Genomic DNA, 57,671 nt, shown 5'->3' on the forward strand with positions numbered 1-57,671 from the left:
GCTGTTAAGTTTTCAGATGCTGCACCAAGATTGTTGATTGTATGTTCAAGACGGTTTTGTACCGCTCCTAGGCTAGCACGTTGTTTCGAAACAGTGTTGATCGCTTCATCAATACCTTTTAGTTGGTTATCAAATGTATTAGTCGTAAAATCTGCTGCGTTAAGGTCACTAACTTTTACAGTTGTACCTAATGATCCTGCCGCCATGCTATCAATATTAACTGTTAACTGTTGACCAGCATTCGCACCAATTTGGAATGTAAATCCTCCTGCTGTTGCTACAGTGCCATCCAACAGTTTTTTACCGTTGAATTCAGTCCGGGTTGAAATGCCATTCACTTCGTCGATCAACGCAGTTATTTCAGATTGGATTGCAGTACGATCTTCAGTTTGTTGCGTTCCTGTATTTCCCGCTTGGACCATAAGTTCACGCATACGTTGAAGAATCGCATGTGTTTCAGTTAATGCACCTTCAGCTGTTTGAATTAAAGAGATACCATCTTGAGAGTTTTTAGATGCCATTTCTAAACCTCTGATTTGGCCTCTCATTTTTTCTGAGATCGCTAGACCTGCTGCATCATCTCCAGCACGGTTGATACGTAAACCTGAAGACAATTTCTCCATGTTCTTTTGGCTGGCACCATTATTTGAACCTAAACGGTTCAGTGTGTTAAGCGCTGCAATATTGTGGTTAATTCTCATTTTCATTTCCTCCTTGAAAGGTAAATGTGTTCTAATTGCACTTCCATGTGCAGTTTGTAGCATTCAGTGAGCTCTTTCTGACTGTTACATATTTCTATATCGGAGCGAAGAAGGAAATGTTTAGAATAAAAATAGAAAAACTTCTCTTTTTTTGTTAAATTATTGTTCTGTGTGAAACGAGGCTTTACTAAGAACTGATAAATATTCAAAAACCTGCTCTTTAAGTACCTTTATTTGTCTGGCAACCACATAAACATTCAATACTACTCCAAATTAAAAAAGCCGGCAAATTGGTCCTTTAAAAAAGACCAAACTGCCAGCTTTATAATCGAAAAAAGAATTAAATATCAGCTCTGTATTATTCCTCACCTTTTTGTAAAGATAACTTCGTTAAGAGATCACTTGAAAAAGATGCGGCCCGGTTGTTTTCTTCTTGAATGGCCAAATAAATTTCTTTGCGATGAATATCAATTCGCTTCGGAGCATCAATACCGATTTTCACCTGATCTCCTTCAACAGCGATGATTTTGACTTCAATATCGTCACCAATTTTAATCGCTTCATTAAGCTTGCGAGATAAGACTAGCATGCTCCCCCTCCTATCGCATGTTTCGTTTGATATGGAGAGTTTGGTAAAATCACTTGTTTAGCTAGCATTTGTTTACGGTTGACAATGATTGGCGCCATTAAATTTGCAGTTGTTTTTTCAAATGGATCTTCAATTGTTAAAATCGTCATCACTTCTACATCTTCAGAAGCTTCAATGTTGAGAGACTCAACTGTCGCTTCATCAAGATCAAAGGCATAATCTTTAAAAAAGACAAACGGACTTGTCACGATAAAAGCGAGCTCTTCCATCTCAGTCGATTGGAGAACAAGAAATGGCGAATCTTCTGACAGCGGCAAAATGACAAACTTTTTTTCATCTTTAAATCCAGGCAGTCCACTTTCAAAGACAATAATTTGGTTTTCATTAATATTCGTTTCTCCATGATACTTCGTTTTAATGATCATTATTCACGATCCTTTACTATTGTTTTGGCTTTGGATATTCCACATCTATTTTTAACTCGGGATATTGAAGCATGTCAACTTTCACACTACCTGGCGTATAGTCGACTACTGGTTTATTCGGTGTAAATTTAATCACCGGTTTATGTGGTGTCGCCTTAATATCTACTTCTGATGGTGTATACTCAATTTTCACCCTTGAAAAAGTAGGTGAAGAATGAATACCAATTTGAACAGGCTCTGGTTCACTGTTTCTTCTCGCTTGTTCTGCAATCGGTTCGCCACCATTTTCAATTCTCATTAATTCGTCACCTTCTTCGGCAGTGCGCGCGATTCCGTCAATACAATCTTGCTGACCTTGTTGGGCAGCTTCTTCAATTCTTTTAAAAATATGCTTCCTATCTAAGTCTTCCCAGGCTTTTGTCTGATCAATCGTCAGTTTTGAAGGTTTAACAGATATGTCCAGTTCAGCATGAGGCTGCTCAATTTCCATATCAGCATGAGGCTGTTCCATCTCTAGTTTTGCCGGAGTAGTTGTTAAACCAATTCGTGCCGGTACGCTTTCCATTATCAGCCTTGGCAGCTGCATTTTGGTTACCTCCTTTTGTTGAAAAAAAAGCAACTCACGAAAGAGTCGCTTTTATCTTAAAAAGTCAATTAATGTTGGCTGAACAATTTTTGCATTGACAGAAAGTGATGCTCTGTGAACACTTTGCTGTGTTACAAAGTCTGAAATCACTTTTTCAAGCTCAACATCTTCATTATCTGATAACACTTTTGTCGCTGTCTCTTCCTGCACATTTAACCGAGTATTGATTAATTCAAGGCGATTATAGCGTGCACCGACATCTGAGCGCTCTGCACTCATCGTGTTCGTGAACTGATCAATATCAGATAAAATGGTGGTCATTCCGCCCAAAGACCCTGATTTCAAAGCTGTCTCTAAGGAATCAATCATTTCAAAAACATTTTGTCCATTTCCTAATTGACCGCCAAAAGCTGAAATTGGGTTTGAGTTCACTTTTAATGTTGCATTACTGGAAACATTGACATTTACATCAGATGTGCTTGTATAACTTTCAAAGTTATACGTATAAACACCACCGCTTTCTACAATTGGGGCAACATCCGAGTTTGTTCCGTTAAAAATATAACGCCCATTTACTTGCGTATTAGCAATTTGAATCAGCTGTTCCTTCAGTTGGCCGACTTCAACTCCAATCGCCTGTAATTCCGCATCACCATTTGTGCTATTTTCAGCTTTAACAGCAAGTTCTCTGATTTTCCCCATGACATCGGTGGCTTCTGTAATGTTTGTCTCTGTATTTTCAAGCCAAGTAAAAGCTTGTGAAGCATTGCTTTGATATTGCTTTACTTGGGATAATTGTGTATTGTATTTCAAACTTTTCATCGCAACAATCGGATCGTCTGATGCTTTTGTAATCTTTTTGCCCGAAGCAATCTGGGATTGAAGCTGATCCAATTTTCCATAGCTAGAACTGATATAACGCAAAGAGTTTTTTGCGATCATCCCTTGGGTTATCCGCATTAAGCCTTACCTACCTTCCCACGACACCCATGCCGTTGATAATTTTATCAAGGATTTCATCCTGTAGCGTGATCATCCGTGCCGCTGCATTATAAGCATGCTGAAATTGAATCATGTTTGCCATTTCTTCATCAAGAGAAACAGCACTCGTTGACTGGCGGTTCAATTCAGCTGAATTGAGAAGTGTTTCTGTATTTTTCGCCATACGGTTCATTTCCTGAGCTTGAACACCCATCTCTCCGACAATACCAGCGTAATAATCCATAACACTAGCCGTTTTTCCTCCAATTGTCATTTTGCTTGTGAAAACAGCCGCCAAATTGGTTGCATTTGAGTTATCACTTGTTTCACCATTGAGTGAAGCAGCGATATTTCCCCCTTTAGAACTGAGGATATCATCGGCCACTTTGATCTTAGCTGCAGCTCCTTTTGTCGGTATGCCTCCACCGGCAAATTCAAAGAAAGCACCGCCCGGAGCACCTGTAGAAGTCACTCCATTTTGATGAACAGTATTAAATGCGTCAGCAAAAGCAAGCGCTATTTCATCAAGGTTTGCAAGCATTTGTGGATATGTTCCTTTTTCATTACCACCAGACATGTATCCGAATGATTCGACTAAACCCAACAAAGACCCTTTACTTGTAAACGCATCTGCAGCAACGTTGGTCGCCCCTAGTGATATGCTTGTAACAAGACCTGTCGTGCTATCATAGTTCGCTTTGACATTTTCAGCTGTAAAAGTTGGACCGTCAAGAATTTTCCCAAGGGGCAAACCATTACTACCTAGAACTTCAACAGAAACAAGCCCTTCCGCAGTTGGAAGTGAATGACCACCTGTTTTCGTATAGCTGACTTTAATACTAACTTTTGAAGAGAGCTGATCAAGTAAAAGATCACGCTTATCATACAAATCATTTGGCAGATAACCGTTTGGCTCAACCTTTGCAATTTGTTCGTTCAAACCATTCAATTGGGACAGCAATGAATTGATCGTCATAACATCCTGTTCAAGCTGATCACCTAAATTAGTTTTCACAATGCTCAATGACTCTGACAAATGATTAAACGTCTCAGCAACTGCCTGCCCTTTTTGCGCAACAACAGAACGAGCACTTGACTCATTAGCATTGTTCGTCAATTCTTGAATAGAATTCCAAAATGAATTAAGCACACTGTTTAAACCGGTGTTATCTAGGTCATTCATAATGCCTTCCATTTGTGAGAAAGCATCGACTTTCGTGGTATAGTAACCCGCATTTGTGCCTTGCAATCGATATTGATAATCAAGAAAACTGTCTCTTACTCGTTCAACTGAACCAACTTCAACACCTGTTCCCATTTGCCCTGCAAGTTCGACAGCATTCCTTGATACCGTTGGATAAGGGGATGTCGCTTTAAAACCAACACGTTGTCTTGTATACCCTTCAGTGTTGGCATTTGAAATGTTATTTGATGTAACACTTAAAGCAGCCTGTTGGGCGGACAGTCCTCTTTTGGCAATTTCCAATCCCATAAAAGTTGGTATTGTCATAATTCTTTCCCTCCGTTCTAAGCCTTTGAATCGAAAAGAGAAAGCCGGCTGGAACCGCCCGTTTGGACTGGCTCTTGCGGTTTTCCATAATTCGTATTTCCTTCTTTCGGAAGAAGCATATCAAATGTCAGTGATATGAATTGCAGTGATTGAAAAGTCAGCTGCTTATTCAAAGCATTGACATCTTTTAAACGGATCAGTAGCTGTGAAAGTTTAGTAAACAGCTGTTCTAACACCGGTTTTTCACTGTCTTCCGCTTCACTGATGCATTTGTTAATGGTAGCATCGGAGTGGCCAAGACATGCAGCTGTTGCTTCAATACGCAACCTTTCTGTCTCTTCAATCGCCTGAACATACTTTTGTTCTTTTGTCACAATCTCTGAAAGCTGCTTAATTTCATTGTTCTTCAGTGCTTCCGTTTTTTGTTCAGACAATGTTAACAGATGCTCATGTAATTTACAAAGACGTTCCAGCTCTCTAATCACCTGTTTCACTAATATGCCTCCTTCTTCCTTTATTGCTGTTTATAAAAATTAACCATTTTTTCAGCTATACTTGTACGATCTATTTTGTATGTGCCGTTTTCAATGGCTGCTTTTAACTGAGCAATTTTTTCTTGGCGTTCTCGCATTAAATCAGGACTTTTCAGCAGCTCTTTTGCTTTTGCAGAAATTTCAACTTTATCCTCCTGCTGAGCTGCTGATTGAGCTGGTGATGTTTGTTTTTCAAAAGATTTATGATAAGGATTAATTGATTGTGTTCCATATTGGTTAATCTTCACTGGGATTCCTCTCGCTTTCCATCATAGTCATCTATGATCATACTCATTTTATCGTCTGAGCTGCAAGTTAGTTTAGGGAATCATTTATTTTTAGGATTAAAGTTATAGTACGTGCCTTTAGACCTATCTCTGATCTCTTTTTCAAGTTGTTCCATATGGTCCATTTGACTCATCTGCCCTGCTATATCTTGTTCACAGGCTGCACAATACCGACCAGCCCTGATTGAAGCTCCGCATCTGTCACATGGGTACCCGAGGTTGGGAAGATGAGAAATTTGAATTCTCTTTTGCTTAATAAACTTGAGAATTAATTCTTCATCAACACCCGTTTCTTCAACAATTTGCATCATTGTAGACTGGCGGTTTTTCTGTTTTTTAATAAATTTATATACTTTTTCAAAACAAAGCTCTTCTTCTTTGAGGCATTTGTGGCAAACAGTTTGAAAACTACTTTTCATAAACAACTCATCACATCGTGGACAATTCGCCAATTGACTCATAAATTCTGACTCCTATCGTTAAAATTCTACCTATTATATCGGCTGAGAAAAGAAATGATTTAACTTCGTATCAACGTGTAAGAAAATACCAATTTAGCCTCTCCACACAATGTCAGACATTCTGCTGCATGATGAAGGGTTGATCCTGTCGTATACAGATCATCAATCAGCATAATGTTCAACCCTTTAACAGAGCCCTTTTCCGTTTGAAAAATGGCTGTTCGCTTTAACCGTTCTGCCCTGCTTTTTTTTGATTGTTTTTCAGACTCAATTCTGGTTAATGGATGTATGACAGGCTTTTTTAATAAGGCTGCAAGCCGTTCTGCCTGGTTAAATCCTCTTTCTTTTTTTCGTTCTTCACTAAGAGGAATGGGGACTAAAGTAAGTTGCATCTGACGGTGGTACCGTTGAAAAGTGTTGATGAACGAAGGTTCAAAAGCGTAAACCAATTCAGCATCACCTCTGAACTTAAAGCGGGCTAGAACTTCTTTCATGAAGGAGTTGTATTGAAAAACGGAGCGGTTTTGCTGAAGGAGAGCGCGAGTTTTAGGATTGGCTTCCCATTTTAAACAGTCATCGCAAAGTTCTTCACTGTCTTGGGGACGGCCACACTTGCGACATATTTTTCTTGTTATTTCAAGAAAGCCTCCTGCACATTCTTTACATATTCTTTTTTCCTTTTGTAAACAGAATAAAGAACGCCATGTTAAAGAATGTGAAAGAGAAGCTTTGCAATTTAAACAAATCAGGTTATTCCCTTCCTTTCAACCTATTTTCACAAAGCGGATGGTCATTGACTTTTCTAGCTGCTTCAGCCAATGTAACAAGCATGGTTGTATTTTTTTGCTTATCGACGAGCTCTGCTTTAATGTAAGCTAGCTTGGACTCATCGGTGACATATTGTGGCTTCACTGAATTTAAAGCAAGTGCCAGCACATCTTCTTTACACCTTTTGCACATGCATTTCATGTGTAACTGGTCGATATACTGATGAAACAATTCTTCCATAACAGCTTCTTTGGCATTGACTAGCATTGGGATAACGCTCCTCTTTTTCATCTAATGAGTATATTTTACCATGAAGATATGACTAGTCAATCCACTTTTTCTTCCTAGCTATTGTATTCATATGCTGAATATGGTTAAAAGCTGATGTCATAGCACTAGTTATCCCAAAGTGAAAAAAATAAACTTCTCCATTTGTAAAACACGGATGCCTGCCGGCTCTTCCCGCCATTTGCACAAGGGCACTTTCACTAAAAATAGCGGCTTCCGCACCAAGAACTCCGACCTGGGCCTTTTTTACTGTCACTCCCCTTTCTAAAATCGTTGTTGTGACGAGAACATGGAATGAACCTTCTCGAAACCGCTTCACTTTTCCTTTTCTATTTTTGTCATAAGCATGTACACCTTCAACAAGAAATTGATTTTTTTGAAGAATACTAACCACTGATTCAAGTACTAGAATAGACGGAACGAATAAAAAAACAGGTTGGTTTTGATTTTGATGTTGGAAGAGCCACTTTTTGACTACAAAAGGGATTTTCCCACGAAAGAGGTTTCTCCTCCAGTTCCCGCACCATTTAAATAAAGGTTCTGGCAGTGGCTGACGATGGTATCTGGCGGGAATCCGCACGACAGGTAGCTGACTTTTCTTAGCATGCCGCTTCATTTTAGAAGAAGGTGTAGCTGTTAGATAAATTCGGGCACATTCTTGTCTTCCTGCTTTTTTCGTAGCATATTGCAATGTTCGATCAAAAGAATATGGAAAAGCATCAACTTCATCAATGATGATGACATCAAACGCTTCTTTATAACGCATCAGCTGATGAGTTGTGGAAACCACAAGAGGTGAAAGTTTTCCTCTGTCTTGACTACCTCCATACAAAACAGTTATTTCCTCACCTTTAAAAGCTTTTTTTAATCGCGGGGCAAGTTCGAAAACGACATCAGTTCTCGGTGTAGCAATACATAGCCGCAGTCCTTGTCGCAAGGCATATTCAATTCCTCGAAAAAGAAGTTCTGTTTTACCTGAACCACAAACCGCCCAAATCAAAAGCTCTTTTCTTTTACGAATCGCTTCTACAACCGAGACAGCTGCTTTTTCCTGGCCAACCGAAAGACGGCCTTCCCAGGTCATTTCGACTGACGGGCGTTTGGAAAGATCTTTACCATGCCAAGTCAATAGAGGTATACATTCACTTACTCTGCCCATCATCACACATGAACGACAATAGACACAGTTTTTTTTACCGCAATTCTCACATGGGAATTGTGCAAACAAGTCATGATGATGTTGACCGCAACGTCGGCAAATCCAACCTGTTTGCGTTTTCACAATCGATTTTTCAGCTTTTATGTCCCCTTTTTTAATATACCAAGCAATGACATCATCGGGAAAAGGAAGTTCGTTTTGAAGAAGATGCCGGAATTCTAGAAAAGAGCGAAGTTTTTCGGAAAATGACAAGGGAATGTGACCATTATGCTGATCAGATTGTTTGATATATTTCACCTCCAATGGTTATCAGTATGGATCGTTTTTGTTTTAAAGTAAAATAAGCAAAATCAAAAAATAGTGTCAAAAAACAGACTAAAAAAAGAAAATCCCCGCTTTGCAAAACGGAGACTTTCTTTTATGCTATATACCAGGCAATACCCATTGCACCTTCACCGAGGTGCGTACCGATGACAGGACCGAAATAGCTTTTATAGAATTCTACTTGTGGATATAGCTCTGATAGCTCTATAATGATCTGATCGGCCTCTTCCTCTCGATTAGCATGAATCACAACTGCTTTCAATGGTTTTCCTTTTTTGGCATCTTCACCAAAAAGCTCATATAGACGGTTTAGTGCTTTTTTCCTTGTTCGAATTTTTTCAAACGGGACAATCAGCTTATTCTCAAAGTGTAAGATCGGCTTTACTTTTAAAAGGCTCCCAACAAAAGCTTGCGCACCAGTCAATCGACCGCCCCTTTGCAGATGAGAGAGATCATCAACCATGAAATAGGCCCTCATTGTGGTCTTCATATCATTCAAATGGCTAAGGATTTCTTCAGGCAATGCACCATTTGCCGCTAATTCTGCTGCTTTAAGCGCATAAAAACCTTGCGCCATACAACTGATTTCTGAATCAAATGGATATACTTTGATGTCTTCCAGTATACTGTTTGCTGACACGGCACTGTTGAACGTCCCGCTAATTCCGCTGGAAAGATGAATACTGATGACTGCATCATAACTGTTTGCTAGCTTCTCATATAGAGCGATCAATTCTCCGTAAGCAGGCTGTGATGTTTTCGGGAGAGTTTCATGAGCTTTGACTTCTTGATAATAGTCCTGCCAGCTCATATCAATTTCTTCTTTATAAGAATTTTCTCCAAATATCACGTTAAGCGGTATCATGTAAATATGATAGCGTTCGCGAAGTTCTGGAGGTATATATGCGGTACTGTCTGTTACTACTGCTGTTTTCATAAATAAACCTTCCTCTTATGAAAGATACTTTTATCTCTATTCTAAAAGAAAAACAGTTGTTTTTCATTAAATTTTTATAACAATCAACAAGAAGTCACCCACTTGTAGAGGTGGCTTGATCATGTTCTCTATAATCAGTCGTGAAATCACCAAAATAGACATATCCGTCAAGATATGTTGAAGATCTACGATTAATCGAACTGTAGAACTACGGGGACGCTTAGTGTAGGAGAGAAACTGCATAACAAGCCCGCTAAAAAATCTAATTCTAAGCCGGTTCATAAGAATAGACTTGCCAATTGGCAAGTCCAACTTTATCGCATTTCTACCCAGCCGTTTTTAATAGCAACTACAACAGCTTGAGTCCTATCATTCACATTCATTTTTTGGAGGATGTTGCTGACATGGTTTTTAACTGTTTTTTCACTAATGAATAAAGATTCACCAATTCCACGGTTACTCTTCCCGTCTGCAAGCATCTGTAAAACTTCACATTCACGTCTAGTAAGTATATGCAGAGGTCTGCGGATTTCTGGATAAACTTCATGTTGTGCCGCATGCACTGTCACACCGCTCGTTGCGAGACGGCGAAATTCGTTAACAAGATTATGTGTCACTTTAGGATGTAAATAAGATCCGCCTTCAGCTACTACTTTTACGGCTTCAATCAGTGTATCAGCGTCCATTTCTTTCAGCAGATATCCGCGTGCTCCAGTTTTTAATGCATGTGTCACATAGTTTTCATCATCATGGATTGACAAAATAATAACTTTTGATTCTGGGAATAGATCGACCAGTTGTTTTGTCGCTTCTACACCATTCACATTAGGCATATTAATATCCATGATTACAACATCAGGATGGTAGTGCTCGACAATGCGAGCCGCCTCATCACCATCGTCTCCTTCAGCTACGACCTCAAAAGTAGGTTCAAAATCCAAGATCCGTTTAACACCTTCACGGAATAACTGATGATCATCAATAATAACAATATTTACTTTGTTCATCACACGCAACGCCTCCCCATTATCATTGTTCTATATACCGCTTTTATGGTCAATATGTCTTTTGTCTCTATTTTACAATTTTTATTTACAAAGAAAGCGGAACTTTGATCATAATAAATGTCCCGAGACCTATTTTTGAATCTATTGTCATGGTTCCTTCAAGCAGATCGACCCGCTCCTTCATGCCGAGCAATCCGAACGATTTGTTTCGCTTACTTTTGGTTTCCTTTAAATCAAAACCAGTTCCATTATCTCTGATGATCATCATAACAAAATCTTTTGTCACTTCTACTTTAACATGAATCTCATCAGATTCGGAATGTTTTAATGCATTTGTGACAGCTTCTTGGGCAAGCCGAAAGAGCGCAACCTCAAATCGAGGTGCAATTCGTCGATCTTCCGATTCTCCGATACATTGAAAATGAATCTTGGCTTTACCATGGTAATCTTCGATCGTATTCAAGTATTTTCTTAGTGTAGGGATTAAACCTAAATCATCTAAAGCCATCGGTCTTAAATCATAAATAATTCGTCTGACTTCATAAAGAGCATTTCGAACATTTTGACGGAGGTTTTTAATTTCTTGAAATCCTTCCTCTGTTCCCTTTTCTCTGAAAATCCTCTCGATTAATTCCGACCTCATCATCACGTTTGCCAGCATTTGCGCGGGACCATCATGGATTTCACGAGAAACCCTTTTTCGTTCTTCCTCTTGCGCTTCGATAATTCTGAGTCCAAAATCCTGTTTCGCTTGTGCATCCTCTAAAAGAACACCAACTTGGCGCAAATCTTGATTTAAATAGTTTAAAACAACAGAGATTTGACTGACGAGCCCTTCTGAGCGCTCGATGATTTCCTGAAGTCCAAGAAGACGCCGTTCAAGGTCATCACGTTTCTCTCTTAGCTGCTTTTCCCGCTGTTGAATCATTGTCAGTTCTACTTGAAGTTCATGCGCTTTTTCATAAGCTTCACGAATTTCTTCTTCACTAAATTTGTGAAAATTTCTGCTGACCTCTGACAAACGGTTTCTGGCATGTCTTGCATAAACCTCTAACCTGTCTCCAAGATCGATGACTTCGTTGACCTGTTGTTTAATTTGCTTTAACTCTTCTACAAGGCCTTCATATTGCTGTCGAGACTGCTCACCGATCTGAAATACTTCGTCTTTACTTCCATCGACTGTTTTTAACATTTTCATAATAATTGAATCTAAGACTTTGGAGTCCATTTTGGTTTTAGACATGCTCACCCATTTTCCCTCCGTAATAGCATTGTCATTTACTTTTTATGATAATTTTCATTGATCTGAAATTCGTGTCGAATTATAATGAAAGAATGCGTATTGTATTTTTTATGCTTTCCCATCTATCTCTTTAATCATAACAAAATACGCAACAAAATTCTAAGCCTGTTCGTTTTTTTTGAACTGTCAGGGGGGGAAACGAGCAATGCTACAGAGCTATCTTACAGTCTCCGGAGAAGGTATATATGAAATTGTGATCGAAAAATCACGGTTCATCTGTCATTTAACCCGCGTTAACTCCGAAGAAGAAGCACAGCATTTTATTCAGAAGATTAAAAAACAACATTGGAATGCAACTCATAACTGTTCTGCCTATCTCATTGGAGAAAATGATCAAATTCAAAAAGCAAACGATGATGGTGAACCGAGTGGTACAGCTGGAATTCCAATGCTTGAAGTGTTAAAAAAACGCAAACTGAAGGATACTTGCGCTGTTGTGACACGGTACTTTGGTGGGATTAAGTTAGGGGCCGGTGGATTGATAAGGGCTTATGGTAAATCTGTATCAGAAGGGCTAAATCATGTCGGCATTACAGAACGCAACCTGATGCGCGTCATGCATACAAAGGTTAACTATACTTGGATTGGGAAACTGGAAAATGAACTACGTACATCCCCTTACAAATTAAAAAACATCCATTATGCGGATGAAGTTGAATTCGAAATTTATGTGAAGGAAACTGAAAAACAGTTCTTTACACAATGGATAACCGAACTGACAAATGGCAAAAGTGAGAATAAAGAGGGTATTCAAATCTACTTAGAAGAAGCTTTTAATAATTAAAGGAGAATAAATATATGGCTGAACGTATAAGAGTGAAAGTACGTAAAAAAAAGAATAAGAGGAGGAAGATCGTTAAGCGGTTTATTTTCCTTATGCTACTGGCCATTCTTGTAGTTATTGGAGTAGGAATATACAAGATTGTCAACACAATTTCTGCGGCTGACAGCACTTTTGAAGAATTTAAAGAAGGTGAAAAATCAGATCTTCGTGATGAAATTGTTGATATTCAAGAAAAACCTTTCTCAATTCTCATTATGGGAATTGAAGATTATGCAACAAATGGTGATCACGGCCGCGCTGATTCACTGATTGTCGTGACACTTGATCCTAAGAAAAAGACGATGAAAATGTTAAGTATACCAAGGGATACACGAGTACAATTAGCGAGTAACACAACCGGAGAAAAAAAGAAAATTAATGCCTCATATGCTATAGGTGGAAAAGATGAAACAAGAAACACAGTTGAAAACCTTTTAGGAATTCCAATTGATAAATACGCAACAGTTGATTTTAAGGGATTTAAAGAAGTTGTTGATGAAATCGGTGGAATTGATGTTGAGGTACCATTTGATTTTAACGAAAAAAGCGATGTATCTAAAAAGAAAAAAATCTATTTCACAAAGGGTCCTATGCACTTAAATGGTGAAGAAGCCCTTGCATATGCCAGGATGAGAAAACAGGATAAGCGTGGAGACTTTGGTCGTAATGACCGACAAAAACAAATTCTAAAAGCAGCGCTTGACCAAATATCAAAACCAGAAAACTTGATGAAAATTGACACGATTGCGCAAAAAGCCAGTAAAAATGTTAAAACCAACATTAAAATTACAGAAGCACTGGCTCTGCAAAAAGTATACAGCGGTTTTTCAGGTAAAGATATCGAGACTTTAAACATAAAGGGAAAAGACTTGTATATTAACCATGAATACTTTTTTGAAGCGGACAAACAAAACTTGGCAAAAGTCCATGATGAACTAAATCAACATCTCTATCCTGATTCAACTGCTTCAAATTCTCATGAAACATCTCCTGAAAGTTCGACTAATGACAATGTTCCAGACAATTCAACCGAATGATCTGAGCTACTCATTAATTCGATCATTGTAGACACCTCCTGATAACCGCCACCTAAAAGGTTGCGGTTATCAGGAGGTGTTTTGTATTTGAACAGAACGTTTTCACCACCTCTTCATCTGCATTTTTTCCATAACAACAAACCCTGACTCTAAATTGAATCAGGGTTTGTTGGTTTATTTTCTAAAAGTCTTAATTCCTTTTTACCATTCGCCTATAAAACTTAGTAAATGGTTTATATCTCTCATTCACCAGTCCAGTCACTTCAGCGATGATCTGCATAAAAAAGATCAAGCCAAAGATGATAAAGATCGACATCCAGAGTGTCGCAGTTTTCAGCACAATCGCACTCAGGCTAAAAACACAGCCAATTAAGTATATCACGATAACGGCCTTTCTATGGGATAATCCAAACGCCATTAGCCTGTGATGGATATGGGATTTATCAGGAGCTGATATCGGCTGCTTGTTCAATATTCTTCTAATGATGGCAAAGGTCGTATCAAATATCGGTACCCCTAAAATAATGATGGGTACAACAACACTGAATAATGTGACACTCTTGTATAGCCCTAACAGCGACAGAACAGAGATTACATAGCCGAGAAAAAGCGAGCCTGTATCCCCCATAAAGATTTTTGCTGGATGAAAATTATAGAAGAGAAATCCGAGTGTACTACCAATGACAACCAATGATAAAGAGAAAATTAATATTTTGTCGGCTGAAAAAGCCATCACAGCAATGGTCGACAAGCCGATAACGGAAATCCCTGCAGCCAAGCCATCCAAGCCGTCAATTAAATTGATGGCGTTTGTAATTCCAACAATCCATAAAATGGTCAAGGGGTATGCCATCCAACCTAAGTCAAAGCGAAAATCTGCAAATGGAATCGATAAAAACTCCATTTTCAATCCCGTACTGACAATCATACAAGCAACTAATATTTGAACAATAAATTTAATTTTCGGACTTAAATTATATTTGTCATCAACAATTCCTAAAATGACAATCATAAAAGCACCGAGGGTAATGGCTGTTACTCTGTTTTCATATAGACCTCCGGCTAATGAACCGGTCAATACTCCTATAAATATGGCTAAACCGCCCATTCTAGGCATGACTTTATCATGTATTTTTCGAAAGTCCGGCTGATCGACAATACCGGATTTGATGGCTAAACGTTTAATAAATGGCGTGATGATTAATACAGTTATCAGAGAGACAAAAAACGCAATAATCGTGCGTTCATAAGACATAAAAAAGTCTCCTTTTTAATGAATTCTGGGTTGTTTATAATGTTCCGATACCTATCTATTATACAATTTCATTAGTTATTATAACAAGCTTCTGCAAAAAGAAACATCATAAATTAAATAATCCGCTTTTGATCAATGTTTATTTTGTTGTAAATTTCCAGTAATAATTTCTGCCAATCTTTCTCGCGTGCCATGTCTTTGCGATCCTTCACATGGATTGGATCATGCTGGGAACGCTCTAACTCTTCACAGACAGACGTAAAATGAACTGGATCGCTTCCTGCAAGATGTCGGTAAATATGTTTTTTCTCCACCTTTTTTGTCGAAGGTAGGTTAACACCGACCACAGGTTTCCCCGAAGCTAAAAACTCAAACAGTTTTAACGGAAATACGGCATTATTGTATGGTGACGGTTTATAGGGCATGATTCCGATGTCAACTACATTCATATAGGCGGGAACGTCTGTCGGCGCCACCGGGCCTGTCCAAATGACATTATCCAGCTGAAGCAGTTCTTTAAAATCAGGATCTCCATTTGTTCCGTCAGGTCCAACAAACAAAAATATCCAGTCTTTGTTGGTCTCTGCTGTTTTTTTGACAAGTTTAAAATCAAGCTTTGGTTTAATCCCCCCGATAAAACCTAAAACAGTTCCATCTCTGCCGTTTAAGATGTCCGCTTTTTCGTGGTTAAGTGCAAAAACATCGTATTCCACCCCATTTTCTATTGTGAAAACAGGCTTTTCTTCGCCTTTAAGACGGTCGATGATGTTATCGTACAAATAATCAGAGGTGCAAAAAACCGTGTTTGCTGCCTTGATAATGCGGTTTTCTGCTTCAAAAATAACTTTTTGTCGAAATTGTAATAAAAGATTTTGTTTGCCACTAATCGGTGCTGTCCAAAGATCGCTACAATCGTAAATGACTTGATCCCAATGATAAAGTGATGCCAGACCAGGAAAACCGGGAAAAGTGTACCATAGACAAACTTTATTTTCTTGTGCATTCGTGTTTAACCATTGAAACAAAGGAATCAGCTTTTTTTGATAAAAAATATCTTGATAGCGGGCAAACCTAAAGATTTTCTTCTTTAAAAAATCTTTTACCGCAAACTGCTTAATACCATTTTCCAATTGTGTAAATGAATCTGAAGAAACTTTTTCAGATGGACAGACCCAAATCACTTGTTTAGTGGCTTTTTGCTGTGCTAAAAACTCAGCAAGACGATGTCTTCGATATCGCAATTGATCTTGTCCCCATTCACCTGTTGCCACTACAATGTGGATTACTTTGTCTGCTTTCACATTCATCACCTTGCCATTATAATCTTTTCTTAACTGCGTTTTTTGCATAATGAACAAAACACCATGTTGCTTTGACCAAGTGAAGACGTTCGATCTCTCGGTACACATACCAAGTTTTTTGAGCTGCCTTCCATTTGTTTCTCGAAATTGAATTGTTGACAATTCGGTATTCTGCTAAAGGTTTATTCAGTCCATATGCTTTAAATCCCCTTTTTAAAATAGACAGCCATGTTGCTAAATCTTGGCGAGTCCTGATGTTTGGCATTTCTATAGGCCCTGTTTGCTCAGTGTCAATCATTACTGTTAAACAGCCGATAATGGTGTTCTTTAAGACGTCATCATATGTCAAGCTTTCAGGTGCCTGAATCGTTTTTTGAAGTGGTTCTCCGTTTTGACTGATCAATTCGTAAGCTGTAAATGTAAAAGCATATTGATGATCTCTCATAAATGCAAGTTGTTTTTCTAGCTTCTCTTTTTTCCAGACATCATCACTATCCAAAAACGCTAAATAGCGACCCTTTGCTTGTTTCAGTGCCGCGTTTCGGGCTACGGCAGCTCCCCCGTTTTCTTTTAAATCAATGAGACGTATTCGGTTGTCCTTTTGTTCATACGATTGAATGATGTCTCTTGTTCGATCAGTTGAGTGATCATTGGCAATAATCATTTCCCAATCGAGGAAGGTCTGATTTAACAAAGATTCAATCGTCTTCTCAATAAAATTCTCCGCATTATAGGCAGGTGTTATCACAGATATGAGAGGTTTTTTACTTGTCATCGTTCTGCTTCACATCCTAATTCAAATTTAGGCTTCACGAAAAACTTCAGGAACAACAATGATAAAAAATGATAGTGCTAATCCGATCAAAACGCCTAACACCGCTCTTTTTTTAGGTGTCATTCCAACGCCACCACTATCTAAAGCAGTTAATGGTTCGACTTCCTCTGCGGCTTTCATTTCCAGTTTTCTTGTTTCAAGATCGTACAAAAACCGCTGTTTATCTACTTTTGAATCGTGACTGACCGATTCATTTTTAAGAGCTTTTATATTTTTATCGATCACTTGCTCTCTTTTTAAAAACCGTTTTTTGTCTTTTTTAAAAAAGGTATCTCTAATTTTTTCTAAAACAGTGAAGGTTTCCTTTTGGTCAGCTCCTAAATAGCTAAGATTGAAAACAGTGTCTGAGCGAATTTCGACCAACAGTTTGTCTTTCATGTCTGTCAATTCCTCTTCATCCATTTCTGGAAAAACCTCTTTTAAAAATGGCTCACTTTTGAATAAAACAGAAACTTCTTTCGTTTTCGTGTAAAGTGGGTCTCCATAATTACCTGTCGAGATTGTGACAGAGGCTTTGTAATTAGACGGAGAATTCCCTTTTGGAAAAATATATCCTAACAACCCAAGAACAAGTGGTAGTGCCAAAATCGGCACAATGTACTTTTTGGCCCTTCCTACAATACGTTTCATAAAATTGTTCACAGCCATTTCTCCCTGTTTTTTAATTTTTCCCCTGAACGAGTTAACATGCTAACTTCAAAACCTTCCGCTTTAAAGGTGTTCACAGTTGCAATCACAAGAGCAAGAAACACCCAGTGAAAATATAAATTCGAGACAGAACTAGGACTGATGCTTGAGACAAGAAAGCTAACTAGCGCTGTAATCAATCCTTCTAACAGAAGTTTATAGCGTCTTTCCAGTTTTCTCTGATGAAAACGGAAAAGCATTGTTATCAAATAGATATACATGGTTAAATAACTGAGCATCATGATCACCCCGAAGTTTGCCATGATCTCAATGAGCCAATTATGAACCTCAACGACTTGGTCAGTATCAAATAGTGGCTGATGTTCCAAGTAGTATGAGACATTTCCAGCACCTACGCCAAATCCATATGTATCCAACAAATAATGCCCGGCGTTTTTCAAAAGATTCGCCCTGGCAATGTTTGAAGGCAATGGTTCACTAAAATCGTGTGTAGCTTGTGGTGCTAAAAACAATGTATAAACAATATTTGAGATCTTACCAGCATAAAGAGTGGCAAAAGCGATGAATCCCGCAAAACCGATGATGATGGCCCACTTTTTTAAAAAGCGCGGCAGTAATAGGAATACATAAAGTGCAAAACCTGCCATGATCCCCAATAGACTGGCCCTTGAGCCCGTCAAAAAAATTAAATAGATTGAACATAGCGCTAGGAGAAAACCGATAACTTTCAAAAATACGTTTTTGATGTTTTTGAAATAGGCTAAATATAAGAAAAAGCTAATGGATAGAAAGGTTGCAAAATCATTTTGATTAAAAAAAACGGATGTTGGGTAATGTTGCTTATAATACGGTCCCTCATAAAGTGTGGAGCTTGGAAGATGGTTTAATGTAAAATGATTGTAAAAGCCGAGAACCATTAAAAAGATGGTCATGACCATCCATATGTAGTAAAATGCCAACAGCCGCTTCATCTTCTGAACATACATCACGATCAAAAAGACAAAAAATATTCCCATCCCCATAAGTGATAAATATTTGACCCCATTTGTAACAGACTTGACCCAAAGCAGCGAAATCATTCCATAACAAAACCAAAAACTGAAAAATAGGAGAATCCCCTTAACATGAACCTGTTTCCACTGTTCTAGATGATGATTACTTTTTATGAGTTCAAGAAGAAATAAACCAGCTGCGATCATCAGAAGGATTCTGTATGGAAACAGACTGAAAAATCCCAATTTAACTGTGAAAAACGCATTATTTGCAAAAGTTGCAGCAATCAGAAGATAAATGACAGAAATTTTCAACTTGTCATATGACAAGTATGGCTTGAGCAACAAAACCACTGCAAAAGCACTCAACATGAGAAATGCAAACAAAATCATTTTTGTACTTTTTTGAGCCAATATTTGAGTTAATCCATAGCCAGCGGCGAGAGCAGTAAACCATATGAGTACACCAGCCGCCGAACGTTTCAAACTCATCATTCCCCCTCCTTTTCGCGAGTTTTAGGAGTGGGCTGCCGACATAAGCCAGCAGCCAGCTGTGTTAAGCATTCATTTCTTTTTTATAAAAGGAAATCGTCTTTTTTAAACCTTCCTCAAGTGGCATTTTCGCTTCCCAGTTTAATAATTTTTTTGTTTCCTCATTGCTTAGTGTACTGTGGCGAATGTCTCCCGGTCTTTCAGCCTCATAAATTGGAGAAAGGGTAGAATTTGTTGCCTTTTTCATTTCTGCAAACAGTTCATTGACTGTAATGGAAAAGCCATTTGAAACATTTAAACAAACGTTTGATTGAGCTTTAAGGGCTTTAATATTTGCCGATGCCACATCACCAACATAAATAAAGTCTCGGGACTGCTCACCATCTCCAAAGATGACTGGTGATGTTCCGCTTGTTAACAAATCGGAAAAAATAGAAACCACACCACCCTCACCTTTTGCATCTTGCCGAGGTCCATACACATTACTGTATCTTAAAATGCAATACTCAACCCCATAAAGGTCATAGGCCATTTTTAAATAGTTTTCAACTGTAAGCTTTGTCAATCCATAAGGAGAACCTGGATTTGTCTTGTGACGGGTGTCGACAGGCAGATAGTCGGGATCCCCGTATACAGCAGCAGTCGAAGCAAAAATGATTTTTTTCACGTTGCATTCACTGGCAGCTTTGATGATATGCAATGAACCTCTTATATTGATGTTTTCATCTTTTAAAAAATCGCTGACAGATTCCGCAACACTCACTTGAGCTGCCAAATGAATGATATAATCTGGATTAATGCGTTTGATCAGTTCGATAACATCCGGTTCTGTTACATCATGCTCATAGAAATCGATAGGAAGTCCCGCAATATTTGAGAGATGCCCTGTTGTCAAATTGTCTATGATTGCAACTTGATAGTTTTCTTGCAATAGCTGTTCTGTAATATGTGAACCGATAAATCCGCATCCGCCTGTCACTAATACTTTTTCCATTGTTAACACCCCGCGTTTTATACTTTTGTTAAAATCTTCTCTCCCTGAATGTCAGGGCGGCCAATTGAATGATAAATAAATCCTTCTCTTTTCATATCTTCTAGTCTAAATAAATTTCGTCCATCAACTAAAATAGGTTGTTTTAAACATGATTTCAGTTTTGTTATATTCATATGCTGAACTTGCGGCCATTCTGTCAAAATTAGGCAGGCATCTGTTTCTTTAACAGTTTCAAACAAATCCTCACTATAAACAACTTGGTCACCAAGAAATCGTTTTGCTTCAGGGATTGCGACCGGATCATATGCTTTCACTTGTGCTCCAAGGTTGCGAAGCATTGGAATGACATCCAAAGCTGGAGATGAACGCATATCATTTGTATTTGGCTTAAATGCCAGACCAAGGACAGAAATTGTTTTGCCTTGAAGATCACCGAACACATGAAGCAGTTTTTGAACAATATGAGCACGTTGTTTTTGGTTTGTCTCAATGACAGCTTCAATCATTTTAAACGGATAACCGACTGATTTGGCAATTTGCAGTAATGCCATCGTGTCTTTTGGAAAACATGATCCACCAAAACCAATTCCTGCATGTAAAAATTTTTTACCAATTCGGCTGTCTAGCCCGACACCTTCAGCAACTTTTTCAACATCTGCTCCTACTCTTTCACAAATATTTGCAATATCATTAATAAAAGAGATCTTTGTTGCCAAAAATGCATTGGCAGCATATTTAATCATTTCCGCACTTTCAAGGTTTGTTTTCACAATAGTGGTTTCGAACGGTTGATGTAATTCTTCAATGATTGTTGCAGCTTTTTCACTAGTTGCACCGATGACAGCTCTTTCCATATTCATCGTATCAGCAATAGCAGTTCCTTCACGAAGAAATTCTGGGTTTGAGACCACATCAAACGGATGACTGCCTTTTGAAACCTGTTGAATGATTGATTGAACGAGTTTCCCTGTTCCAACAGGGACAGTACTTTTATTTACGATAATTTTATAGCCATTTAAGTTGGCACCGATGATGTTTGCTACTGCTTTGACATGACGTAAGTCAGCTTCTCCATTTTCCGACATTGGTGTTCCAACTGCTATATAGATAATATCAGCTTTTCTGATTGTCTCTGGAATGTCTGTTGAAAAGAATAAACGGTTTTCCTTCGTATTTTTATCAACCAGTTCTTTTAGTCCGCTTTCATAAATTGGGATGATCCCTGCTTTTAGACTGCTTATTTTTTTAATGTCTATATCACAGCAGACAACTGAATGTCCTACCTCAGCAAAACAAGTTCCAGACACCAGTCCAACATACCCTGTTCCAATAACAGCGATTCTTTTCAAAATGATCATTCCCTCCATTTAAGCTAACCCTTCAATCCAATAGCTTTGTATAGGCAATGATGTTTTCTCTGTTTATTTATCAGCATGGACTTAATTTTACTGCTTTAAACGATGATTTTTTCGGATAACACTTTCATATCTTTTAATCAATGTTTCGGCATTTTGCCTAGCATTATATTGTGAACAAACCGTTTGATATAGATCCTCTGTCATCTCCTTTCGCCAGATGCCACCTTCTGTATAGTTGAAAATCGCTTCTTTTAAAGCAGTGACTGAGCGCGGTTTAATGAGCAAATCCTGATACTTGCCAAATAAAGATGGGACTCCCCCAACGGCTGTACATAATACTGGAACTTTTAAAGCCAGTGCCTCAATCACAACAGTTGGCATGCCCTCTGAATATGAAGGAAGAACAAACAGATCAGATACTGTCAGATACTCAGAGATTTGTTGATTGGCAATTTGCCCTAAGAGAAGTGCTTTTCGCCCTGCTTTTTGATGAATGACTTGTTTTTCAGGACCATCACCGATAAAAACCGCGACATACTGATCATCTAACTGACTGACAGCCTCAGCAAGTTCTCTGACACCTTTTTCTTTCACAAGACGCCCAACAAAAGTGATAAGCCTTTTTCCTTTTGGGAGATTGAGTTTCTCTCTTAGTTGATCTTTTGAAATCTCTGGCTTTTGAAAATGGTCAAGGCTAACGCCAATCGGTAGTACTGAACTGTCAATTCTAATCATTTCCCTCGTTTTTTGCTGAAGTACTTCACTGACTGCGAAAACATCTGATGCCGATTGTACAGCTGTTTTAAATGCTTGAAAAGCACTTTTGCTATAATGAGGAAAAATATTGACATCACTGCCGTGTAATGTGAGCACATAAGGTATCTCCAGCTTTGTTGAAACAACTGCTCCAGCACCTCCAGAAGGCATGGCGAAATGCGCATGGATCAAATCTGGATTGAGCCTGTTTTTCGTGATCGTCTGTAAAACGCTCTTTGCCACGCGATGATGCGGCTGAGCCCATTTTAACTGACCAGGTAATGCCATGTAAGGTGGCCTGTAGATGATAATCCCTTTTCTTTCTTGATGATCAGGGGGCCGACTTTGCCGATATTTCTTTTTAAAAACCCTTAAAGGTGCTGGGTTGACAGGGAAAGGACAAATGACTGATACATCTATGCCATGCATCTTCAATGCCTGTACTTGTGTCTCATGAAAAACGCCTTCTCCAGGCTTTGCTTCACTTGGATAAACACTGGTAAGCCAAAGAACTTTCAACATTAAACGCCCTCTCTGCTGTCAATTTCGGTACCGAACTTTGAGTGCTTTTTGATACACTTTACTGATGAGAAAACCGTAAAAAACGGCACTGATTCCGACTGAGATTGTCAACTGTAACCATGATTCAGTCGTAAGCTGTCTGCTGAAAACATTTAGAATCAAGGAAAGACAAGCCATCATCACGGTCAAGATGAACGGTTTCATGATTGTTCTAAAATAGTCTTTCAGCTTCAACTGGATAACAAATTGTAACAGCCACCTACCAATAAAAAAGTTGAGTAAGCTGACAGCAGCATAGGTCCAAGCAAAAACCGCTAAATCTTTTGTTAAAACTGCTGCATATAGTAAAAGACCATAGAAAATCATAACACCACTATCCCAATAAAATGCCAGATCTGCTCTCCCTTTTGCTAACAAGATCGACCCGTTCGGATTCATCAGCACCCTGAGCAAACCGACAATGGCCAAAATATTGAGAATCGGAATAGCTGCAAGCCATTTTTCACTGAACATCACTTTAATAAATAAATCAGAAACAGTTGGCAGTCCGATCAAAAGTGGGAATGAGACGAGTGCGAGAAGTTTTGTAACATTTAAAAAACCCTCTCTTAATGTTTTGTTATCTCTTTGGTTTTTAGAGAAGACCGGAAAAGCAACTCTTGTAATAATCGGATTAATTTTCAGAACAGGGATTGTAATGATTTGATATGCTAAACTATAAATTCCTAAAGCCTCTGCACCAAGAAAACGACCGATCAGAATCATATCCATATTGGCACCAACTCTATTAACCAACCGTGAAGCTAACTGGAATGCACCAAAAGCAAAAAAATCTTTTACTTCTCGTAGTGCAAACACAAATGAAGGACGCCATTTTTTAAAATATACAGCAAAGAACAAGATTCCTTTAAAAGAATTTAGAAAAACTTGTGACAATACGTAGGCAACGATTGGATCAATCAGAAATATCAATCCGATGAGCATGATAAATGATGAAACATTTGCTCCTGTTTCAATTTTGCTTAAAACCTGAAATTTCAAGTCTTTCTGAAGCATATACTGATATTGCTGTCCAATCGGTGCAACTAAAAACATAATCGCCAATATTCGAATGAGTGTTACAAGTTCATCACGCTGATAAAAGTCAGCAATGACAGGACTTAAGAAAAAAATACAGATAAACAATAAAACGCCTGTGATGATATTAAGCCAATACAAAGTAGATAATTGACGCTCATTTATCTTTTCTTTTTGAATCAAGGCCGCCCCAAAACCCATATCAAGTACAATTTGTGTAAAAATCGTCACTGTTGTCAACATTCCGACTAAACCGAATTCAGCGATTGTCATGATATGACCAAGTAATACAAATTGCGCAATTTGAATAAACGTAATGATGATGGTAGAAGCGCTTGTCCACTTCGCACCATGTAATATTTGTTTTGTAATCGTTGACATAGCACATTTTCCTTCTTTGTATTATCTGGCTCCATCACCAGTCAATACAACTTTAAACGTTTTAATGATTACCTTCAAATCGAGGAGAAACGTCATATTTCGAATATAATATAGATCATGCACCAATTTTTCTCGTGGACTGATATCATAGCCTCCATTGACCTGCGCAAGACCTGTTAATCCTGGCTTTACAACTAAACGGTTTTGAAAACCTGGAATGTCATGCTGAAATTTTGATGTGAATATTGGTCGTTCCGGCCTCGGTCCGACAAGGCTCATATCTCCGATTAAAACATTTACCAGCTGTGGAAGTTCGTCAATTCTTGTCTTTCTGATAAATGCCCCGATCGACGTAATTCGCGGATCATTTTTTCTCGCCCATGTCGCTCCAGACTTTTCAGCATCCATCCTCATCGATCTCAACTTATACAGGTTAAAGTGTTTTCCATTTTTCCCGACCCGCTCTTGACGGTAAAGAGGCGAACCAGGAGTTTCTATAGAAATGATAACACAGAAGACGAGGATCACCGGCAATGTAACAGCGAGCCCAATAAGAGAGAGGACGATATCCATTGCCCGTTTCATATACAAATAATATTCGGCTTTTTCAGACAGAGTACAAGAATAGGTTTGCTGTGTTGAATATTCATTATACACCCTTAAGCTTTTGTCCATACTCACTGACATACACCTCACGATTTGGATTGGTACTTTGTGATCTCTGCGTCAGTGTAGCATACGGACGTAAATTGAATGTAAAAGGCCTGTTAAAGAGTGTTAATCATGTTATTTTTTCTTAAAAATATTATGACTTCATGTTCTTGAAACAGTGGAATCATCATACTATATTTTCAAACAGAACGAAAATGAAAAAAGACACAAAAAAAAAGCCCAAAAACGGCTTTTAGTTTATTGCGCATTGTTTTTCCCACTCTTCTCTTAAAATGCCCATTCGAATGGAATCATAATAAACACCTTGATAAAGTCGACATTTTCTTAACCTTCCTTCTAATGTCATCTCCAACTTTTCTCCTAGTCGCATCATCCGGAAATTTCCTGACCATGTCGTGAAACCGACTCTGACCAAAGGTAATGTTTTAAACAAATGATCGATCCAATGTTTTAAAAAAAGGGGTCCGTATCCACCATTCCAATAGTTAGGGTCATAAATAGCAATTCCAGCTTCAAGCCAATTAGATTCTTGATGCTCCCAGTAATATGATACAACTGATGATGAATGAACAACCCCCAGCGGTTATCTTTATAAATACTTGAAGAAAATCATTGTAAGATAATGTCTCATGTGAATAATATGGAGCATTCCATTTTTTCCACTCTGGATGAGGTTGTTTATACACCCATTCCCAGTAGGTTTGTAAATCCTCTTCATGTCATGGTCTCATTTGAAGTTCTTTATTGATTTCAATTTCCAAATCTTACACCACCTAGATTTAAGTTCTGTTTTACAGTGGAAGTTGAACAGCGAAGATGGTTTACTTTTCTACGATCAATTGATGAAAAGAAATAGATAAAATTAACATCTTAACAAAAAAGCTTGTCGACATATAGCCGGTTTTTCACGACTTTGTCGACAAGCTGAATTCAGATTTCTTAATAATAAGCGACAATTCCATTATAAATGGCTTTTGCAGCCTGATCTTGATAGTAGCTGCTTTTTAGCTTGCTTGCATCACTTTTGTTGGTAATAAATCCAAGTTCAACTAAACAGCTAGGCATTGTTGATTCACGAATAACATGGAAATTTCCAGTTTTAACATCACGGTCTCTTGTATTCATCGCCTTATAAAGTCGGGTTTGAATTTCCGTTGCCAACCGTTTACTGTTTGTTGCTTGATACTTTGTATAATAATACGTTTCTGTCCCTGTAGCAGATGAGGAAGCTGAATTTGAATGGATGCTGACAAAAATATCGGCATCATTTGCTTCTGCTTTTGCTACCCGTTGAGAAAGAGTTAAATAAACGTCGGTTGATCTCGCCATAATCGGGAGTGCACCACCGCTGGATAATTTACTATAAACTTTTTTTGAAAAAGCAAGATTGACATCCTTCTCCTTGAGTCCATTAGCAGCTGCGCCAGGATCACTTCCTCCATGACCGGCATCAATAAAGATTTTTTTACCAACAATCGGATTTTTCAACTGTGAGATGACATTGGATTTCACCGAAATGGTTCCACCAAGAACAGTAAATGCCGTCATTCGATTTGAACCGATCGCTTCTCGTGTAGGTTTTGGTAAAGAACCTGCATCAGTGAACAGTACCGGTCGACCTTGTTTTGCCGCAAGCACTGAACCGGCAAGTGCATCGGCATATGTATAGCCATTACCGATAACTGCACTTTTTGTTGATGAGTAATATTTCTTGGCAATATTTCGGGCTACTTCAAAGCGGCTGTTTCCTCCAATTCGTGTTGGAGAAGCAAGCTGGCGATAGACACTGTTTGAGACGCTAATTTCACCGCCGACAACAATTGTTGATCTCGTCCCTTTACTTTTCATTGCATCTTTGGTTGGGCTTGGAATCGAATTCGATGTCGTTAATAGAATCGGAATCCCGTTTCTCGCTGCATAAGCACCGATTGCCATACTATCAGCATATGCTGTTCCATTGGCAATGACTGCTTTTGAATTGGCTGGTAGTTTTTTCGCAATGTGTTCTGCCACTTCATAGCGGCTCACTCCACCGATTCGCTCTACTGTAGACACACCAAGTTTTTTAATTTCACTCACGACTTGGTTGCTAACACTGATCGTTCCCCCGATTATAATCACTTTTCTCGGTTTTAATTGACTGATTCTGTTTTTAGTAGGTGTTGTCAGTTTTGACGATTCTGTTAATAGAATTGGTGCATTGTTTTTATATGCAAGTGGTGTAGCCGAAAGAACATCAGCATATGCTTTTCCATTTGCGACAACAACTGTGCTTGCACTGCTCCACCCTTGTTTTGAGACATTGACTGCTACTTCATAACGGCTGACACCATCTAATCTTGTGGCAGATTGTGCTGCAAATACATTTGGTACAAACATGATCAGCCCCAATACAATGATTGGTATGCTTCTTAATAAACCCCGCAAAGAAATCTCCTCCAAAATAACATTTATTGTAATAATCCCCTAATAAATGAATATAGGAGGCTCAAAACGGCCTCCCTTTGTCTCTTTATCTATCAATATTAATAATTTGATAGCGTTGTTCCCGGGTAATAAAAGCTTAAGATCGACCGATAACTGTGTCCAGCTGCAGCTCTATAGTTTGCACCATACTGGCTCATTCCGATACCATGTCCAAAGCCCTTACCTTTAATCGTAAAAGCGCTTGAACTGTCTGTTACTGACGCGTATGTGCTCTTCATATTCATGCCGCCAAGCATCGATCTTAATTGGGTTGTTGTCACGGAAATCGTTGCCGTTTTTTCTGTTAGACTTCCGCTTGAAGTAATATAACCTTTTGATTTTTCTTTTACAAAATACGAAAAACGAATCTCTGCTGTTTTTGGTCGATGGCCCTTCGTTTTCGTGCTGCTTAGTTTTACACTTGATATTTTCGTAATTTTAATTGAATCAGCACTACTGTATTTATTTTTAATAAACCATTTTTTCAAGCCAGATAAATAGGAAGCATTTTTTTCATTTGTTTTGCTCCACCATGAACTTGGCTTTTTTAGATCTAGGCTGCTTTTGCTAAGCTGTGTTTTATAGAGTGGTACCGACCAGCTTCTTTTCGGATCATATTTATCCTCTTTAGCTGGCAAATACGAAACTTGACCACTCCATACCTCACCATTGGCTTCGGTAAAACCACCATTGCTCGATGAATAAACAGCTGAAATTAACCGGCCATTATATTTTAAAACTTTTCCTTTTGTGGCGTTTACAATCTCAGATGTTCTTGAATTCCAATCATAACCACCATATACCTGAAAGGCTTGTGAATCTGCTACTGTTTTTCCGGTAGAATTAGCAGAATACGTTCTGGCTGCTACAGCTTGAGCTTTTAATGCTTCTTTTTGCCAGCTAGCAGGCATTTCATGCGGTACAACACCCTTTAAATAATCCTCGAATGGAATATTAACATTGATCGGACGAACATACTTGTTCGATTCTACCGTAAACTGCATGTTCCCCATATATTTTCTTCCGTTTATACTAATCGTATTTGAAGTCGAATACGATTTTGATGCTGCAGTAAACGAAGACCCAAGGGATTTAATGGCTTTCCCATTTTGATAGAGTACAAGTTTCCCGCTTTTTACTGCAACAGAATAGCCTTTTCCTGAAAGATTACCTGTCAATTTATTTTTCAACGTATCTGCTATTGAGATGTTTCCGCCAAGCAATGCATAACTTTTGGTACCTTTTGCTGCTAGTACATCAGCAACCGGTGAAGGCAGGCTCTTTGATTCGACAAGCAAGAGAGGGCTTCCTTGCTTTGCGGCGAGAACTGATCCCGCTAAGGCATCCGCAAATGTTGTCCCATTTGACAAAAACACTTTTGAAGCGTTCATATTGAGTTGCTTAACAATATTTGCGGATACCTGATATCTGGAGACGCCACCAATGCGTTGGACAGACGCCTTTTTCTTCAAAGTTCTCTCGACACCAGTACTGACACTCAATGAACCACCAACAATTGTTACTTTACTTGGGATTTTATAATCACCGCGAATATTGTTATCACCTGCTAGGAGGATCGGATAACCATTCGCTGCTGCATATGGCGCAATTGATAGAGCGTCTGTAAAGACCATTCCTGTCGCCACAACAGCTTGACTGTAATTTCCCATGCGGTTGGCAATGTTTTTCGATACTTCATAACGCGTTGCTCCACCAATACGATCAATAGATCCATATTTTCTTAGTGTTTTTTCAACGTTTTTCGAAACACTTATGGTTCCCCCAATAATTAAAATATGATCAGGGTTTAATTTAGCAATCTCACTATTTGTCTTAGGTGTTAATGACTTTGCATCTGTTAATAAAATTGGTGCATCATACTTTTTGGCTAATGGTGTTGCGGAAAGTGCATCTGCAAAGGCATCACGGTTAACAACAACAACCGTTTTCGGATTTTTCCATCCTGCTGAAGCTACACTGTTTGCAACATCAAAACGTGTCGTTCCTCCATACCGAGTGGCTGAGGCGACTCCCGGAATCTGATAAGAGCCGGAAATATCAACACTAATACTAGACTTATTGCCAAGATAGTTACTAAGTTTCACCGAAATCTTTTTTTCAGCAGCATGTGCTGACTGAGTAAACAGCAAGGCTGTTGCAGTTACAGACGACAGAAGCAATAGCTTCAATTTTTTCAAAACGTATTAGTCACCCCTAACAATTCTTGTTATTTAGTCTCAATACTTTCAAGGTTTAAAACTCCGTGCTCACCTTTTGAATATTTAATTGTCACTTTTTGTCCTTCTTTAATCGTTGCGACTTTTTCTTGCAGTTCTGTGCCGACTTGAATTGGTGTTTCTTTTCCATCAATGTTGACTGCAACCGTGTGACTATCAGCCAAACCGGCAAAAGAGCCTTCTTTCGTTATGATGTCTTTGCTTTCAGCGCTTTTTTTACTTTCTGTGTTTTCTTCGTTTTTAGCGCTCTCTTTGCTTTCTGCATTTTCTTCGTTTTTAGCGCTCTCTTTGCTTTCTGCGTTTTCTTCGTTTTTAGCGCTCTCTTTGCTTTCTGCGTTTTCTTTGTTTTCTGTTTTCTGCTGGTCAGATTTTGGTTGGTCTCCGCTAGATTTTGACTGTTCCGCGGTTCCGCAAGCCGACAACACGATCAGCAATGAAAACATCAAGATTGTGAGTTTTTTCATTTTATTCACCTCTCCCTATGTATCGACAAATTCAAACAGACTTTTTAATTATAACGCAAATTTTCGTCTGTTCACGTATTTTTATGAAACATTTTCTAAAAAATTTTCGTCTTCTTAAAAAATATATCTAGTATTTTCTTGTTGTATTCGAGGCGAAAAAACTTATAATCAAAGTTGTAGACTATTAAAAAGGTGAGGGCTATATGAGAGCTGAAAAAAGGAAGAAAAAGAAGAAAATACTGATTACAATCATTGCTTTAATTGCTGTTTTTGTTTTTTCTACAGGCGGTTATGCATATTATTTATGGCAAAAGGCTGCTTCGACTGTGGCCAATATCCATCAACCAATTGAAAAGTCGAAAAAGCGCGATTCTGATATTGATATTAATAATCAAGATCCATTTTCCGTTCTGATCATGGGTGTTGATGAACGTAAAAATGATAAAGGTCGGGCAGACTCCCTCATCTATATGACAGTCAATGCCAAAACAAAAACGACCGAAATGGTCAGCATTCCGCGTGATACGTATACAGAAATTATCGGTCGGGGGAAGACTGATAAGATCAACCACTCCTATGCATTTGGCGGTGTCCAAATGACAGTGGATACGGTGGAAAATTTACTTGATGTTCCTGTTGATTATTTCATTAAGGTCAATATGGAAAGCTTTAGAGATACCGTCGATACCCTTGGTGGTGTGACAGTAAACAGTAAATTTGCTTTTAATTTTGAAGGGCATTCATTCGCTAAAGGAAACATTACCTTAAATGGTGATGAAGCACTCGCATACACAAGAATGAGAAAACAAGATCCAAACGGTGATTTCGGCCGTCAAGACAGACAGCGCCAAGTGATTGAAGGAATTATTAATGAAGGTGCTAGCATTTCTTCAGTTACAAAGTTTAGCGACATGTTCAATGTGATTGAGAAAAACGTCAAAACAAACTTAACCTTTGATGATATGTGGGATATTCAATCAGGCTACAAAGATGCTCGATCAAACATCACTCAGCATCAGCTTAAAGGTAATGGCACGAAAATAAATGGAATCTACTATTACAAGGTTGATGACAGTTCCCTGTCTGAGATAACTGCCAAATTAAAACAAAATCTTGACTTAAAAAAATAATTAAAAAAGAAGCCTCCTGCGGGAAGCTTCTTTTTTTAGATGCCTTGAACCAAATCAGGCAGTTCACTTCGGTATCCATAGTAATAAAGTAGCAATGCCGCAATCCGTCGAGATGCTTGGCCATCACCATAGGGATTTGAGGCACGGGACATTTTAGCATATTCAGCTTCATCGGTTAACAATTGTTTTGTCAGTTGATAGACTGTTTCCTCATCTGTTCCCGCTAGCTTCAATGTGCCCGCTTTCACTCCTTCAGGACGCTCGGTCGTATCGCGAAGCACAAGTACCGGTTTCCCGAGTGATGGGGCCTCTTCTTGAACTCCCCCTGAATCTGTCAAAATCAAATGAGCTCTGGCGGCAAAGTTATGAAAGTCCACAACTTCTAACGGATCAATTAAATGGACACGGTCAATGCCACCTAATTGCTTCGAAGCTACTTCCCGTACAACCGGATTAAGATGGACTGGATAAACAACCTGAACATCGGTAAATTCCTCGACAATATGACGAATCGCCTTAAAGATATTTTCCATTGGCCGCCCTAAGTTCTCTCGGCGATGGGCTGTCAGTAAGATCATTCTATCCCCATTTAGTTTATCAAGGACAGGGTGTGAATAGCTGTCTTTGACCGTCGTCTTGAGAGCATCAATTGCCGTATTTCCAGTCACAAAAATCGTGTCCGAATTCTTATTTTCCTGTAACAAATTTTGCTTTGCTTGGCTTGTTGGCGCAAAATGCAGATCAGCAATCGATCCTGTTAGCTGTCGATTTAACTCTTCCGGAAATGGAGAATATTTGTTTTTCGTCCGAAGCCCTGCCTCTACATGTCCGACAGATATTTGATGATAGAATGCGGCAAGACTTCCAGCAAAAGTCGTTGTTGTATCACCATGTACAAGGACAATATCAGGCTTCACTTTTTGAAACAATTGATCAAGCTTAACTAGTGCATTTGATGTCAGTTCCGCCAATGTCTGTCTGTCTTTCATAATATTTAAATCGAAATCAGGTTTAATATGAAAGGCTTCTAGAACTTGATCAAGCATTTGCCTGTGCTGTGCTGTGACCGTTACAAATGATTCTATTTCCGGATGTCTCCTTAATTCAAGGACGAGCGGCGCCATTTTAATCGCTTCAGGACGTGTGCCAAAGACTGTCATCACTTTTAATGTTTTCATTTTGATGTCACCTGTTTTCTGTATGAACGACTTGTTATATAAAATGTTGAGTGATTTGCTTTAAGTTGAACATCAACTTTCCGTTCGCTTTTTAAGAACCATCGTTTCCTATGAATAAGGTAAGTACAAAGCGAGGCAGAAAAATCTTGTTGTATTGGGTCTAGCTTCGTTTGATACGAGTTGATAAATATGTCAACATCACCTTTAAATATGTGAGCAGAAGCTATTTTATCAGCAATTAAATGCCGCGAAATGTTTATCTCTGTTTGATTCGGTTTTGTTATGATGTCTTTTACCGGTACTAATAGTTCTTGATTGTTTATTTTAAACAACAGGATTGATTTTTGCGGAAAAAACAGTTGTTGTTTAGGGATCTTGATTGTAAGGTAAGAACTTGGGTCATGTGAAATTTCAACCTTCAAAGCGGTATTATGCGCCTTGAATTCCAAAGAAAGATTGTCAAAGTCCTTTGTAAAATAAGGTTTTACAGTATAGGTACTAAAACCATTATTCCCGAGAAACCTTGCATGGCTCTTGTATTGATATGGTTGTCTATTTCTGCCGATGCGACCACGTCTCCGATAGCCATCAATGTAAGAGTCGATAAATAAATCCCACACACCGATTTCTACCTCTGTTTCAGCGATTTCATTGAAAGGGAAACGAAAAACAAACTGTTCTCCCTCTGAAACAACAGGCTTAAACCGCTTTTCTAATTTGGTTTGCCGATTGACCCACACACCGACAATATTTTGCCGTTCTGATTGGTGTGTAAGTGCAGTATGATGGACTGATCCTTTCACTAATAGATGATAATCATCAAAGGTAATGTCCTCGACAAAATGAGTCAGCTGATTTTTGTGGTTCATTTTAAGCGCTTCTTTTGGAACCTCATAGCGAGAAAGACTTGGGAAATTGGCATAAATATTTCCCTGCTCAACATAAGCAAAATCATGAAGATGCTCTTCCTCACGTTCAAATTGTTTAAAGCCGGTTAGATCGTTATGGCGAATAAAGTATAATCGGAGCCGAAAATGATTTTTCACCAAAGTGTCGAATTCAGAAGGAATGTTTTTTTGTACAAATAAATGGAGTTCATTCATCCATTCTCTTTGTTCATCTTCTGTTGGAAGCACTGTCGTAAAATCGGTTGTTCTAGAAAATTCAAAGTGTCTGTTTAAAAATTTTGCGATCAGCTTCTCTTTTCGGGTTTCAGACAATCGAGTTGTTGTTTTGATCATATCAATAATGACTTTCATCGCACCATAATAATCCTGAGGTGAAACAGGGGCCAATGTCATATGATCACCTTCATGCAAAACTGCGTAATAACAATCATAATCAGCCAAAACTGAAATAACACTCGCATGGATAAAGGCGTTCATAACAAATACTTGATCTTCAGTTGACTTAATATTCGTAGGAAACGAAATGCTGTTTTCTTTTAGCATTGATACACGAAACATTTTCGTAGGTCCAAGCGCATAGACAAGGACTGAATCAACCAAATCGACATTCGGGTTTGTTTCTTTAAAAATGGCCTTTGGAACAGCTCGTCCATTAACACCCTGCATTTTCCCAAGGATCACATCTGAATCATGTTCTTCAGCAAAATTGTACAGTCTTTCCAAAGCTTCCGTTCCTAAGTAATCATCTGAATCAACAAAAAAGATATACTTACCTTTTGCAGCTTCAATCGCTTGATTTCTTGGTTCCCCTGGCCCGCCTGAATTTGTCTCTCTTTCGATGACTTTCACCTGATGATAGCGGCTCTGATACTCATGTAGAACCTCGACTGTTCTGTCTGTTGACCGATCATCAACACAGATTATTTCATATTCATCGTCTGCCATTGATTGGTTAACAAGGCTGTCCATGCACCTTGAGATATACTGTTCAGCATGATAACATGGCACAGCTACAGTGATTTTTAACATAAATTCTATCAATCCCTTTTAAAAACTTGTTCCCATCTTTCAATGAGACGCTCCTCACTATAATGAGTGTCTATTTTTTGCTTTGCATTTTTTCCGTACTGTATCGCTTTTTCTGGATGTTCATATAAATAGATGATACTGTTTGCCAGTTCGGCAATATCTCCATATTCGACAAGAATCCCTGTTTTATGTTGATCTATGAGTTCGCTCGGACTGTATTTTACATCAAAACTAATAACTGGTGTACTACATGAAAATGATTCACAAATCGCTAGACAAAATCCTTCAAATTTAGAAGTCAATAATGTCGCCAATGCTTGTTGATAAAGTTGGGCTGGATCAGGAGCGTAACCACACAAATGTACATTGTTCAAACCAAGCTTGTTGATCAGTTGTTCATATTTCGGTTGATGTGGACCGCTCCCGTAAATATTTAAGATGATATCAGGGTGTGTCCGTCCGACAATTTCCATCGCCTGTATCGCTTTATCAATTCCTTTTTCTTCATGGTATCTAGCAATCATGACAAATTCATTTTTCTTCTTTTCCACATCTTCTCGAATGTTTAATTTTCTTGGCGCATGAGGAATCACATGAATATTGTTATTCGCCTCGAAATCTTGAAGAATATCCTTTTTTTGTTCATGTGTTAAAACAATTAGTCCATCATAATCTTTTATATGTTCCATTACATATTGATGATTTTTCCGAACAGGGCTTCCCAATGTATGCGGATAATCCAAATGATTGGAATGAACGCAATAAAGCCTTTTCGCTAAACCCGGTTTCATTGCATTTACTTTAGAAGCACTCCCAACACCATCACAGATTAAAATGGGTGATTCTTCTTTTCCACACAATGTTTCGAGCCAGTATGTATGAAAAGCATGATTATCGTTAAATATCCTCACATGGGTGTCTGTTCGCTCAAACAAAGATACCCCTTCTAGTTTGCCTGAATCTAAGTGATACCATTCTGTTAAATAACAAAAACCATCTGGCGCTAAGTAGCGAACTTGACTCGGTTTGTTTGTTTTCCAATGAAAAAGTGTTTCCTTCTCAATAAATCCTTTCTCATGAAACTTTTCTCGTTTTTCCCTGTATCGATTCTCATTAAAATAGTCAATATGTAATAGACGTTTATGTTGATTCCATTTTTTTCGTTTTACATACAGCCCATTACAAAAATAATCGGCTTCACCGTGCTCAGTATACCGCGAAAGATCGACAGTCAATTCAGGTTCTTTTAATATTGAAGATTTTTCATAGTGTTCAATTAGCTGTTCACCAGGAGAGTACTGCATGTGCCGATCTTGATATGACTGATAAACATTTAAAATACGCACATGAGGATGCAATCTGCCCTGCTCTTTCAACTTCATTTCAATTTCCGCGTAATGATCTTTTTTATCTAATGTTACTAAATCAACATGGTGCCCTCTCTCAGTTAGAGCATAAGAGCGGGATAACATCGAACTTGTAATCCCGCCTTTATCCACATCAATTTCATAAAGCAATGAAAATATCCGGCTCATGATTTGCCTCGCTTTCTCTTGCTGAATAACGTAAACCCTTCAGATGGTTTTACTTGAAAACTTAGATTCCCATAGTTTTCTGTGAAGTATGGTTGAACTTTAAAACCGTTGATTTTTCGAGATGGTAATGTTTTTAGCTCTGTTTTTGCATATCCGATCCGCTTTTCAAAATAACTGTTATCCCATTCAACGCCTAATGATACATCTAAGACAGCCTCTTTGTTGACCAATGAATCAAGCTGAAATTCACCTTTCACAAGTAAGCGATTTCGTTCGTCTCGCTCTGTTTCAGCTTGGACAATCGTAAACGATTTTGTATCGCGATTATACACTTTCCAATACGTATGGTAATGATCCAAAGCAGCCGTTGGAACGTCTCCAGTCAATAACACTTGACCAGTGATCACAAATTGTTTTTTACCGCTCCAATCATAATGATCAAGGTGAAGTTCCATATTTGACAATGTATTTCTTAGCGGTCTATTTTTGATGATCGTAAAAAACATGTTGCTCCATCGTTCCATAAATGCTAACTCACTGAATTTATCGACACTTTGATATGCATTTTCACTCATCGTTTTGATCAGCTCAGGTTTTTGCAAGAGCTCTGTTATTTTTTCACCAAGCTCATTGATGTTCCTATTCTCCACCAAAAAGCCATTTTCACCATTGTTGATCATATCGCTTGGACCATACTTTAGATCATAAGAAACAACTGGACATCCGTTGGCAAGGCTTTCAAGTACAACAAGACCAAATCCTTCATATTCACTTGATAAAACAGAAAAAGCCGCTGTACGGAATTCTTCATCTGGATCTTTAGTAAAACCTTTTAAAAATACGTGGTCTTGAAGGTTTAATTGATGAATCAAGTTTTGCAGTTCTTTTTCTTGTTCTCCGAAACCAAAAATCTCAAGTCTTGCTTGAGGTACTTGTTTTACAGTATGAGCAAACGCTTGAATGGCATGGGTCAGATTTTTTTGCTGATGGTATCTGGCCAAAATAATGACACGTTTAAGATCGCGCTTGGAGAAATCAGCCAATGTTTCAGGTTTTTGATGAGCATGGGGAATTACAAAATAATTGGTGCGGTTGCCAAACCGTTTCACAATATCTGTTTTTTGCTTTTCTGTCAGAAAAACAACTGCATCTGGATGGCCCATATTTTCCATTACTGGTCTATTCCCTAATCTAAGCACAGAATGATAGTGATAAGGCTCTCTCACATGAATGTTGTGGGTGATATAAATTTTGTAAATATGATCATTTTGATAAGGCATTGTGATTGGGTCTGTCCCTCTTTCCTCGCCAATCAGAAAGGTTGTCTCATTTCCGATTAAACAATCGAGAAAATAATGTTGAAGTTCAATCGTTGAGGAAAAGACAGCGCAAACATCACCATTTCTTTCAAACAAATTGATTCTTTCAGCCTTCACAGCTTTCTTATCCTTGGTCATCGTCAGCCACTTGCTCATATAACAGGAACCATCATTTCTGAACAACAATTCTTGTCGAGGCTTGTTATATTCCAGATCCATATATGTAATCCGATGGATATAACCTTCCTCCGTGTATTCTTCACGTTTCACTCGCTTTCGTTGTTTATTAAAATAATCAGCTACCACAAGTTTTCCATCGTCAGTAAACCGCTTATAATAAACGTACAATCCATTGTCATAGTAACGATAGGCATTGAGTTTCGGATCTTTATGAAATGTTAACCCCTCTTGATCAATCACATGTTTTACAGCAGGTAGACTCGCTTCCTCACCTTTAAAATATTCGTACAGATTGACAATCTTTATGTCCTGATTTATTTTTTGTCTAGTCAGCAAACGACCAATGATCTTTGGATATGTTGGATCATAATTAAAAGTAACAACCGTTGTCTTTTGACCAGCGTACTCCGAAAAAAGCCTGCCGCGTTGCAGCATTGCCTCGGTTAAACCGCCAAACGTTTCCTTGACTGAAGATGTTGTAAATAAATAATGTGCATCAGGAAGCCTGATTTTTTTTTCCGGTAGCATTTGTTCCCTCCAATTAAAATAAGTTCATATGAACTATTATAGCGAATTTTTTATGTTTATACGAAGATGTTTTTGATCTATCCATTGTTTACCTTAACAATTCTACCTTTACAATTTCAAGGTTTAACACCTCTTCATTTAACTTGTTCAAAACAGGTTTTTCTTATATGATTAAAATTGTTCCGAACATTAAAAAATGGGTATGAACTTGACGATATTAAAATGATCTATTTTCAATACTGAAAATTAGACATGAATAAGGATGGTGCATAATGAATATGAAAAAAGTACGCAAAGCAATTATTCCTGCGGCAGGTCTTGGTACACGCTTCTTGCCAGCTACCAAAGCAATGCCTAAAGAAATGCTGCCGATCGTTGATAAACCAACAATCCAATACATTATTGAAGAAGCTGTAGAATCTGGTATTGAAGACATAATTATTGTAACAGGAAAAAGTAAGAGAGCGATTGAAGATCATTTTGACTTCTCACCTGAACTCGAAAGAAACCTTGAAGAAAAAGGAAAGTCAGAGCTGCTTGAAAAAGTCAAAAAAGCGTCTAATCTTGCAGACATTCATTACATTCGCCAAAAAGAGCCTAAAGGGCTCGGACATGCTGTTTGGTGCGCCCGCAACTTTATCGGTGATGAGCCATTCGCGGTACTGCTGGGCGATGATATTGTCCAAGCGAAAAAACCAGGTCTACGCCAACTAATGGATGAGTATGAAAAAACCCTCTCTTCTGTGATTGGTGTCCAACATGTACCTGAAGAAGAAACACATCGCTATGGGATTATTGATCCTTTGACAAGTGAAGGCCGTCTTTATCAAGTTAGAAGTTTTGTTGAAAAACCTAAACCGGGCACAGCACCTTCAAACTTAGCAATCTTAGGGCGTTATATCTTTACACCTGAAATCTTTATGTACTTGGACAGACAGCAAATCGGTGCCGGCGGAGAAATTCAGTTGACAGATGCCATTGGCCAATTAAACGAAATCCAACGCGTATTTGCTTATGATTTTGAAGGCAAGCGTTATGATGTTGGAGAAAAACTCGGCTTTATCCAAACCACTTTGGAATTTGCGATGCAGGACCCTGAATTAAAAGGTTCCTTGATTCCGTTTATTCAAGACCTGTTGAAGAAAGAAGAAATATAAAATTAAAGAAGCTATTGGACAATAAAATCCAATAGCTTTTTTGTTATTTTGCCATAATGGTCAGTGTCTGTTTTTCATTATCGATAACAAAGGTGCGCTCATTTGTTTTAACGATAAAATGGTTCCCATCTTTCTTTAGTACATCACGATCTTGTAAAGCTAGTGAAGCAGGCGTAATCTGAGATACCGTCTGGAACACCACTTGAGATACTTTACCTTCTTCTATGACATAATGAACCTTTTCATAGTTGAGTGCCAATATTTCACGCCCGTCTGCAGTCGCACTCTCTTCAATTCCTTTCAACTTCAGCTCTAGTTGATCTCTTTCAGCACCCAAGAAAGACAAAAAGTATTCATATGAAGCAGCTGCTTTTTCATAGACAAATGGAGTAAACACATTATCCTTTACAGTGCTTTTTTTGACGTCTGTTGAAACAAGTTTTTGATCGACAAAGTAAGGAAGCCCAGCCAACTCTATTTTAGCAGTGAGATGATTTTTAGATATCACCTTCACCCTCGTCCCAAAAGATAGGGCTCCCATATGTTTATGTTTAAGGTGTTGATCCTTGTATAAAGCTGTTTGTTCTTTGATGATAAATCCAGGTTTACTCACCTTTTTAAAGCTTGTAGCATGTCCTTTGACAACATGGTCCTTGTTCGTCTCTCCTTGAGGAATTGCTCCTAATGAAACGATCGTTCGCAGCGGCGCTTTCACAAACATCGTCCCTGCCATTAAAACAAGCAAGATCGACAATATCGTTATTTGCACAATATTTGCTATAGACTTCGGCTTTTTCTTGTCTTTTCGAAAGCGTGCAAATGCTTGATCTTCAGGCAAAGCCTGTTTTCTTATGGCAATTTGTTCATTTTTATATGTTTCTTTTTCTTGTTTAGAAAGTTTATTAAACCAATCAATAAATGTTTTGTACTCTTTAACAACTTTTTTTGTTTCATCAAACATCTTGAGTTCGCCATAATGCATCCATGCGACACGGTCACACATTTTTTCAATCTGACCGATGGAATGGCTGACGAAGAAAATCGTTTTCCCCTGTTTTTTAAACTCAGAAATGCGATCCACACATTTTTGATAGAAGGTCTGATCCCCTACTGATAGTGCTTCATCAATAATTAAAATATCTGGATCAATATGGACAGATATCGCAAAGCCGAGCCGCGATTTCATACCGCTTGAATAGCTTTTAACCGGCTGATTGATAAAATCACCGATCTCAGCAAATTCAACAATGCTGTCATACATCTGATCGATTTCTTTATTAGTCATCCCCATCATTAAACACTTCAGTCTAATATTGTCTTTTCCTGTTAGCGCGTTATTCAAACCAGCTGAAATCGCAATAAGTGATGGCTGGCCATCCATTTCAATTTCACCGCTAGTCGGCGGAATGATTTTCGCCAATAAATTTGACATCGTTGATTTTCCTGAACCATTAATCCCAACAAAACCGATCGTTTCTCCTTCGTATACGTCAAAGGAGACATTCCGCACAGCAAAAAAACCTTTGTCCTGACTCGGGAAAAACAATCCTTTCATTTTATCAGACTGCTTCTCATACAAATGATACTGTTTTGAAACGTTTCGAAACGAAACCTTTAGTTTCATCGTTCTATCTCCTTACGTATTAAAGAAAGTCAACAAATTTATCTCTGAATTTCATGTGCAAAAGCGAACCTGCTGTTAACAATAACAATGTGAAAATCCAGAAATACAATGTGTATTTTATATCCTCAAAAAACCAAGTTCCACCCATAAAACTGTGTCTAAAACCATCAATAATATAAAAAAGCGGGTTCAGTTTAATGGCTGCCAACATGTTTGGATGGTTTTTCCCGAGCTGGTGGCTAATATCCCAAAAGACAGGGAGCAGGAAAAACAGTAGTCTTGTGACAGATTGCAACAGAAACTGATAGTCTCTAACTAAGACGCTGATTGTCGAGTTAAACAAACTGAAAGAAAACATGAAGACAATCATACAAAATAAATAGTAAAAGTATTCTATCCAATGAACACTAGGATAAATCCCAAATGCTAATAATGCAATCACATAGATCCCCATCATCACAAAATAACTAAACAGGTTGGCCGCAATTGCAACTGATGGAAGGGCACTGATTGGAAAGTTCATTTTTGCGACCATATTGATCCGTTTAAACACACTATTTGAACCATCAAGAATGGTCGGACTGATGAAAAACCATGGAATCAAACCGGCCAGCATCCAAATAATGAAAGGAACTTCCCCGATACCAGTAGATACGGCCCCGCTTTTTCTAATTCCCATCCCAAATACAAACCAATAAGCTAGCATCTGAATGAGCGGATTCAAAAACTGCCATAATACACCTAAATAGTTCATTTGGTATTTTGACTTTGTTTCATAAGCCGCTAATCGCAATATTAAAGGAAACGATGTTACTTGCTCTTTCACTATTCTCACTAATGCATTCATTCTAATCTTCCTTAGGATAAAAGTTTTGGGCCTTAAAGAACTAAAATTTAAAAGCACCGCTCTATATTGTAACAGAATTCAGTTTTTTTTTCACTTTTGAAAAGACCGAACATGATGTAAAAAAACTGCCGTAAACCGACAGTTAAATGTTTTATAGAGGTTTTAAGACCTTTTATAAACAGGTCTAACTCCCACTAATTGACAAATTATTTTTTTTCGTCTTGTATAATTGAATCATTTGTCTGCCTCTTTTAACTTTCAAACCAAAATCACCGGCATATTTTTCTTCGCTTAACCTGTAATGCTTCTTGCGTAATACAAAATAAAAGTCGTATGTCATATATTCATCAAAGAAATGATCCCAGAGGATTTCATATTCACATGAAGATTTTTGTACTAAAAAGATCTTTTCTTTGGTTAATCTGTTTTTCAAATAAAAAACAGCACCACTATCTAAAGGTTTATTTGTCAATAATGTTAATTGATTTTGTTCAAAATGAATAGATGAAACTGAAAAGTTCATCAACTTTAAAGACAAATGGCCTTTTGGCGTAAAATAAAATTTAAAATCCTCTTTAAAACTCATCTCAGATTTTTTATAAGAGATTAAGTTCTTTTTTGATATTCTAAATTTCTCTTGTTTATTTTTGTAATTGAAAATGAAATAAATATCATAAAGACCAGTAGATTCGTTTTCAAAACAGGTAAGAGGAATTGTCACACTAAAAAGACCTTGATCATTTTTAATGAAATCAAACGACTTTTTCTTGTCCGTATCATGACGTGATTCAAACGAAATTTCAATTGTCACATCATCTTTAAAGATTTCTGGAAGGTCTAAATGTTCGATATGAACAGCATTTTGATCAACCGATATGTTCTCTATTTTAATAAAATCTTTTTTTAGGACCTTGATTTCAAATAGCTCATCAGGGATCAACAGCTCTTCATTTCTGAAAAACGGCAGGGCCCAAAAATATCTGTTATTTTCTTCGATAATGTCCCCTTTTGGATTTGCTGCTACGAAATACATTAATTCTTCTCTTAAATCATTCAGTATCAAGTAGATATATAGATTATTCAATATCCCTATTTCATTTTCATAAATATCTTCTATCCTTAATAAAAACTCTTTCGTTTTTTCATAGTAAATATCTCTGAATTTTTTACTGAATGCAATATTCTGAATCGGGAAAAAGATCCTTTCGATATTTCTCTTTAAAAACTCATTTGTCAGTTCTGGATCTCCAAACTCTTCAAAATAACCAAGCTGATAATCAATTGACTCCATTCTGTCGAGAAAATTATTGAGATCGCCATTTAACTGAGTAATTGACTTTTGAGTTGCTTCTTCTCCTCTTTTTCTCCACAAATAGACTAAATCAGTAATAATTGCAATCCGATTTGCATTTAAGAAAGCTTTGTGAACCATCGGCCTATCCGCATAAAGCATTTTCGGCGGCATAAAACAATCGTGTTCAAACATCAGGCTTCTTTTGAAGATTTTATTCCAATAAAACCCATCATAAAAGATGTCCAAAAAACCTTTTATATCATCAATGATTCTGTTCTCTTTCCAAACTTCGCGTTCTTTTTTATAAAGAATTTCTTTTTGGACACCATCAATCAAAATATTTGGTCTACCGATGACAATATCAGCCTCTGTTTTTTTAGCTTCATTGTACATCTTTTCATATGCGTTCAATGGCACGATATCATCTGAGTCCATAACTGTCACAAACTCACCGCTTGCGTGGTGCAACCCATTATTACCGGCAATCGCACCTCCGCTGTTTTTTTGATTGATGACTTTTACATTGTGATAAAATCTGTATTCATCGATAATGAGGTGACTATCATCAGGACTTTCATCATTTACAATGATAATCTCTATTTCTTTAAGTGTTTGATTGACTAAAGAGTCCAAACATTCTCTTAAATAGTTTTCTGTATTATAGACTAAGACAACAACACTTAACTTATATTTATCATTTGACAATGTTTTCACCTTACTAACTTAATTTTTTCTTGAGCTAGTCAGACTAATGTTTTTTGTCAGCGTCTTAATGATTTCACAAATTTGCTCAATCGTATTCTCATCTAGATCTGTATACATTGGCAAAGCTAACATTCGATTACTAACATCTGACGCGTTTAAAGTATTTCCTTTATCCAATTCACAATAAGTAAATTCATTGCACAAAGGATAAAAATATTTTCTAGTATACAAATTATATTTTTTTGCCTCATGAAAAACGTAATCTCGAATTTCTTTTTGTTCAAATAACACTGGGAAATACGAGTAGTTATGAGACACACCTTCTAATTCCGCCAACATTTTAATATCTGGGAACCCTGCAAAATATTTTTTGTAATAGAAATAAACTTGTTTTCTTTTCATGATATCGAGGTCAAACGTCTCTAAATTGACGATCCCCATTGCGGCTTGGAATTCATTCATTTTGGCATTCACACCTGGCATATCAACAGAGTCTTCGGCTGATATACCAAAATTTTTCATGATTTTCAGCTTACTTTCTAAGGCAGCATCTTTAAATGTAAGAAGGCCGCCTTCGATTGAATGAAACACTTTAGTCGCATGCATACTGAACATCGAAATGTCACCGAACTCAGCTATACTTTTGCCATCAATTGTGACACCAAAAGCATGTGCCGCATCATAAATGACTTTTAAATTGTACTGCTTGGCAATTCTTTCAATCTCATACACATTACAAGGGTTCCCATAAACATGGACAGCTATAATAGCAGAAGTCTTTTCATTAATAAGCTTCTCAATTTGCCTTGTATCAATATTGTAAGTTTGAGTTTCGATATCACAGAACACTGGTTTTAACCCTGTATTTAAAATAGCTTGCGTTGTTGAGGCAAATGTAAATGGTGTTGTAATAACCTCTCCGCTTAAATTCAGACTTTTCAAAGCTAACTCTAAAGCAGAATGTCCATTCACAAACAATTCTAAGTGCTTTACATTTAAAAATGTCTTCAAAGCTGTTTTAAATTCCTCATGAAGCGGACCATTGTTACTTAACCAGTGATTGTCCCAGATCTTTTGAATTTTTGCAGTATAGGCTTCAATAGGCGGTAACTTGGGCTTTGTTACATTGATTCGTTCAGCAAATTTTAAGTGATTCATCTTTTAATATCTCCAGTCAATTAAAGCTTCAACAGAATCGACATCAAACACAGGAATATTCAAACGTCCAATATCTGACCGTTCTTGAAAAGAGTCATCGATAAAAATAGCCGGAACATCTTTGTCAATAAAAGCCGATTTCTTTTCATCTTTACTTAAATGAATAATTTCATCAAATAGCTCAATGCTAATTTTTAATTTTTTTAAAGTCGCCTTAATATCGTGAATATGTTTCGTAATTAAAATTAGTTGTTTTTCATCTCTTACACATTGATATAAAAACTGCATCAACAGTGGGTTCACCCGTTCATAATGTGTGACCGTATCGTCAAAATCGACATAAACTCTTTGATATTCATAATTGAGATAAAACCGATTGATTAAAGCTCTATCAACTTCTACTTCAAAATCATTGTCTGAAACATCCAATTTATAACCTAGTCTGTCATAAAGGCTGAGAAGCGAAAAATTCACACCTTTGTTTCTATACAAACTCATCGTTCCAGCAATACGGGGAGCAATTTCAAGCAGTTTAAACTGCCCGTTCACATCTATTTTCAACTGAAAAAACCAAGCCCCGCGGAATTCCAGTTTTTGATTGATTCGGTGGGCAATTTCTTTTGTCGATGAATCTAATGGCATAGTGACCGAGTTAACGCTTATTCCACTTTTAATCCTTTTTCGTTCTCTTTTTCCAACGAATTTTAATTCACCATTTTTGTCGGTAAAGCAGTCAATTGTGTACTCTTTACCTGGCAAGTATTCTAAAATCAATAGATCTTTCGCTTGATCCAGATGAAACTTTAATTCTTCCTTATTGCGAGCTAAAGCGATTCCTTTGGAACCTTGTCCGACATCTGGCTTTAAAAACACCGGAAATTCACTTACGTCATCGATACTTTCAAACATTTCCGGGACAAAGTCTTGGTCTGAAAAGAATTCATAAGTTCTCTTTTTTGATCTTGCAATTTCGCAAGTTTCTGCAGAAGAAGTCATAATCTCTGCATTCAAATTGTTTCTCTCTTGAGCAAGCTTTAAGACCACACTATCATGCGCAGGGAAGATAAAATCGATTTGATATTGAGCGATGATCTCATTTAACCGAGTTAAAAAGTTGGGATCATCAATATGCGGAAGATTTTCAATATAGTTTTTATACACGAATCTTCCATGATCAGCTACACTTGATGCCCCAAAAAGTTTAATATTTTTAGCGAATCTTAATGAATTGTGAATCTCTAAACCAATTTCAGACCCGCACGGAAATACTAAAATATTTTTATTCAACGATTTCCCTCCTTACTGTTCAAATACAGTCTTGATAACCTGTGCAGAAGAGTCGCCTTTTTCCAAATAGCAATACGTATTTAAAAACTCATTGTATCGATTTTTGTATTGTCTTTGGACTTGGTCAATATTTCGAATAGCACTGAGTAATTCTCCATTATCAGTTAAAATTGGACCAGGCAAATCTTTTTTCATATCAAGATAAAAACCTCTTATTTTATCTTTATAAAGTTCAAAGTCATACGCATAAAATAGAATTGGACGTTTTGTATGAGCATATTCGAAAAATACCGAAGAATAATCGGTAATTAAAATATCTGAAATTAGATATAGTTCTTGTATATCATCATAAGAGGAAAGATCAAATACCGATGATTGAAGCTCTTCAGCAATTTGAAGAGATTCAGAAATTAAGTGATGCATTCTTAAGATTAGAACATGATCTTCTGATAGTTGTTCTTGAAATTGTTCAAGATCAATCTTCAGATCAAAAACATGATTCCACGAACCGGAAGCTTGATTATCTCGCCAAGTCGGAGCATATAAAATGACCTTTTTATCTTTGGGAATCCCAATTTTCTCCTTAATTTGTGCTGCTTTATCGGCAGCATTTTCATGATAGAATATATCATTTGAAGGATAGCCTACTTCCAGCATCTGTTTCTTAAATTTAAACGCCCTTTTAAAAATGTTGCTTGAGTATCGATTAGCGGACAGCATGTAATCCCAATTTCGCGATTCTATATAAAAATTTTCTCTTGCCATTTTTTCAGGGCCGTCTACTTCAATATCGTATCCGAGTTTTTTCAATGGTGTACCATGCCATGTTTGCAGATAAATATTCCCTTCTCGTTTTCGGTGTACAGGGAAAATAATATTACTAACCCAATATTTCGAAAGTGCCAAATACTTATAGTATTCTTCACTTTCACGACTCACAATAATTGGATGACCGGGAATCTCACCATCTCCCGAGTATGACCAAACAAATGTAAACCGATCACCGTAACCCAATTTGAGCATTTCTTCATAAACATATTTAGGATTGCCTGAATAACTTTTCCCTAAGAAACTTTCAAAAAAGACCATCTCTTTTAAAGAAGCCGTTTCACAAGTTTCATTGAAAACTGATTTTCCTTTTGCAATGCCATACGTTCTTTCAAATTGCTGCTTATCCGTGTACCAAAGTGCAAGACTTTCTTTGCCCATTGTGGCATAAAGAATCGAATGAAGATCATCGACATCCTGATTAATGAGCAGGTATCTATCTTCTTCTTTATCAAAATTAGCGTAACCACTCATTTCAATTAATTCTTTGAAAATCACCTGATTTGAACCATTTCTAATTTGTAATAATAAATCCCATCTACTGTTCACTGCTAAATCACGTCTTAATTTATCAATCAGAATCAGTTTTTTAAACTGCAAGCTATTTTGTTCACAATGAATATCGAGATTAAATCCGTAAGCTTTTTTATTGTCTCTTCTTATCATAATCAGTTCCATTTTACTTACTTTATCTAAAGCGTCAAAGCTTTCAATTTGCCCTTCAATATAAAAGTTTTTACCGACTGTTTTCAGTTCTGTTATTTGCTGAAAATACAATACTCGCTGCATATTAAAGGATAAAAAGTTGTTTTTCGTTTTATAAGAATTGACTTTGAAATTCTGTTGTTTATTGATTGCTAAAAAACCATGATTTTCTTTTGAAAAAGGTGTTCTTTTTTGAAAAAATTTATGCTGGAACTTGATCTGAACGTAAAAGTCTAATACATGGTAATCTGTTAAACATAGCAGATCATCATATTCAAACTTCGCCTTGTTATTGACAATTTTTCTTTTTAACCTTCTGCCCGTTTTCCTATCTTTTATGACAAAAAATTTTTCGCCAATGAACGGAAGTAAACCTGAAAACTGAAATGATAAGATGTCATGATTAGAATCTATACTGACTCTATGATTTTCTATACTCCTGTACATTAGTTTTTTGATCAGTTTTTTTATCATATTTGAACTCCGCTTCAATTTGATTAATATGTTCTCTTCATCACATTTTTCAGCCAATCTTGATTTTCTAGATACCATTTAATCGTTTCTTGAATACCTGTTTCAAAATTCACAGCAGGTGTCCATCCTAGTTCTGTCATGATTTTGTTAGCATCAATTGCATATCGTCTATCATGGCCTTTTCTGTCTTTGACATATGTGATCAATTCTTCTGTAATCTTCTCATCGACATGTTCATGCAAATATTTTATAATCGTTTTCACTAGTTCTACATTTGTCTTTTCATTAAGACCGCCTATATTATAGATTTCTCCTGGTGCTGCATCTTTAATGACAAGATCAATTGCTTTACAATGGTCTTCAACATATAACCAATCCCTTATATTCAATCCATCACCATACAAAGGAATATTTTTATGGTTGAGACAATTGTTAATGACTAATGGAATGATCTTTTCAGGGAATTGATAAGGTCCATAATTATTTGAACATCTCGTAATATTAATAGGAAATTGATAAGTGTCAAAATATGATTTTACAATCATATCGGCTGATGCTTTACTTGCAGAATATGGGCTGTGCGGATCCAGAGGTGTTTGTTCAGAAAACAGCCCCTCTTCTCCTAGAGAACCATACACCTCATCAGTCGAAACTTGAATGAATTTTTTATTTGCTTTGAATTCTCCGTTTTCTAATTCCCATTTGTCCTTAGCTACATTTAACAAATTTGCAGTCCCTAAAACATTGGTTTTCACGAAGATTTCAGGAGTTTGAATACTGCGATCGACATGTGATTCTGCTGCAAAATTGACAACATAATCAATATCATGTGCTTCGAAAATCTCTTTTATCGCCTGTTTATCCGTAATATCTGCTTTTACAAAATGATAACGGTCGTTTCCCTCAACTTTGGATAGGTTTTCAAGATTTCCCGCATAGGTTAAACTGTCGACATTAATGATGAAAGCATCATGATGATTGTTTAACATATAATGAATAAAATTAGCTCCAATAAATCCTGCTCCACCAGTTACCAAATAAACCTTCATGGCTTCTCTCCTTAAACTAAATGAAAATTATCGTTATTTTCCAGAATTTTTAGTAAATATTTTCCGTATTCTGTCTTGCACAACGGTTCTGCAAGCCGTCTTAGTTCTTCGGCGTTAATATAACCTTTTCTAAATGCAATCTCTTCAAGTGACGCAATATAAAGTCCTTGTCTATTTTGAACAGCTTCAACATAGTTGCTCGCTTCTAACAAGCTTTTATGAGTACCTGTATCTAACCAAGCCATCCCTCTTCCAATTAACTCAACTTTTAAGTTTCCCTTTTTTAAATAAGCTTCATTAATTGAACTGATCTCAAGCTCACCTCTAGCAGATGGCTGAATCGTTTTCGCTATTTCTACAACATGATGGTCATAAAAATATAACCCCGGTACTGCATAATTTGATTTAGGATTCTCTGGTTTTTCTTCTATACCTAAGACATTTCCTTCACGATCAAACTCAACGACACCATAATCGCTTGGATTTTTCACATAATAGCCAAAGACCAGTGCGCCTTCTTTCAAAGTAACAGCTTTTTCTAGAACTTCTGTAAAACCTTGTCCATAAAAGATATTGTCACCTAAAACAAGAGCAACGTTATCATTTCCGATAAACTTTTCACCGATGATAAATGCATCAGCAAGCCCTCTAGGATGATCCTGAACCGCATAACTAAACGTGATTCCTAAATCTTCCCCAGTCCCAAGCAAATTTTTAAAGTATGGAATATCTCTTGATGTAGAAATGATCAAGATGTCTCTAATTCCGCTTAACATCAAGACTGATAAAGGATAGTAGATCATCGGTTTATCATAAACAGGCACCAATTGTTTGGAAACCCCTCTTGTTATTGGATAAAGTCTTGAACCTGTCCCTCCAGCCAGCACGATACCTTTCATTTTTTACCTCCCTATTTATATATAAAAAGTATTGTATTTATAAAAGAAAGATTTTATTCTTCAATAATTTTTGTGAATACTATACTATAAAAATATTAACACTGATTTTTCCAAAAATGAATCTCTAAATTTTGTAAATAATCACCGCGTTATATTCAGGAAAAAAGAATAAATAAACGGTTTTCCTTTGTGGATGTCTGTTCAAACTGAAAATTTTGATGTTTCGCAGTGTATTAAATTGCAAAAATAATTTCCATGCTATAAAATAGAACAAAAGAACCATTAATAACTAACTCCGAGTAATAATAACATAGATATAGCGGAAAGTTAAGTTCTTAATATAGAACAAAGACTACTTTTGAACCACATCTTTGGAATCATAAAACATCTTCTTTCTTTTAGAAATGATTTCATCATAAAAAAACCTGAATAAACACCTATTAAAGGTCTTCATTCAGGTTTTTGTTCCGTCAGTCGTTATACTTTATCATTAAAAACTTCTTTGACAACTTTTTCGGTTGATTGACCCGTTTCTAGATAACAAAACTTTTCATAAAACGGAGCAAATATTTGTGGGAGACGATATTCCGGCGTTTCTGTCTCCCTGATTTTTTCGATCACTTCATCTGTCGTTTTCACTAATGGACCTGGTGCTTCGTTTTCAAAGTCAAAATAGAAACCGCGCAGTTTGTCACGATACGTTTCAATGTCAGGAACATAGAAGATCATCGGTCTTTTCAAGTTGGCAAAATCAAAAAATACTGATGAATAGTCAGTGATCAGTAAATCAGATACCATATAAAGTTCACGAATATCTTCATATGACGAAAAGTCGTAGGCAAAGCCTTTATATGGTTCAAGATCAAAGTTTTCTGCAACTAAATAGTGCATTCTTAAGATGATAACATACTCGTCGCCAATCTCATCTTTAAGCATGTCAAGATCTAAATCTAGGTCAAACTTATATTTGCCTTTTTTATAAAATTGGTCGTCTCTCCAAGTTGGTGCATATATCATCACTTTTTTATCAAGTGGAATCAGCATTTTTTCTTTTAAAGCCCGCACTGTATCAGGATTATTATCCGTATGCAAAAAATCGTTTCGCGGATATCCCGATTCAATCATCGTTTTATTAAACTGAAAGGCTCTAGCAAATATTTCAGTTGAATAGGCATTCGGGGAAATCAGATAATCCCACTTGGCAGCTTCCGATGTGAAATTTTGTTTATATTTTTCTGTATTTGTGCCAGGCATGTGCACTTCTTCCATATCAACAGCAAGTCGTTTAAGCGGTGTACCGTGCCATGTTTGAAGATAAGTTGTGTGCTTCGGCTTTGGAATCCATAAAGGCAAGCGACTGTTTACAACCCAATATTCCGCTCTTGCCATCGCAAACAACCATTTCATTGAGAACCTTCTAATATAAGGAATGTCTTTTTCCTCAAAAATGTTTGTGTAATCTGCATTAACACTCCAATATAAATGATAATCAGGAAGATTCTTCTGCATATATTCATATATCGCTCTCGGATTACAGCTATACTGTTTACCGGCAAAGCTTTCAAAGATAACAGATTTTCTTTTGACAGGTAAGTGCCCAGCCAATCCAAATGTGAAGTGATATGCTTTTTTTAATCCTTTATCGATCTTTTTCTTTACTTTCTTTTTCTTCTTGCGGAAAAATGAAACCAGCTTGTTTCTTTTCCCCTTAACAAAATAAACAACACGAGTTTTCAACGAATAGTCATTCATTCTTAATCGCATATGTCTTTTTTTCTTACGAGGATAAATATAAAAACGAGCAACCCCTTTATTTGTTTGAAGAATCGCAAACTGGTTTGAATGATCTTTGAATTGAATCGCTTTGCTTCTTCTAATAAATGGTTCACCTGTTTCTGGGTCTTCACCGAGAAATTCAATATGAAATTGAAACAAAGCAGGCATTATATTTTCTTCATATAGTTTCTTCATATCAATTTTTACGATAAAACCGACATTTTCATCAGGTATGTCTTTCTGTTTGAAATCTTCTAAAGGATATTCAAATATTCTCGCTTCCGCTTGCTTGACTTCCTTTAATATGAGCCGTCTCTTCTGTACTGATAAAGTTGCTTCTTCATTCAGTAAAAATGCAAATCCTTTAATGGTTAGTAATCCTTCTGGAGAAAGATGAAAATCACTGACCTCTGCGACAGCTTTTTTTTGCAAAACCTTTAAAGAGAAATTGCCTTTTTTCGTTGTGTACGGCAAGAAGAAAACACCTTTTCTTTCATCCCATTCCCAGGAAAGCTCGATTGGCTGATGTTCTGCTTTGATTCTTTTTCTAAGAAGATCGCCTTCTGAATTTTTGTAGGCCGCGTAGAAATCAAGGCATCCTTTATCACTGACATGATCTGCAATCTCATCTAAATTAATCGCCACTCGATACTGTTCCTTTTCGGATTCTATCTTTTCGCATGGGATTGACAGCTCTTCTTTTGTTTTTCGATTAACTGCCAAAAGATTAATTTCTTCCGCAGATAATGAATTATCTAAGGCAAATTCATACTGCCAATCCTTCATTTTTAGATTTATTAAATTGCATCTTTTCGGAACTTCCTTCACCATAAAATAAGTCTACTCCTCTTTTTATTGAAAAATTGTCAAATGATTATACATATTATATCATCACTTTATATTCTTGAGTGGGTTCACTTGGCCAATGTCCATGAATAATTACCTTTTACAGTAGTATACGGAGTCACTTGATACTCATCCACTGAAAATGGCGGAGCCGTCTCTGTTTGTTGAACAAATAATCGCTTCAAAACTTTAACATGGTTCTCATTCCTGACTTCCAAATAAAAATCAACAGTCTTCACTTGATTTTTTCTGATCTTTTCAAGATGGATATCTTGATGATAGCGAATATTAAATCGTTTTGTCTCATCATCTGAACCTGCTTGATCCAAGGGTGCTAACACGATTTGTGCTTTGCTTTTTCTGTCGAGACCAATCAATGTGACAGTAACCTTTTCATCAATTTTAGTTGGCGCGTGAACTTGGATGGTGTGCATTTCTGACTCTTGTTGCTCAGACTCTATTGCAAATGGAAGACTGCTTGTTAATGTCTTCGATAGCTCCCGTTTTTCTTCTCTAATTTTTATCATGTTTTGAAGTGCAGATGACCAATGCTCTAAGTAATGGACCGGCAAGTATTTTTTTGCCGTTTCAAAAGCATGATGTGAAAATTGTTCACGAAGTTGTTCATTTTTCATAAGTAAAATCATTTTTTCAGCAAGCTGTTCAATCTGATACATTTCAACAACAAAGCCGTTTTCATTATCACTGACAAGGCTTCTGGCACCGTAATCATAGTCATAGGTCACAACTGGACAGCCATTGCTGAGCGCCTCCATATTTGAAAGCCCAAACCCTTCAAAATGAGAAGTTGAGATTGTAAGCCATGCTTTTTGAAATTCTCTACTTGGATTTTGTGTATACCCTTTTAGAAAAACATTGTTTTGTAATTGACATTTATCAATTTCAGCTTTTATTTTATTTTCTTCTTCACCAGAGCCAAAAATCTCTAATTTTGCTTCTGGAATTTGTTTGACGACAAGTTGAAAGGCTTTGATCGCATCAGTCAAATTTTTCATCGGAACTAACCTTGAAATAATAACAGCTTTATGCTTTTCACTCGGCACTTTTAAGACGGCTTCATCAAGTGGCTTATCAAGTGCATGCGGCGTAAAGAAAAATATTTCTTGCTCCCCAGTGATCAGTTTAAAATCCTCCAACTGCTCTTCAGTAATGAAAAACAGTGCATCTAACTGATGAAATTGATTGAAGAGTTCTTTATAACGACCTTTAATTTGAAACTTACTTTTTCCATAATGTTTATTGTGAATAATCGCGGCATAATATGTAGACGCAGCTTTTTTGACTTTGAAAACGTTCTGGTCCTGTAGGCGACTATCGACAAGGAACAATTTAGGACGTTCTGAATCGGTTTGAAGAACTTCTATCCAGTACCGCCTTATGTCAAATTCGTCATAAAATTGTAATGTACCTTTATCTGAATGCCAATTAAAGCAAACATCTTGATCTGAATAATCTTTTTCTAAATAAATCCTATTATCTTCATTGACAAATGCCTGCAAATACATTTGATTTGTTTCAGTGTTAAAATAATTGATAAGCAATAAAGCACCGTTTTTTGTGTATTCTTCTCTTTTATAGTGCTTTTTTTCATCACTATAATAATCTACAAAACGAATAGATTGCTGATCTTCATAGTAGGTGATTTCAAGAGTGTTTTCTCTCCGACCAAAAAGTTTTCCCAGCTGCTTTATGAATGGGCTTCGGCTCGCTCGTTTTTTAATTTCTTGCAAACTAATTCTTTCTGAATATAACTGACCATTTGTACGTTTACTAAGAAAATCATCATACATATTGATCACTTTTGTGAATTGCGGATCAATTTTTTGTTGATCATAAAAGTTGCTTTTTTTCGCCGAAAATTCTTTGTCAAAACGAAATGTTAAAAAAAATGTAGGAATATTGCAGCCTTCTCCAAATAATTTGGACCGCAATAACAAAGACTTTGTTAGTCCTCCATAATGATCCGGAATAAGACCAGAAATAAAATAATATTCCATGTCAGGGAATTTCAATCCTTGAAGTTGTTCTTGCTGAACTGGATAACCGGACATATTTTTTTCTTCCTTTCCTGAGTAGGATAACACTCGCATTTTATATTCACAACTTCGCAAAATGTTCATTTAAGCATCAAAAAGTACTTCTTACCTCTGTAAGAAGTACTTTTAAAAAACAAGCATTAAAAACGTTTTACAAACCAGCGATTTCTTCTTTAATCTTGGTTGTTGAAATTCCTTCAGTTCTTGGAAGATAGACAACTTCGCAATGATCCTTTAAGAAGTCAAACTTCCCTTCCCAGTCATCCCCCATGACAAAAACGTCAATATCATGGTTGACCACGTCTTGGACTTTCTGGTCCCAGGTCTTCTCCGGAATGACTTCGTCTACATAACGAATCGTTTCCAAGATGAGCTTACGGTGCTCATAGCTGTGATAAGCTTTTTTCTGTTTTTGAAGGTTGAATTCATCCGTGGAAATCGCTACAACAAGATAATCACCTAACTGTTTAGCTCGTTCTAATAGTTTAATATGTCCCCAATGTAATAAATCAAAAGTTCCGTATGTGATGACTTTCTTCATTGTAGAAATCATTCTCCTTTCTAAGAGCATCTTTAAAGGCTCATCAATAAACTTTATTTAACGAACAAATTGTCCATTTTCTTTATCAAAAATTAATATGAACTTTACACATAATACCACTGATCATAAATTATAACACATTGATTAACATTCGTTAAGTTCTATAACAGTGAACAATTTTCCATTCATTAAAGAGATCGAGTTAAAGCTTGATCACACTTATTGTTTCAAATAGTAAATTTTCTTAATCTGCTGTAAAGATATTGTTAAGCTTTTATGAAAGATCTATGCTAAAATATACGTTAGACCAATAGATTTTACGTCATGTCTATTACACTTGCAAATTAAATTTTTTTGTCATATATTTATATTTTTTGGAAGGAGGAACACCGTCATGTTACCAACAGAAAAGATTCAAAATCTTGCTTTTGTAAATGGAGATTTATCTGGTTTTATCAATCACCTTGAAGAAACCTTTATCAATCGAAGTACAGGCGCATATATCGCAACGGTAAACCCAGAAATTGGATATGCAGCTGCCAAGGATAAAGATTACTTTCAGACGGTTTCTTCGGCTGATTTTATTCTACCTGATGGTATTGGCATCGTCCTGACTTCAAGGCTAACACATCATCGACTAAAATCCCGGATCGCAGGGTATGATGTATTTATCAATTTGCTTGGCATTGCCAATCAAAAAAAGAAAAAGGTCTTTTTATTCGGTGCTAAACCGGATGTCATTCAAGCCGCGGCTGAGCGAATCTCAAATGAGTATCCAAATATCGAGCTCGTCGGATATTCAGACGGTTATATTAAAGACAGAGAATCCGTTGCCCTACAAATCGCACAAACCAACCCGGACATGGTATTTGTTGCTCTAGGCTGCCCACATCAAGAAAAGTTTATTTATGAGCATAAACACTTATTTCCACAAGCAATCGCAATCGGAGTTGGCGGAAGTTTTGACGTGTTTAGCGGAACTGTCAAAAGAGCACCTAAAATATTGATCAAACTAAATCTTGAGTGGATGTATCGACTACTAACAAACCCTTCAAGATGGAGAAGGATGTTAAATATTCCCAAATATGTATTTTCCGTCTTGAAAGAGGAAAGGTTTCAAAAACAGCCCTTACTTTCTGAACCGATAAAGGAACAGTCTAAAATTGATGCATAGAAAAGAGCTAGGATAACAGTATGAATATACGTTCATTATTGACTATGGTTTATTCAGTCGGCCTTTCTTTGATCGGCTTTATGTTTAAATGGGTGAAACCGCGAGATAAAGCTGTTCTTCTCGTTTCGTTTCCAGATAATGCAAGGGCATTGTTGAAAGAATATGAGAACTCAAAAAAGCCTTTTGATCTAGAAGTGCTTTATACAAGGCATGCGATTCCTCTCAAGGAGGAATATCCATCTGTCAAAGCAAAAGTGATCAATGAAAAAAATCCGTTTCACCTCATTCAGGCTGTCTATACAATGTTTAGCAGCAAATTCGTGATTTGCGATAATTATTTTTTATTAACCAGTACGCTAAACAATCGGTCTCAGACGACATGTATCCAGGTTTGGCATGCAAATGGGGCATTGAAGAAATTCGGTCTTGAAGATGTAACCAATCAACAGCGAAATCCGCGGGATATCAAAAGATTTAACCAAGTATATCGTTCGTTCGACTATGTTGTTGTCGGGTCTGATAAGATGGCCGATATTTTCAAGCGGTCATTCGGGATTAAAGATGATCAGCGGTTTTTACGGACTGGTGTTCCTTTAACAGATCAATATTTTCAAGCACCACAATCAGTTTCAAGTTCCAACAAAAAAATCATTCTTTATGCACCGACATACAGAGACTTTAATATTGAGAATATCGCTCTCCCTTTTTCAAAAGAACAGCTTTCTGAAGACTTGAAGGGGGAATTTTTACTTCACGTGAAACTTCATCCTGCTGTGCGCCGTCATATCAGATTAGATGGGCTAGAAGGCTTTGTTAAGGATGTCTCAGATCTTCCTTTAAAAGAGTTGCTATATAAAAGTGATATCTTGATTTCCGATTATTCTTCAGTTCCGTTTGAATATGCCTTATTTCATAAACCGATGCTTTTTTTCACATATGATATGAAGGAATATGACGAGAAGCGCGGATTAATCGATCATTTTGAATCAGTGATACCGGGGAAAGCCTGCAGAAACCGAGAGATGCTTCTAACGGAGCTGAAACATCTCCATCTAATAGATGATAAAACCAAACAGTTTGCAGAGGAATGGAATCAATATTCACAAGGCGATGCAAGCCGGCGGCTCTTGGAGTTTGTCAGCCAGCAAATCCATGCCGGCTGCAAGCGCATTGATTCTGTATGATTTTTCGAAAGTTTGAAAGTATAGAACGATCATATGTTAGAATAGGACTATATAAAAATAGCCCTTATGACTGAGTCTTTAACACATTTT

At 37.1% G+C, this 57,671-nt stretch carries 50 protein-coding genes (1 of these 50 cut by a window edge); 6 read left to right on the plus strand and 44 right to left on the minus strand.

The genetic code is table 11. The features are described from left to right. From hag to PDT38_RS09370, 15 genes are all read right to left on the minus strand, one after another. A protein-coding gene (gene hag, locus PDT38_RS09300) for a flagellin Hag (RefSeq protein WP_270800779.1) crosses the window boundary here: on the minus strand, positions 1-701 show its 5' portion. 142 nt of this gene lie to the left of the window's left edge; 701 of the gene's 843 nt are visible here — the first part of the coding sequence; its start codon is at positions 699-701; its stop codon lies beyond the left edge, outside the window. A 358-nt stretch (positions 702-1,059) separates the two neighbouring features. Beyond that, positions 1,060-1,290, minus strand: coding sequence for a carbon storage regulator CsrA (gene csrA / locus PDT38_RS09305; protein WP_172298135.1), 231 nt, complete (start codon positions 1,288-1,290; stop codon positions 1,060-1,062). Further along, positions 1,284-1,715, minus strand: a complete 432-nt coding sequence (gene fliW / locus PDT38_RS09310; protein WP_270800781.1) for a flagellar assembly protein FliW — start codon at positions 1,713-1,715, stop codon at positions 1,284-1,286. The genes csrA and fliW overlap by 7 nt, the downstream gene beginning before the upstream one ends. A 16-nt stretch (positions 1,716-1,731) precedes the next feature. Beyond that, positions 1,732-2,301, minus strand: a complete 570-nt coding sequence (locus PDT38_RS09315) for a DUF6470 family protein (RefSeq protein WP_270800783.1) — start codon at positions 2,299-2,301, stop codon at positions 1,732-1,734. A gap of 51 nt (positions 2,302-2,352) precedes the next feature. Next, positions 2,353-3,261, minus strand: coding sequence for a flagellar hook-associated protein FlgL (gene flgL, locus PDT38_RS09320; protein WP_270800785.1), 909 nt, complete (start codon positions 3,259-3,261; stop codon positions 2,353-2,355). A 10-nt stretch (positions 3,262-3,271) separates the two neighbouring features. Then, a complete protein-coding gene (flgK, locus tag PDT38_RS09325) occupies positions 3,272-4,792 on the minus strand; it encodes a flagellar hook-associated protein FlgK (protein ID WP_270800787.1) in 1,521 nt (506 codons plus the stop codon). Positions 4,793-4,809: 17 nt separating this feature from the next. Then, a complete protein-coding gene (locus tag PDT38_RS09330) occupies positions 4,810-5,292 on the minus strand; it encodes a flagellar protein FlgN (RefSeq protein WP_270801713.1) in 483 nt (160 codons plus the stop codon). Between the two features lie 14 nt (positions 5,293-5,306). Beyond that, positions 5,307-5,573 (minus strand): flagellar biosynthesis anti-sigma factor FlgM, encoded by a 267-nt coding sequence (gene flgM / locus PDT38_RS09335; protein WP_270800789.1) that lies wholly within the window; start codon positions 5,571-5,573, stop codon positions 5,307-5,309. A gap of 80 nt (positions 5,574-5,653) precedes the next feature. Continuing rightward, positions 5,654-6,073: a TIGR03826 family flagellar region protein gene (locus PDT38_RS09340; RefSeq protein WP_270800792.1), complete on the minus strand. Its 420-nt coding sequence runs from the start codon at positions 6,071-6,073 to the stop codon at positions 5,654-5,656. A 59-nt stretch (positions 6,074-6,132) separates the two neighbouring features. Continuing rightward, positions 6,133-6,822, minus strand: a complete 690-nt coding sequence (locus tag PDT38_RS09345; protein ID WP_270801716.1) for a double zinc ribbon domain-containing protein — start codon at positions 6,820-6,822, stop codon at positions 6,133-6,135. Position 6,823: 1 nt separating this feature from the next. Further along, positions 6,824-7,108, minus strand: coding sequence for a late competence development ComFB family protein (locus PDT38_RS09350; protein ID WP_270800794.1), 285 nt, complete (start codon positions 7,106-7,108; stop codon positions 6,824-6,826). Positions 7,109-7,163: 55 nt separating this feature from the next. Further along, complete coding sequence (locus tag PDT38_RS09355; RefSeq protein WP_394356248.1) at positions 7,164-8,591, minus strand: DEAD/DEAH box helicase; 1,428 nt, start codon at positions 8,589-8,591, stop codon at positions 7,164-7,166. Between the two features lie 115 nt (positions 8,592-8,706). Further along, a complete protein-coding gene (locus tag PDT38_RS09360; RefSeq protein ID WP_270800813.1) occupies positions 8,707-9,549 on the minus strand; it encodes a DegV family protein in 843 nt (280 codons plus the stop codon). 314 nt (positions 9,550-9,863) lie between these two features. Then, positions 9,864-10,556 (minus strand): two-component system response regulator DegU, encoded by a 693-nt coding sequence (degU, locus tag PDT38_RS09365; protein ID WP_172299730.1) that lies wholly within the window; start codon positions 10,554-10,556, stop codon positions 9,864-9,866. 85 nt (positions 10,557-10,641) lie between these two features. Further along, complete coding sequence (locus PDT38_RS09370; RefSeq protein ID WP_270800814.1) at positions 10,642-11,799, minus strand: sensor histidine kinase; 1,158 nt, start codon at positions 11,797-11,799, stop codon at positions 10,642-10,644. A gap of 205 nt (positions 11,800-12,004) precedes the next feature. On the opposite strand from PDT38_RS09370, the gene PDT38_RS09375 reads away from it, so the two are divergent. Together PDT38_RS09375 and PDT38_RS09380 are read left to right on the plus strand one after the other, a co-directional pair. Beyond that, on the plus strand, positions 12,005-12,643 hold the full coding sequence (locus PDT38_RS09375; RefSeq protein ID WP_270800815.1) for a YigZ family protein: 639 nt from the start codon (positions 12,005-12,007) through the stop codon (positions 12,641-12,643). 14 nt (positions 12,644-12,657) lie between these two features. Then, positions 12,658-13,719 carry an LCP family protein gene (locus PDT38_RS09380; protein ID WP_270800816.1) on the plus strand — a complete coding sequence of 354 codons (1,062 nt, stop codon included), beginning with the start codon at positions 12,658-12,660 and terminating at the stop codon, positions 13,717-13,719. Between the two features lie 190 nt (positions 13,720-13,909). Here the strand turns inward: PDT38_RS09380 and PDT38_RS09385 are convergent, their stop codons facing one another. From PDT38_RS09385 to PDT38_RS09450, 14 genes are all read right to left on the minus strand, one after another. Beyond that, complete coding sequence (locus PDT38_RS09385; protein WP_270800817.1) at positions 13,910-14,974, minus strand: glycosyltransferase family 4 protein; 1,065 nt, start codon at positions 14,972-14,974, stop codon at positions 13,910-13,912. 113 nt (positions 14,975-15,087) lie between these two features. Then, positions 15,088-16,323: a teichuronic acid biosynthesis protein TuaH gene (tuaH, locus tag PDT38_RS09390; RefSeq protein WP_394356249.1), complete on the minus strand. Its 1,236-nt coding sequence runs from the start codon at positions 16,321-16,323 to the stop codon at positions 15,088-15,090. Further along, positions 16,292-17,050, minus strand: coding sequence for a teichuronic acid biosynthesis protein TuaG (tuaG, locus tag PDT38_RS09395; protein WP_270800818.1), 759 nt, complete (start codon positions 17,048-17,050; stop codon positions 16,292-16,294). The genes tuaH and tuaG overlap by 32 nt, the downstream gene beginning before the upstream one ends. Before the next feature lie 27 nt (positions 17,051-17,077). Next, positions 17,078-17,758, minus strand: a complete 681-nt coding sequence (gene tuaF, locus PDT38_RS09400) for a teichuronic acid biosynthesis protein TuaF (protein ID WP_270800820.1) — start codon at positions 17,756-17,758, stop codon at positions 17,078-17,080. Next, positions 17,749-19,242, minus strand: a complete 1,494-nt coding sequence (tuaE, locus tag PDT38_RS09405) for a teichuronic acid biosynthesis protein TuaE (protein ID WP_270800821.1) — start codon at positions 19,240-19,242, stop codon at positions 17,749-17,751. The genes tuaF and tuaE overlap by 10 nt, the downstream gene beginning before the upstream one ends. A gap of 64 nt (positions 19,243-19,306) precedes the next feature. Continuing rightward, the gene (locus PDT38_RS09410) at positions 19,307-20,236 is read right to left on the minus strand and encodes an NAD-dependent epimerase/dehydratase family protein (protein WP_270800823.1); all 930 of its coding nucleotides are present in this window, start codon (positions 20,234-20,236) and stop codon (positions 19,307-19,309) included. 17 nt (positions 20,237-20,253) lie between these two features. Next, a complete protein-coding gene (gene tuaD / locus PDT38_RS09415) occupies positions 20,254-21,585 on the minus strand; it encodes a UDP-glucose 6-dehydrogenase TuaD (protein WP_270800824.1) in 1,332 nt (443 codons plus the stop codon). Between the two features lie 96 nt (positions 21,586-21,681). Continuing rightward, a complete protein-coding gene (gene tuaC, locus PDT38_RS09420; protein WP_270801718.1) occupies positions 21,682-22,869 on the minus strand; it encodes a teichuronic acid biosynthesis protein TuaC in 1,188 nt (395 codons plus the stop codon). 21 nt (positions 22,870-22,890) lie between these two features. Further along, complete coding sequence (gene tuaB / locus PDT38_RS09425; protein WP_270800826.1) at positions 22,891-24,330, minus strand: teichuronic acid biosynthesis protein TuaB; 1,440 nt, start codon at positions 24,328-24,330, stop codon at positions 22,891-22,893. 21 nt (positions 24,331-24,351) lie between these two features. Continuing rightward, complete coding sequence (locus tag PDT38_RS09430; RefSeq protein ID WP_270800828.1) at positions 24,352-25,011, minus strand: sugar transferase; 660 nt, start codon at positions 25,009-25,011, stop codon at positions 24,352-24,354. Positions 25,012-25,234: 223 nt separating this feature from the next. After that, positions 25,235-25,582: a GNAT family N-acetyltransferase gene (locus PDT38_RS09435; RefSeq protein ID WP_317134952.1), complete on the minus strand. Its 348-nt coding sequence runs from the start codon at positions 25,580-25,582 to the stop codon at positions 25,235-25,237. A 359-nt stretch (positions 25,583-25,941) separates the two neighbouring features. Continuing rightward, complete coding sequence (locus tag PDT38_RS09440) at positions 25,942-27,429, minus strand: N-acetylmuramoyl-L-alanine amidase (protein ID WP_270800829.1); 1,488 nt, start codon at positions 27,427-27,429, stop codon at positions 25,942-25,944. A 98-nt stretch (positions 27,430-27,527) separates the two neighbouring features. Beyond that, complete coding sequence (locus tag PDT38_RS09445; protein WP_270800830.1) at positions 27,528-29,666, minus strand: SpoIID/LytB domain-containing protein; 2,139 nt, start codon at positions 29,664-29,666, stop codon at positions 27,528-27,530. Positions 29,667-29,695: 29 nt separating this feature from the next. After that, positions 29,696-30,169, minus strand: coding sequence for a hypothetical protein (locus tag PDT38_RS09450; protein ID WP_270800831.1), 474 nt, complete (start codon positions 30,167-30,169; stop codon positions 29,696-29,698). Between the two features lie 203 nt (positions 30,170-30,372). On the opposite strand from PDT38_RS09450, the gene tagU reads away from it, so the two are divergent. Continuing rightward, complete coding sequence (gene tagU / locus PDT38_RS09455) at positions 30,373-31,299, plus strand: polyisoprenyl-teichoic acid--peptidoglycan teichoic acid transferase TagU (RefSeq protein WP_270800833.1); 927 nt, start codon at positions 30,373-30,375, stop codon at positions 31,297-31,299. A gap of 35 nt (positions 31,300-31,334) precedes the next feature. Here the strand turns inward: tagU and wecB are convergent, their stop codons facing one another. From wecB to PDT38_RS09475, 4 genes are read right to left on the minus strand one after another with little or no spacing between them, the layout of a single operon-like run. Beyond that, the gene (gene wecB / locus PDT38_RS09460) at positions 31,335-32,477 is read right to left on the minus strand and encodes a non-hydrolyzing UDP-N-acetylglucosamine 2-epimerase (RefSeq protein WP_270800834.1); all 1,143 of its coding nucleotides are present in this window, start codon (positions 32,475-32,477) and stop codon (positions 31,335-31,337) included. Next, entirely contained in the window at positions 32,474-34,414 is a 1,941-nt protein-coding gene (locus PDT38_RS09465) for a glycosyltransferase (protein WP_270800836.1), read from the minus strand. Before PDT38_RS09465 ends, wecB begins: the two co-directional genes overlap by 4 nt. Before the next feature lie 8 nt (positions 34,415-34,422). Beyond that, positions 34,423-35,949 (minus strand): glycosyltransferase, encoded by a 1,527-nt coding sequence (locus tag PDT38_RS09470; RefSeq protein ID WP_270800837.1) that lies wholly within the window; start codon positions 35,947-35,949, stop codon positions 34,423-34,425. Then, entirely contained in the window at positions 35,946-37,976 is a 2,031-nt protein-coding gene (locus tag PDT38_RS09475; protein WP_270800839.1) for a glycosyltransferase, read from the minus strand. Before PDT38_RS09475 ends, PDT38_RS09470 begins: the two co-directional genes overlap by 4 nt. A gap of 278 nt (positions 37,977-38,254) precedes the next feature. On the opposite strand from PDT38_RS09475, the gene galU reads away from it, so the two are divergent. Continuing rightward, positions 38,255-39,133 (plus strand): UTP--glucose-1-phosphate uridylyltransferase GalU, encoded by an 879-nt coding sequence (galU, locus tag PDT38_RS09480; RefSeq protein ID WP_270801720.1) that lies wholly within the window; start codon positions 38,255-38,257, stop codon positions 39,131-39,133. Between the two features lie 43 nt (positions 39,134-39,176). Here the strand turns inward: galU and tagH are convergent, their stop codons facing one another. The 11 genes from tagH to tagD form a co-directional block, all read right to left on the minus strand. After that, a complete protein-coding gene (gene tagH, locus PDT38_RS09485; RefSeq protein WP_270800841.1) occupies positions 39,177-40,757 on the minus strand; it encodes a teichoic acids export ABC transporter ATP-binding subunit TagH in 1,581 nt (526 codons plus the stop codon). 19 nt (positions 40,758-40,776) lie between these two features. Then, positions 40,777-41,604 (minus strand): teichoic acids export ABC transporter permease subunit TagG, encoded by an 828-nt coding sequence (gene tagG / locus PDT38_RS09490; RefSeq protein WP_270800843.1) that lies wholly within the window; start codon positions 41,602-41,604, stop codon positions 40,777-40,779. A 184-nt stretch (positions 41,605-41,788) separates the two neighbouring features. Continuing rightward, positions 41,789-43,603 (minus strand): glycosyltransferase family 2 protein, encoded by a 1,815-nt coding sequence (locus PDT38_RS09495; protein WP_270800845.1) that lies wholly within the window; start codon positions 43,601-43,603, stop codon positions 41,789-41,791. 18 nt (positions 43,604-43,621) lie between these two features. Then, complete coding sequence (locus tag PDT38_RS09500) at positions 43,622-44,761, minus strand: DegT/DnrJ/EryC1/StrS family aminotransferase (protein ID WP_270800846.1); 1,140 nt, start codon at positions 44,759-44,761, stop codon at positions 43,622-43,624. 3 nt (positions 44,762-44,764) lie between these two features. Then, entirely contained in the window at positions 44,765-46,048 is a 1,284-nt protein-coding gene (locus PDT38_RS09505) for an ATP-grasp domain-containing protein (RefSeq protein WP_270800847.1), read from the minus strand. A gap of 12 nt (positions 46,049-46,060) precedes the next feature. Further along, positions 46,061-48,055, minus strand: coding sequence for a CDP-glycerol glycerophosphotransferase family protein (locus tag PDT38_RS09510; protein ID WP_270800848.1), 1,995 nt, complete (start codon positions 48,053-48,055; stop codon positions 46,061-46,063). A 23-nt stretch (positions 48,056-48,078) separates the two neighbouring features. Further along, positions 48,079-49,104, minus strand: coding sequence for a dTDP-glucose 4,6-dehydratase (gene rfbB / locus PDT38_RS09515; RefSeq protein ID WP_270800851.1), 1,026 nt, complete (start codon positions 49,102-49,104; stop codon positions 48,079-48,081). An 11-nt stretch (positions 49,105-49,115) separates the two neighbouring features. Then, positions 49,116-50,003, minus strand: a complete 888-nt coding sequence (gene rfbA, locus PDT38_RS09520; RefSeq protein WP_270800853.1) for a glucose-1-phosphate thymidylyltransferase RfbA — start codon at positions 50,001-50,003, stop codon at positions 49,116-49,118. A 477-nt stretch (positions 50,004-50,480) separates the two neighbouring features. Then, on the minus strand, positions 50,481-52,610 hold the full coding sequence (locus PDT38_RS09525; RefSeq protein WP_270800855.1) for a CDP-glycerol glycerophosphotransferase family protein: 2,130 nt from the start codon (positions 52,608-52,610) through the stop codon (positions 50,481-50,483). 83 nt (positions 52,611-52,693) lie between these two features. Beyond that, positions 52,694-54,697: an alpha-glucosyltransferase N-terminal domain-containing protein gene (locus tag PDT38_RS09530; RefSeq protein ID WP_270800857.1), complete on the minus strand. Its 2,004-nt coding sequence runs from the start codon at positions 54,695-54,697 to the stop codon at positions 52,694-52,696. 136 nt (positions 54,698-54,833) lie between these two features. After that, positions 54,834-55,223 carry a glycerol-3-phosphate cytidylyltransferase gene (tagD, locus tag PDT38_RS09535; RefSeq protein WP_270800859.1) on the minus strand — a complete coding sequence of 130 codons (390 nt, stop codon included), beginning with the start codon at positions 55,221-55,223 and terminating at the stop codon, positions 54,834-54,836. A 394-nt stretch (positions 55,224-55,617) separates the two neighbouring features. On the opposite strand from tagD, the gene PDT38_RS09540 reads away from it, so the two are divergent. Both PDT38_RS09540 and PDT38_RS09545 read left to right on the plus strand, forming a co-directional pair. Further along, positions 55,618-56,397 carry a WecB/TagA/CpsF family glycosyltransferase gene (locus PDT38_RS09540; RefSeq protein WP_270800860.1) on the plus strand — a complete coding sequence of 260 codons (780 nt, stop codon included), beginning with the start codon at positions 55,618-55,620 and terminating at the stop codon, positions 56,395-56,397. A 20-nt stretch (positions 56,398-56,417) separates the two neighbouring features. After that, positions 56,418-57,581 (plus strand): CDP-glycerol glycerophosphotransferase family protein, encoded by a 1,164-nt coding sequence (locus PDT38_RS09545; protein WP_270800862.1) that lies wholly within the window; start codon positions 56,418-56,420, stop codon positions 57,579-57,581. Positions 57,582-57,671 lie beyond the last annotated feature (90 nt).

It is taken from the genome of Bacillus changyiensis, assembly GCF_027706145.1.
Lineage (GTDB): Bacteria > Bacillota > Bacilli > Bacillales > Bacillaceae > Bacillus > Bacillus changyiensis.

What these genes read in the sequence shown, in the direction of transcription:
- PDT38_RS09545 (WP_270800862.1), top strand. Translation starts at nt 56,418, where the DNA reads ATGAATATACGTTCATTATTGACTATGGTTTATTCAGTCGGCCTTTCT.
- degU (WP_172299730.1), bottom strand. Translation starts at nt 10,556, where the DNA reads ATGAACAAAGTAAATATTGTTATTATTGATGATCATCAGTTATTCCGT.
- tuaH (WP_394356249.1), bottom strand. Translation starts at nt 16,323, where the DNA reads ATGCAAAAAACGCAGTTAAGAAAAGATTATAATGGCAAGGTGATGAAT.
- fliW (WP_270800781.1), bottom strand. Translation starts at nt 1,715, where the DNA reads ATGATCATTAAAACGAAGTATCATGGAGAAACGAATATTAATGAAAAC.
- rfbB (WP_270800851.1), bottom strand. Translation starts at nt 49,104, where the DNA reads ATGAAGGTTTATTTGGTAACTGGTGGAGCAGGATTTATTGGAGCTAAT.
- PDT38_RS09465 (WP_270800836.1), bottom strand. Translation starts at nt 34,414, where the DNA reads ATGTTAAAAATCACTGTAGCTGTGCCATGTTATCATGCTGAACAGTAT.
- PDT38_RS09410 (WP_270800823.1), bottom strand. Translation starts at nt 20,236, where the DNA reads ATGGAAAAAGTATTAGTGACAGGCGGATGCGGATTTATCGGTTCACAT.
- PDT38_RS09470 (WP_270800837.1), bottom strand. Translation starts at nt 35,949, where the DNA reads ATGAGCCGGATATTTTCATTGCTTTATGAAATTGATGTGGATAAAGGC.
- rfbA (WP_270800853.1), bottom strand. Translation starts at nt 50,003, where the DNA reads ATGAAAGGTATCGTGCTGGCTGGAGGGACAGGTTCAAGACTTTATCCA.
- tagH (WP_270800841.1), bottom strand. Translation starts at nt 40,757, where the DNA reads ATGAAACTAAAGGTTTCGTTTCGAAACGTTTCAAAACAGTATCATTTG.
- PDT38_RS09500 (WP_270800846.1), bottom strand. Translation starts at nt 44,761, where the DNA reads ATGAATCACTTAAAATTTGCTGAACGAATCAATGTAACAAAGCCCAAG.
- PDT38_RS09450 (WP_270800831.1), bottom strand. Translation starts at nt 30,169, where the DNA reads ATGAAAAAACTCACAATCTTGATGTTTTCATTGCTGATCGTGTTGTCG.
- tuaG (WP_270800818.1), bottom strand. Translation starts at nt 17,050, where the DNA reads ATGACAAGTAAAAAACCTCTCATATCTGTGATAACACCTGCCTATAAT.
- flgK (WP_270800787.1), bottom strand. Translation starts at nt 4,792, where the DNA reads ATGACAATACCAACTTTTATGGGATTGGAAATTGCCAAAAGAGGACTG.
- tuaE (WP_270800821.1), bottom strand. Translation starts at nt 19,242, where the DNA reads ATGAGTTTGAAACGTTCGGCGGCTGGTGTACTCATATGGTTTACTGCT.
- PDT38_RS09340 (WP_270800792.1), bottom strand. Translation starts at nt 6,073, where the DNA reads ATGAGTCAATTGGCGAATTGTCCACGATGTGATGAGTTGTTTATGAAA.
- PDT38_RS09475 (WP_270800839.1), bottom strand. Translation starts at nt 37,976, where the DNA reads ATGCTACCGGAAAAAAAAATCAGGCTTCCTGATGCACATTATTTATTT.
- flgL (WP_270800785.1), bottom strand. Translation starts at nt 3,261, where the DNA reads ATGCGGATAACCCAAGGGATGATCGCAAAAAACTCTTTGCGTTATATC.
- PDT38_RS09380 (WP_270800816.1), top strand. Translation starts at nt 12,658, where the DNA reads ATGGCTGAACGTATAAGAGTGAAAGTACGTAAAAAAAAGAATAAGAGG.
- PDT38_RS09315 (WP_270800783.1), bottom strand. Translation starts at nt 2,301, where the DNA reads ATGCAGCTGCCAAGGCTGATAATGGAAAGCGTACCGGCACGAATTGGT.
- PDT38_RS09370 (WP_270800814.1), bottom strand. Translation starts at nt 11,799, where the DNA reads ATGTCTAAAACCAAAATGGACTCCAAAGTCTTAGATTCAATTATTATG.
- PDT38_RS09350 (WP_270800794.1), bottom strand. Translation starts at nt 7,108, where the DNA reads ATGCTAGTCAATGCCAAAGAAGCTGTTATGGAAGAATTGTTTCATCAG.
- PDT38_RS09525 (WP_270800855.1), bottom strand. Translation starts at nt 52,610, where the DNA reads ATGGTGAAGGAAGTTCCGAAAAGATGCAATTTAATAAATCTAAAAATG.
- tagG (WP_270800843.1), bottom strand. Translation starts at nt 41,604, where the DNA reads ATGAATGCATTAGTGAGAATAGTGAAAGAGCAAGTAACATCGTTTCCT.
- tuaB (WP_270800826.1), bottom strand. Translation starts at nt 24,330, where the DNA reads ATGTCAACGATTACAAAACAAATATTACATGGTGCGAAGTGGACAAGC.
- PDT38_RS09360 (WP_270800813.1), bottom strand. Translation starts at nt 9,549, where the DNA reads ATGAAAACAGCAGTAGTAACAGACAGTACCGCATATATACCTCCAGAA.
- PDT38_RS09530 (WP_270800857.1), bottom strand. Translation starts at nt 54,697, where the DNA reads ATGTCCGGTTATCCAGTTCAGCAAGAACAACTTCAAGGATTGAAATTC.
- tagU (WP_270800833.1), top strand. Translation starts at nt 30,373, where the DNA reads ATGAGAGCTGAAAAAAGGAAGAAAAAGAAGAAAATACTGATTACAATC.
- wecB (WP_270800834.1), bottom strand. Translation starts at nt 32,477, where the DNA reads ATGAAAACATTAAAAGTGATGACAGTCTTTGGCACACGTCCTGAAGCG.
- galU (WP_270801720.1), top strand. Translation starts at nt 38,255, where the DNA reads ATGAAAAAAGTACGCAAAGCAATTATTCCTGCGGCAGGTCTTGGTACA.
- PDT38_RS09510 (WP_270800848.1), bottom strand. Translation starts at nt 48,055, where the DNA reads ATGATAAAAAAACTGATCAAAAAACTAATGTACAGGAGTATAGAAAAT.
- tuaF (WP_270800820.1), bottom strand. Translation starts at nt 17,758, where the DNA reads ATGGCTGTGAACAATTTTATGAAACGTATTGTAGGAAGGGCCAAAAAG.
- csrA (WP_172298135.1), bottom strand. Translation starts at nt 1,290, where the DNA reads ATGCTAGTCTTATCTCGCAAGCTTAATGAAGCGATTAAAATTGGTGAC.
- PDT38_RS09375 (WP_270800815.1), top strand. Translation starts at nt 12,005, where the DNA reads ATGCTACAGAGCTATCTTACAGTCTCCGGAGAAGGTATATATGAAATT.
- PDT38_RS09540 (WP_270800860.1), top strand. Translation starts at nt 55,618, where the DNA reads ATGTTACCAACAGAAAAGATTCAAAATCTTGCTTTTGTAAATGGAGAT.
- PDT38_RS09385 (WP_270800817.1), bottom strand. Translation starts at nt 14,974, where the DNA reads ATGTCTTATGAACGCACGATTATTGCGTTTTTTGTCTCTCTGATAACT.
- tagD (WP_270800859.1), bottom strand. Translation starts at nt 55,223, where the DNA reads ATGAAGAAAGTCATCACATACGGAACTTTTGATTTATTACATTGGGGA.